This window comes from Paenibacillus durus, from assembly GCF_000756615.1.
In the GTDB taxonomy this organism is placed as follows: domain Bacteria; phylum Bacillota; class Bacilli; order Paenibacillales; family Paenibacillaceae; genus Paenibacillus_AQ; species Paenibacillus_AQ durus.
Genome location: NZ_CP009288.1, coordinates 1,038,085 through 1,095,755, shown reverse-complemented (window position 1 = coordinate 1,095,755; position 57,671 = coordinate 1,038,085). Strand labels below are relative to the sequence as shown.

Annotated in this window: 53 protein-coding genes and 3 pseudogenes; 16 read left to right on the top strand and 40 right to left on the bottom strand. The window is 45.3% G+C overall.

Annotated elements, in window-relative coordinates:
• Positions 1 to 205: 205 nt before the first annotated feature.
• The 3 genes from tnpA (at position 206) to PDUR_RS05025 (ending at position 3,648) form a co-directional block, all read left to right on the top strand.
• A complete protein-coding gene (gene tnpA / locus PDUR_RS05035; protein WP_042205351.1) occupies positions 206 to 607 on the top strand; it encodes an IS200/IS605 family transposase in 402 nt (133 codons plus the stop codon).
• A 6-nt stretch (positions 608 to 613) separates the two neighbouring features.
• Positions 614 to 1,717, top strand: a complete 1,104-nt coding sequence (tnpB, locus tag PDUR_RS05030; RefSeq protein ID WP_042205350.1) for an IS200/IS605 family element RNA-guided endonuclease TnpB — start codon at positions 614 to 616, stop codon at positions 1,715 to 1,717.
• A 233-nt stretch (positions 1,718 to 1,950) separates the two neighbouring features.
• Positions 1,951 to 3,648 (top strand): ABC transporter ATP-binding protein, encoded by a 1,698-nt coding sequence (locus PDUR_RS05025; protein ID WP_052410064.1) that lies wholly within the window; start codon positions 1,951 to 1,953, stop codon positions 3,646 to 3,648.
• Between the two features lie 77 nt (positions 3,649 to 3,725).
• Here PDUR_RS05025 and PDUR_RS30035 read toward each other — a convergent pair whose 3' ends face one another.
• The 3 genes from PDUR_RS30035 to PDUR_RS05015 all read right to left on the bottom strand — a co-directional run bounded on the left by PDUR_RS30035 (position 3,726) and on the right by PDUR_RS05015 (position 6,974).
• Complete coding sequence (locus PDUR_RS30035) at positions 3,726 to 3,860, bottom strand: hypothetical protein (protein WP_269079200.1); 135 nt, start codon at positions 3,858 to 3,860, stop codon at positions 3,726 to 3,728.
• A 188-nt stretch (positions 3,861 to 4,048) separates the two neighbouring features.
• Positions 4,049 to 4,978, bottom strand: a complete 930-nt coding sequence (locus PDUR_RS05020) for a phosphoenolpyruvate carboxykinase (ATP) (RefSeq protein ID WP_042205349.1) — start codon at positions 4,976 to 4,978, stop codon at positions 4,049 to 4,051.
• A 37-nt stretch (positions 4,979 to 5,015) separates the two neighbouring features.
• Entirely contained in the window at positions 5,016 to 6,974 is a 1,959-nt protein-coding gene (locus tag PDUR_RS05015) for an asparagine synthase-related protein (protein ID WP_042205348.1), read from the bottom strand.
• Positions 6,975 to 7,246: 272 nt separating this feature from the next.
• Here PDUR_RS05015 and PDUR_RS05010 point away from each other — a divergent pair, with 272 nt between their 5' ends.
• A complete protein-coding gene (locus tag PDUR_RS05010) occupies positions 7,247 to 8,830 on the top strand; it encodes an acetate--CoA ligase (protein WP_042205347.1) in 1,584 nt (527 codons plus the stop codon).
• A 357-nt stretch (positions 8,831 to 9,187) separates the two neighbouring features.
• Here PDUR_RS05010 and PDUR_RS05000 read toward each other — a convergent pair whose 3' ends face one another.
• Positions 9,188 to 10,609 carry an NAD-dependent malic enzyme gene (locus tag PDUR_RS05000; RefSeq protein ID WP_042205344.1) on the bottom strand — a complete coding sequence of 474 codons (1,422 nt, stop codon included), beginning with the start codon at positions 10,607 to 10,609 and terminating at the stop codon, positions 9,188 to 9,190.
• Positions 10,610 to 10,807: 198 nt separating this feature from the next.
• Between PDUR_RS05000 and alsS the strand changes: the two genes are divergently transcribed.
• Together alsS and budA are read left to right on the top strand one after the other, a co-directional pair.
• Positions 10,808 to 12,505, top strand: coding sequence for an acetolactate synthase AlsS (gene alsS, locus PDUR_RS04995; protein WP_042205342.1), 1,698 nt, complete (start codon positions 10,808 to 10,810; stop codon positions 12,503 to 12,505).
• Between the two features lie 42 nt (positions 12,506 to 12,547).
• A complete protein-coding gene (budA, locus tag PDUR_RS04990; protein ID WP_042205341.1) occupies positions 12,548 to 13,264 on the top strand; it encodes an acetolactate decarboxylase in 717 nt (238 codons plus the stop codon).
• A 166-nt stretch (positions 13,265 to 13,430) separates the two neighbouring features.
• On the opposite strand, the gene PDUR_RS04985 is transcribed toward budA, so the two are convergent.
• From PDUR_RS04985 to PDUR_RS04970, 4 genes are all read right to left on the bottom strand, one after another.
• Positions 13,431 to 13,625 (bottom strand): zinc-ribbon domain-containing protein, encoded by a 195-nt coding sequence (locus tag PDUR_RS04985; protein WP_407944279.1) that lies wholly within the window; start codon positions 13,623 to 13,625, stop codon positions 13,431 to 13,433.
• A gap of 169 nt (positions 13,626 to 13,794) precedes the next feature.
• Positions 13,795 to 14,685, bottom strand: coding sequence for a MerR family transcriptional regulator (locus PDUR_RS04980; RefSeq protein ID WP_042205339.1), 891 nt, complete (start codon positions 14,683 to 14,685; stop codon positions 13,795 to 13,797).
• 153 nt (positions 14,686 to 14,838) lie between these two features.
• Positions 14,839 to 17,178, bottom strand: a complete 2,340-nt coding sequence (locus PDUR_RS27770; protein ID WP_218918440.1) for a polysaccharide lyase 6 family protein — start codon at positions 17,176 to 17,178, stop codon at positions 14,839 to 14,841.
• A 241-nt stretch (positions 17,179 to 17,419) separates the two neighbouring features.
• Complete coding sequence (locus PDUR_RS04970; protein WP_052410063.1) at positions 17,420 to 18,370, bottom strand: NADP-dependent oxidoreductase; 951 nt, start codon at positions 18,368 to 18,370, stop codon at positions 17,420 to 17,422.
• 171 nt (positions 18,371 to 18,541) lie between these two features.
• Here PDUR_RS04970 and PDUR_RS04965 point away from each other — a divergent pair, with 171 nt between their 5' ends.
• Entirely contained in the window at positions 18,542 to 19,141 is a 600-nt protein-coding gene (locus PDUR_RS04965; RefSeq protein ID WP_042205338.1) for a TetR/AcrR family transcriptional regulator, read from the top strand.
• Between the two features lie 266 nt (positions 19,142 to 19,407).
• Here the strand turns inward: PDUR_RS04965 and PDUR_RS04960 are convergent, their stop codons facing one another.
• The 3 genes from PDUR_RS04960 to PDUR_RS04950 form a co-directional block, all read right to left on the bottom strand.
• The gene (locus PDUR_RS04960; protein ID WP_042205337.1) at positions 19,408 to 19,755 is read right to left on the bottom strand and encodes a hypothetical protein; all 348 of its coding nucleotides are present in this window, start codon (positions 19,753 to 19,755) and stop codon (positions 19,408 to 19,410) included.
• 35 nt (positions 19,756 to 19,790) lie between these two features.
• Positions 19,791 to 20,768: an NAD(P)H-binding protein gene (locus PDUR_RS04955; RefSeq protein WP_179945180.1), complete on the bottom strand. Its 978-nt coding sequence runs from the start codon at positions 20,766 to 20,768 to the stop codon at positions 19,791 to 19,793.
• 109 nt (positions 20,769 to 20,877) lie between these two features.
• Positions 20,878 to 21,399: a TetR/AcrR family transcriptional regulator gene (locus tag PDUR_RS04950; protein ID WP_042205336.1), complete on the bottom strand. Its 522-nt coding sequence runs from the start codon at positions 21,397 to 21,399 to the stop codon at positions 20,878 to 20,880.
• A 266-nt stretch (positions 21,400 to 21,665) separates the two neighbouring features.
• Here PDUR_RS04950 and PDUR_RS27105 point away from each other — a divergent pair, with 266 nt between their 5' ends.
• The 3 genes from PDUR_RS27105 to PDUR_RS04935 all read left to right on the top strand — a co-directional run bounded on the left by PDUR_RS27105 (position 21,666) and on the right by PDUR_RS04935 (position 26,642).
• A complete protein-coding gene (locus tag PDUR_RS27105) occupies positions 21,666 to 22,445 on the top strand; it encodes a cupredoxin domain-containing protein (RefSeq protein ID WP_052410062.1) in 780 nt (259 codons plus the stop codon).
• Positions 22,445 to 25,027, top strand: a complete 2,583-nt coding sequence (locus PDUR_RS04945; RefSeq protein WP_052410061.1) for a fibronectin type III domain-containing protein — start codon at positions 22,445 to 22,447, stop codon at positions 25,025 to 25,027. Before PDUR_RS27105 ends, PDUR_RS04945 begins: the two co-directional genes overlap by 1 nt.
• 1,291 nt (positions 25,028 to 26,318) lie before the next feature.
• Positions 26,319 to 26,642: a hypothetical protein gene (locus PDUR_RS04935; protein WP_042205333.1), complete on the top strand. Its 324-nt coding sequence runs from the start codon at positions 26,319 to 26,321 to the stop codon at positions 26,640 to 26,642.
• A gap of 84 nt (positions 26,643 to 26,726) precedes the next feature.
• On the opposite strand, the gene PDUR_RS04930 is transcribed toward PDUR_RS04935, so the two are convergent.
• Positions 26,727 to 27,950 carry a GGDEF domain-containing protein gene (locus PDUR_RS04930; protein WP_042205332.1) on the bottom strand — a complete coding sequence of 408 codons (1,224 nt, stop codon included), beginning with the start codon at positions 27,948 to 27,950 and terminating at the stop codon, positions 26,727 to 26,729.
• Between the two features lie 165 nt (positions 27,951 to 28,115).
• On the opposite strand from PDUR_RS04930, the gene PDUR_RS04925 reads away from it, so the two are divergent.
• A complete protein-coding gene (locus PDUR_RS04925) occupies positions 28,116 to 29,960 on the top strand; it encodes a glycoside hydrolase family 66 protein (protein ID WP_052410059.1) in 1,845 nt (614 codons plus the stop codon).
• Between the two features lie 23 nt (positions 29,961 to 29,983).
• On the opposite strand, the gene PDUR_RS04920 is transcribed toward PDUR_RS04925, so the two are convergent.
• From PDUR_RS04920 to PDUR_RS04895, 7 genes are all read right to left on the bottom strand, one after another.
• A complete protein-coding gene (locus PDUR_RS04920) occupies positions 29,984 to 30,865 on the bottom strand; it encodes an aminoglycoside 6-adenylyltransferase (RefSeq protein WP_042205331.1) in 882 nt (293 codons plus the stop codon).
• A gap of 17 nt (positions 30,866 to 30,882) precedes the next feature.
• Positions 30,883 to 31,269, bottom strand: coding sequence for an iron chaperone (locus PDUR_RS04915; RefSeq protein WP_042205330.1), 387 nt, complete (start codon positions 31,267 to 31,269; stop codon positions 30,883 to 30,885).
• 16 nt (positions 31,270 to 31,285) lie between these two features.
• Positions 31,286 to 31,516: an arylamine N-acetyltransferase gene (locus tag PDUR_RS30285; protein ID WP_169744889.1), complete on the bottom strand. Its 231-nt coding sequence runs from the start codon at positions 31,514 to 31,516 to the stop codon at positions 31,286 to 31,288.
• Positions 31,443 to 32,045, bottom strand: a complete 603-nt coding sequence (locus tag PDUR_RS04910) for an arylamine N-acetyltransferase family protein (protein WP_052410057.1) — start codon at positions 32,043 to 32,045, stop codon at positions 31,443 to 31,445. Before PDUR_RS04910 ends, PDUR_RS30285 begins: the two co-directional genes overlap by 74 nt.
• 46 nt (positions 32,046 to 32,091) lie before the next feature.
• Positions 32,092 to 32,283, bottom strand: coding sequence for a TetR-like C-terminal domain-containing protein (locus PDUR_RS28565; protein WP_156130307.1), 192 nt, complete (start codon positions 32,281 to 32,283; stop codon positions 32,092 to 32,094).
• Positions 32,284 to 32,411: 128 nt separating this feature from the next.
• The gene (locus PDUR_RS04900) at positions 32,412 to 32,984 is read right to left on the bottom strand and encodes a DJ-1/PfpI family protein (RefSeq protein ID WP_042205329.1); all 573 of its coding nucleotides are present in this window, start codon (positions 32,982 to 32,984) and stop codon (positions 32,412 to 32,414) included.
• A gap of 103 nt (positions 32,985 to 33,087) precedes the next feature.
• Entirely contained in the window at positions 33,088 to 33,822 is a 735-nt protein-coding gene (locus PDUR_RS04895) for a uracil-DNA glycosylase (RefSeq protein WP_042205328.1), read from the bottom strand.
• Positions 33,823 to 33,980: 158 nt separating this feature from the next.
• Between PDUR_RS04895 and PDUR_RS28560 the strand changes: the two genes are divergently transcribed.
• Positions 33,981 to 34,178 (top strand): histidine phosphatase family protein, encoded by a 198-nt coding sequence (locus tag PDUR_RS28560; protein ID WP_169744947.1) that lies wholly within the window; start codon positions 33,981 to 33,983, stop codon positions 34,176 to 34,178.
• Between the two features lie 91 nt (positions 34,179 to 34,269).
• Here the strand turns inward: PDUR_RS28560 and PDUR_RS04885 are convergent, their stop codons facing one another.
• The 4 genes from PDUR_RS04885 to PDUR_RS04865 form a co-directional block, all read right to left on the bottom strand.
• Positions 34,270 to 35,058 carry a class I SAM-dependent methyltransferase gene (locus PDUR_RS04885; protein WP_081949393.1) on the bottom strand — a complete coding sequence of 263 codons (789 nt, stop codon included), beginning with the start codon at positions 35,056 to 35,058 and terminating at the stop codon, positions 34,270 to 34,272.
• A gap of 164 nt (positions 35,059 to 35,222) precedes the next feature.
• The gene (locus tag PDUR_RS04880) at positions 35,223 to 35,642 is read right to left on the bottom strand and encodes a GNAT family N-acetyltransferase (protein WP_042205327.1); all 420 of its coding nucleotides are present in this window, start codon (positions 35,640 to 35,642) and stop codon (positions 35,223 to 35,225) included.
• 208 nt (positions 35,643 to 35,850) lie between these two features.
• Positions 35,851 to 35,991 carry a hypothetical protein gene (locus PDUR_RS28555; RefSeq protein ID WP_156130305.1) on the bottom strand — a complete coding sequence of 47 codons (141 nt, stop codon included), beginning with the start codon at positions 35,989 to 35,991 and terminating at the stop codon, positions 35,851 to 35,853.
• A 517-nt stretch (positions 35,992 to 36,508) separates the two neighbouring features.
• Entirely contained in the window at positions 36,509 to 37,840 is a 1,332-nt protein-coding gene (locus PDUR_RS04865) for a fibronectin type III domain-containing protein (protein ID WP_042205325.1), read from the bottom strand.
• A 283-nt stretch (positions 37,841 to 38,123) separates the two neighbouring features.
• On the opposite strand from PDUR_RS04865, the pseudogene PDUR_RS30280 reads away from it, so the two are divergent.
• Positions 38,124 to 38,364, top strand: a pseudogene (locus PDUR_RS30280) (hypothetical protein); the annotation flags it as partial.
• A gap of 252 nt (positions 38,365 to 38,616) precedes the next feature.
• On the opposite strand, the gene PDUR_RS04855 reads toward PDUR_RS30280, so the two are convergent.
• The 6 genes and pseudogenes from PDUR_RS04855 to PDUR_RS04830 form a co-directional block, all read right to left on the bottom strand.
• Entirely contained in the window at positions 38,617 to 39,525 is a 909-nt protein-coding gene (locus PDUR_RS04855) for an AraC family transcriptional regulator (RefSeq protein ID WP_042205322.1), read from the bottom strand.
• A 182-nt stretch (positions 39,526 to 39,707) separates the two neighbouring features.
• Complete coding sequence (locus tag PDUR_RS04850) at positions 39,708 to 40,553, bottom strand: oxidoreductase (protein ID WP_081949392.1); 846 nt, start codon at positions 40,551 to 40,553, stop codon at positions 39,708 to 39,710.
• Positions 40,554 to 40,655: 102 nt separating this feature from the next.
• Positions 40,656 to 42,116: an NADP-dependent glyceraldehyde-3-phosphate dehydrogenase gene (locus PDUR_RS04845; RefSeq protein ID WP_042205320.1), complete on the bottom strand. Its 1,461-nt coding sequence runs from the start codon at positions 42,114 to 42,116 to the stop codon at positions 40,656 to 40,658.
• Positions 42,117 to 42,242: 126 nt separating this feature from the next.
• The gene (locus tag PDUR_RS04840) at positions 42,243 to 43,088 is read right to left on the bottom strand and encodes an oxidoreductase (RefSeq protein ID WP_081949391.1); all 846 of its coding nucleotides are present in this window, start codon (positions 43,086 to 43,088) and stop codon (positions 42,243 to 42,245) included.
• 181 nt (positions 43,089 to 43,269) lie between these two features.
• Positions 43,270 to 43,563 (bottom strand): annotated as a pseudogene (locus PDUR_RS04835) (NAD(P)H-dependent oxidoreductase); the annotation flags it as partial.
• 284 nt (positions 43,564 to 43,847) lie between these two features.
• Positions 43,848 to 44,813 carry a GntR family transcriptional regulator gene (locus PDUR_RS04830; RefSeq protein WP_042205318.1) on the bottom strand — a complete coding sequence of 322 codons (966 nt, stop codon included), beginning with the start codon at positions 44,811 to 44,813 and terminating at the stop codon, positions 43,848 to 43,850.
• A 222-nt stretch (positions 44,814 to 45,035) separates the two neighbouring features.
• On the opposite strand from PDUR_RS04830, the gene PDUR_RS04825 reads away from it, so the two are divergent.
• Entirely contained in the window at positions 45,036 to 45,524 is a 489-nt protein-coding gene (locus PDUR_RS04825; RefSeq protein ID WP_081949779.1) for an HPP family protein, read from the top strand.
• Between the two features lie 220 nt (positions 45,525 to 45,744).
• On the opposite strand, the gene PDUR_RS04820 is transcribed toward PDUR_RS04825, so the two are convergent.
• The 4 genes and pseudogenes from PDUR_RS04820 to PDUR_RS04805 form a co-directional block, all read right to left on the bottom strand.
• Positions 45,745 to 46,971, bottom strand: a complete 1,227-nt coding sequence (locus PDUR_RS04820) for a DHA2 family efflux MFS transporter permease subunit (protein ID WP_233277480.1) — start codon at positions 46,969 to 46,971, stop codon at positions 45,745 to 45,747.
• Positions 46,972 to 47,181: 210 nt separating this feature from the next.
• Positions 47,182 to 48,270 (bottom strand): IS200/IS605 family element RNA-guided endonuclease TnpB, encoded by a 1,089-nt coding sequence (tnpB, locus tag PDUR_RS04815; protein WP_042205316.1) that lies wholly within the window; start codon positions 48,268 to 48,270, stop codon positions 47,182 to 47,184.
• 119 nt (positions 48,271 to 48,389) lie between these two features.
• Positions 48,390 to 48,569 (bottom strand): annotated as a pseudogene (locus tag PDUR_RS04810) (MFS transporter); the annotation flags it as partial.
• Positions 48,570 to 49,442 (bottom strand): SDR family NAD(P)-dependent oxidoreductase, encoded by an 873-nt coding sequence (locus PDUR_RS04805; protein WP_042205314.1) that lies wholly within the window; start codon positions 49,440 to 49,442, stop codon positions 48,570 to 48,572.
• Between the two features lie 168 nt (positions 49,443 to 49,610).
• Between PDUR_RS04805 and PDUR_RS04800 the strand changes: the two genes are divergently transcribed.
• A complete protein-coding gene (locus tag PDUR_RS04800; RefSeq protein ID WP_042205313.1) occupies positions 49,611 to 50,090 on the top strand; it encodes a MarR family winged helix-turn-helix transcriptional regulator in 480 nt (159 codons plus the stop codon).
• 188 nt (positions 50,091 to 50,278) lie between these two features.
• Here PDUR_RS04800 and PDUR_RS04795 read toward each other — a convergent pair whose 3' ends face one another.
• The 7 genes from PDUR_RS04795 to PDUR_RS27760 all read right to left on the bottom strand — a co-directional run bounded on the left by PDUR_RS04795 (position 50,279) and on the right by PDUR_RS27760 (position 55,765).
• Positions 50,279 to 51,055, bottom strand: a complete 777-nt coding sequence (locus PDUR_RS04795; protein ID WP_042205312.1) for an AraC family transcriptional regulator — start codon at positions 51,053 to 51,055, stop codon at positions 50,279 to 50,281.
• Positions 51,056 to 51,079: 24 nt separating this feature from the next.
• Positions 51,080 to 51,655 (bottom strand): LysE family translocator, encoded by a 576-nt coding sequence (locus tag PDUR_RS04790; RefSeq protein WP_042205311.1) that lies wholly within the window; start codon positions 51,653 to 51,655, stop codon positions 51,080 to 51,082.
• A 98-nt stretch (positions 51,656 to 51,753) separates the two neighbouring features.
• Positions 51,754 to 52,278, bottom strand: a complete 525-nt coding sequence (locus PDUR_RS04785) for a VOC family protein (protein ID WP_042205310.1) — start codon at positions 52,276 to 52,278, stop codon at positions 51,754 to 51,756.
• A 48-nt stretch (positions 52,279 to 52,326) separates the two neighbouring features.
• A complete protein-coding gene (locus PDUR_RS04780) occupies positions 52,327 to 52,953 on the bottom strand; it encodes a type 1 glutamine amidotransferase family protein (RefSeq protein ID WP_042205309.1) in 627 nt (208 codons plus the stop codon).
• A gap of 113 nt (positions 52,954 to 53,066) precedes the next feature.
• Positions 53,067 to 54,029 (bottom strand): helix-turn-helix transcriptional regulator, encoded by a 963-nt coding sequence (locus PDUR_RS04775; RefSeq protein WP_042205308.1) that lies wholly within the window; start codon positions 54,027 to 54,029, stop codon positions 53,067 to 53,069.
• Between the two features lie 71 nt (positions 54,030 to 54,100).
• Positions 54,101 to 54,865 carry a flavodoxin family protein gene (locus PDUR_RS04770; RefSeq protein ID WP_042205307.1) on the bottom strand — a complete coding sequence of 255 codons (765 nt, stop codon included), beginning with the start codon at positions 54,863 to 54,865 and terminating at the stop codon, positions 54,101 to 54,103.
• A gap of 291 nt (positions 54,866 to 55,156) precedes the next feature.
• The gene (locus tag PDUR_RS27760) at positions 55,157 to 55,765 is read right to left on the bottom strand and encodes a transglutaminase-like domain-containing protein (RefSeq protein ID WP_081949390.1); all 609 of its coding nucleotides are present in this window, start codon (positions 55,763 to 55,765) and stop codon (positions 55,157 to 55,159) included.
• A 207-nt stretch (positions 55,766 to 55,972) separates the two neighbouring features.
• On the opposite strand from PDUR_RS27760, the gene PDUR_RS04765 reads away from it, so the two are divergent.
• Positions 55,973 to 57,397 (top strand): PQQ-dependent sugar dehydrogenase, encoded by a 1,425-nt coding sequence (locus PDUR_RS04765; protein WP_042205306.1) that lies wholly within the window; start codon positions 55,973 to 55,975, stop codon positions 57,395 to 57,397.
• The last annotated feature ends 274 nt before the right edge of the window (positions 57,398 to 57,671 follow it).

Sequence of the window (57,671 nt, the reverse complement as noted above, 5' to 3'; positions counted from 1 at the left end):
TCTCCCCGGACCGCCTTTTTGATGCATAGTTTTCGCAAACTCGTGACTTCAGTCGTGAGTTAGAAAACTTCGGATAGGGCGTGGCATATGCCACGTTAACTATCCGACACATGTTTAGGTGACTATTATAACAATCCCTTTAGTGTCAAGGTTTCTATAGAAAAATAACACTGACATATGTTATTCTGTAGCCAGAGGTGATGATATGTCCGAAATAAAGCATGGTCGTGGTTATGTCTATGCCATTCAGTACCACATCGTATGGTGCGTAAAGTACCGACACAAGATTCTTGTCGAAGAAATAGACGTAAGACTAAAAGAAATTCTTGTTCAGATTGCATCCGATAACAACTTCACAATATCTGAAATTGAAAGTGACTCCGATCACATTCATCTTTTAGTGGATTGTACACCACAGCATTCGATACCTGGTATGATAAAAGCATTAAAAGGTGTTTCCGCAAGACTTTTGTTTAAAGAGTTTCCAAAGATTAGACAGAAATTGTGGGGAGGCAATCTTTGGAATCCTTCTTATTTTGTTGCAACAGTAAGTGAACATACAGAAGCACAGATAAGAACGTATATTCAAAATCAGAAAGTGAAGTGAAAAGCAATGGTAGTGAATAAAGCTTACAAATTTCGCATTTACCCCACGCCAGAACAAGCAACACTCATTAACAAGACGATTGGATGCGCTCGATTTGTGTTTAATCGTTTTCTAGCCCTATGGAGTGACACATATAAAGAAACAGGAAAAGGCTTATCTTATGGTGCATGTTCTGCTGAACTCACAAAACTAAAACAAGAAATAGACTGGTTGAAAGAACCGGACAAATTCTCTTTACAAAATGCACTGAGGAATTTGAGTGACGCATACCATCGCTTTTTCAAAAAACAAAACGATGCGCCTAAGTTTAAGAGTAAAAAGAATCCTGTACAGTCTTACCAAACAAACTACACGAATGGAAATATTGAAATTGTAGACAATCAGATCAAGTTACCTAAACTTGGACTTGTGAAATTTGCTAAAAGCCGTGAAGTTGAAGGACGTATCCTGAACGCTACGATTAGACGCCATCCAAGCGGCAAATACTTTGTATCTGTGCTTGTAGAAGCCAACATCCAAGAATTGCCCAAAACAGGCAAAGAAGTTGGCATCGATGTTGGCTTGAAAGATTTTGTAATTTTATCCAATGGCGTAGTAGTTGGCAACCCTAGATTCTTTCGCAGACTGGAAGAAAAACTGGCAAGGGCACAGCGTAAACTTTCACGCATGATGAAAGGCAGCAGCAATTGGAACAAGCAACGCATCAAAGTAGCGCGAATTCACGAGAAAATCACGAATGCTCGTACGGACTACTTGCAAAAGATTTCAACGCATATTGTCAAAAACCACGACATCATTGCGATTGAAGATTTACAGGTAGCCAATATGGTCAAGAATCATAAGTTAGCCAAGGCAATTAGCGAGGTTTCCTGGTCGATGTTTCGCTCCATGCTAGAGTACAAAGCGAAGTGGTATGGTCGCATAGTTGTGGCTGTGGGTAAAACATTCGCATCTTCGCAGCTATGCTCCTGCTGTGGCTATAAGCACAAAGATGTAAAAGACTTAAAGTTGCGTGAATGGGACTGCCCAGAATGTGGAGCGCACCACGACCGAGACTTTAACGCAAGCCTGAACATTCTTGCCGAAGGCAAAAGACTTCTTGCTGTGTAATCCTTACACGAACTGTCGGAACGACAGGGTTAGCTTGGTAAATTTCTCTTCGTTGAAGGGACTACCCAAGAATCTCGTGACTTTAGTCATGAGAGGTTCAAAGACTCACCTTAAGACTACAGACACCCCCAACTAGCAGATGTTGTTTCTTCTAGCGAACTCTCCCGCATTACAGACTTGCCTGCTCACTCTAATAGTTGTTCATTAATCCGGCAGATTGGAGATCATTCCATATGAAAAAACTAAGACATCTCTTAAACACCGATATTTACCGCTGGCTGAAACAGTGTATGACGGGAAAATGGGGCGCGCTGTCCGTTATCATTATTCTAAATGTAATTATTTCACTAAGCGGCGCCGTTCTTGCCATTGTCTCGAAGCAGGTGATTGATCACGCCGTGCAGAACAGCATGCGCGTCAGCGGCATATACGCGATTGCTTTTGCCCTGATTCTGATCCTTCAGTTAGCACTTTCTTCAATACTAACCCTGAGAACCGTGAAGCTGAGAGAGGCAATGAACAATGATTTGCAGCGGAACTTTATGGACCGGCTGTATAGAGCGGAGTGGAGCGCGGCCGGAAAATACCACAGCGGCGATCTGTTGACGCATCTGACCAACGATGTTGCCAATGTCACCGACGGCTTGGTCAACACCCTGCCAAGCATCATCTCCCTGATTGCCCAGTTTGCGGCGGCCTTCATTACTCTGCTGTATTTTGACAAGACGCTGGCTCTGTTCGCCTTTCTGCTTGGGCCTGTATCCGTTCTCATCAGCTGGTATATAGGCAGCAGGCTGAAGAAGATGCAGCATCAGATTCAGGCCGCCGAAAGCCGCTATCGTTCCCTGCTGCATGAATGCGTCCAAAATCTGCTGATCGTGAAGACTTTCGAGCATGAACAAGACAGCCTGCAAAAGGTGCAAGCCTCTCAAGCGAACCGGCTGTTCTGGATTCTTAAACGCACCCGGTTTAATGTTGCCGCAGATTTGACTATGGGGATCGGATACCGGCTCGGTTTTTTTCTTGCTTTCATTTGGGGAGCATACCGCATATCTATCGGAGCTGCCAGCTTTGGCATGTTTACCGCTTTTTTGCAGCTTGTGGGACAAATTCAGGGACCGCTTGAAGGTTTGGCCCGTTCGTTCCCCGTTCTAATCGCTATGATTACATCAGCTGAGCGGCTGATTGTCTTTCAAAAATTGGAGTCGGAGAACAAGAGGGAGAGCCTTCCTGCCATTCGGGACGGCATATCCGGTCTGCAAATGGAGCATGTGGTATACGGCTATGAGGCGAATAAGCCGATTCTTACCGGTGTTTCTCTCCGCATTCAGCCCGGCGAGCTGATCGCTCTTATCGGTACCTCGGGCGAAGGCAAAACAACCCTGCTTCGGCTTCTGCTCGCGTTAATCAAGCCCCAGACCGGCGATGTCTGCATTATCGGCAAAGATCATGAACGGATCAGCCTTTCCGCTGATACAAGGTCTTATTTTTCCTATGTTCCGCAGGGCAATACTTTATTCTCCGGCACAATTGCGGACAATCTGCGGATCGGTCATCCGTCGGCTACCGAGGAGGAGATCAACGCAGCCACCCAGGCCGCTTGCGCCCGGGGCTTTATCGAGAAGCTTCCCCAAGGCATTGATACGGTTATCGGCGAACACGGCTCCGGCTTATCCGAAGGCCAGGCCCAACGAATCGCGATCGCCCGCGCGCTGCTGAGACCGGCGCCGATCCTGCTTCTTGATGAAGCGACATCTGCGCTTGACATGGATACGGAGTGGACTGTCCTGCAAAATATCCGGAATTTACAGCCCCCGCGAACATGCATCGCCATCACCCACCGTTTATCCGTATTTGATGTGTGCGACCACATCTACCGCTTGTCCAAAGGCCAATTGCTCGAACAAAAAAAAGAGCTTGTTACTCACTGAGAGTAGCAGGCTCTTCTTTATAAATAAAAGAGACCTCAAACTTTTAAAACCGTCCGAAGTCTCTTTTTGTTTCGGTCTTAAGAGAAAGAATACCAGGTGTGCACACCGTCAGAGTAACTGGCATCAGGTGTGGTTTTAAGGAGATTACCATACTCTGTGCTGCTTACTTTAAGCTCTTTTACCTCCGGCTTTTCCCAAACTTTCTTGCTCATGCACTTCACCTCCTGATATTGTAAAAATATTGCCACTTGTCCTTAAAAAACATGTTTACCGTGAAGGAAATTAGCAATATTTTTATCTAGAATACACTACTTTTTCCCTGAAATCAAGAATTTTGATCGTTATTACGAACATTTTTTCCACGTAAAACTATTAAAAATCCGAAAATATATTGAAAATATTAGTTGTTATGGTGGTAAAGCTGCTTCAAGCTATGAATTATGCCCTTGATTTGTTCATCAACTGTAAAACCTGACTCAGGGCGTTCGATATGAAAAACAGGTAGGCTTGAAGCAAGCCTGGAGCAGCGCATAAAGTGTTCTTTCTGTTTTCCCATAAATTCGATAATCTCCGGACGATAGATATTCCGTAATATGACCATCAATTTTTCCGGACCTTTTATTTCGGAGACTGCTACTTCTGAACCTGAATGCGTTGTCAGTTCAAAGAGCGCGTCCAGCCTTTTCGGAGCCTTAATAAACTCCCCGTCCATCTGCACATGATACTTGTCCCGGACACCCGGAATTCGGTTCAAGGAATTTACGCTGCCAAAGATCTTCTCAGCCGTATCCCGCCACAGCTTCTGCCTTGGAAACGAGGGAACAATCCACGATTCTCCCTTCTCATCTTCTTGGAGTGCCGCAATATCATCCGCCAAAAAAGAACAGCCTCGCCTGTTCAGCGCCGCCGCCAGCGTCGATTTGCCCGCGCCCGATTGTCCGGTGATGATAATATGCTTATCCTCCAGCGCCAGAGCGCTGCCATGAACCGGAAGCAGGCCGCGCTGCATCAAGAGTACGCCCATACAGGTGCCAAGGATGAACAGCACATGAGCCTCCGGCTCGCAGCTTTCATTTTTCTCCGCGATGATATGCGTGCCGCCCAAGACCAGAAACGTGCCGATATCTTTAACGCGAAAGGCAAAACCGTCGCCTTCAAGGACCGTATACGCATGGGAATCTTGTGGACCGGGCACCTCTACAGGCACTTTCCCCTCTTGGATATACACTTCAGGCGGCCCTTCCGCCGGGAGCAGGCCTTCAAGCAGAAAGTTTGACGCTATATTAAACCCAAATGCTTTGTAACGAAACTCGAAGTCATAATCGCTCATTTTACCCCACCTCAGACCATGGATATATTATCGAATGTTATGAATACCGCCGCTTGAAATCTTCGATGAATCTGGAGAAAATAACGGCCGTCAAAATGGATCTGACCAGACTGTCCTCCGCCTTGCGCACATCCCCGCTTGCCTTGGCAAGCTTCTCCTTTAGCTTATCGACTTCTACGTAGGGCTCTAAGCTCCCTTGTTCCAAAGCCTGCCCGACTTCGGCCAGAACCTCGGGCCAGATCGGGGCGAGCCTGTATATCCAATCCGCGCTCTGAAGCCCTTTGGCAATAATGTTCAGCCGGATCGGGTCCGGGAGTACCCCCTCCATCGCCCTGCGCAGCAAATACCGTTCTTGGCCGCTTCGTACAAATTGTCCGGAAGGAATCGCCATGCAGAACTCAAACACGCGTTTATCCCGGGAAGGGTCGCGAATCGTAATTCCATTGGCTAATGACAGCTTGGTTTCCACAGCCCCTATGTGCGTGAACGGCAGCGGACTGGTCCTAGCCTTCCTGTCTTCTTCATAATCCGGAAAACGGCCGATCGGCGTATTGGCTTCAATCTGATCCAGCCTGTTAGCTACATTCCATTTGTTAACGAGCGATCTTTTGACGACCACATTAGTAAAACGATCGAACTCCCGCAGCCGTGTCCGGTTCTTCCATAATTTCAAACGGTGCGGCAGCACTACCGGAATCGCACTCCTCAGCACCTTCGTTACCGGCTCATTCACCAATCTGCTGAATCCATAGAGCTCCCGCGCGGCCGAGACGATCCTCCCTTGTCTGGACAGCGTTACCAGATGAACCGCGAAATTACCATACGAGATCGTATTGTTGCCTGTCTGTCCGTTCAGCATAATGGTACAGTTTCTTGAGGCGGCCATTTTTAAAAATGAATGATACCAGGTCATATTTTGAAAAATCTTATACGGCTGTTCAAAGATCCGAATCAGCTCGTCGATATCGGTTAAGCAATTTTTGTCCGCAAAACTGCTGTAAGTGATATCAATGTTAGGATACGCCTCGGCGATGAGCCCCACTTCACGGGATTCGTTATAAATGGTCATTCTGGGCGGCCGTTCGTTGAACTCCGGAACCGGAATGGATGTGAAGCCGTACAGCTTCTTGCCCTGTTCAGCCAGCTTGGGAGCCGCAACACAGGCAATCGATCCGGAATCCATCCCCCCGCTCAGGAAAATTCCTGTCTCGCCCGCACTTCTCAGCCGGCAGGCTACCGCTTCGGAGAAGCAGCGGTTGAAAGCTTCCACATATTCATCATCTGTCTTGAATCGGATCGGCTTGATGTCCCTTAACGGCTCCCAATACTTCTTCTTGGAAAAACCTTCGGCACTTACTATTCCATAATGCGCAGGCGGGAGCTGGTAAATACGCCGGTATACCGTTTCCTCACATTCCAATTCATGCTGAATTCCGTCTATCGCCAGAAAGTCCGCAATCCATTTCTCATTCAGCTCGGCCCGCTCACCGAACAGCTCCAATAACGGAGTTTCGATAGTACAGAAAGCAACAAAATCACGCTCACAGGTGTAGTACAGCGTCCTTGATCCCATAGCGTCGCGGGCGAGAAAAAGCTCCTCTTTCCCAGCATCCCAAATGGCAAAAGCATAATCGCCAATCAAGTGCTCAGGGCATGAACATCCCCACGTCTCGTAGGCCCGGAGAATAAGCTCACTGTCAGTGATAACGGGTGATTCCCCGGGTTCCAGCTTGAATTTCTCCAGCAATTCAGCACGGTTGTCAATGATCGCGTCCGCTGTTATGGCCAGGGTCTGATTCTCATTGCAGCGCGGTAATTGTTCCATTTTGGACTCAGGCGTGTTATAAATAATTCCGCAGCCCAAATGTACGGAGTGATCGGCCCATTCTCCTGTGCGCTGAAAAGAACAGACTTTCAATTTTCTAAAAATAGCCGATCCGGCCGGGGCAGCATCCGCATCGCTTCCAAACCTATATACTCCGCTAATTGCACCCATCCTGTCCCCTCCGAAATTTCGTCTCCTTGCAGCTGAAGATTGCAGTATGTATTTAATTTATCATCTTTGTTGTACTTTATAAAGAACAAACTATCATTCCCCGCAAAAAGAGAGTACCCATTTATCCCGCCTTACGAAACGAGCTTCGGCCGCCTTCATACATTGGAATGTTAATATATTCGTAACACTAATTAGTACCTGGTACTAATAGTTCATGCTATAATAGCATCGTAATTGCTACTACCTTTCATATATGGGAGATGGATTAGTTGATGAACGAGCAATGGATAGCCCCGGAACGCTACAATATGACGTCGGAGATGGAACGCCATCCATCCGGCAAGCTTGCGCTTAAATGGTTGAGCGATAAAGGGGAATACGAGGAAATAACGTACGGCGAGCTGATCAAGCGGGCCAACCGGCTGGCCGGAGGCCTGGCGGGGCTGGGACTGCGTCAGGGCGACCGGGTTCTCGTTATGGTTCCGCGCCGAATCATCGCCTATGTTATATATCTGGCCTGCTTGAAGCTTGGGCTCGTCATCATTCCTTCTTCGGAAATGCTGCGTGCGAAGGATCTCGACTATCGGCTCCGCCACTCCGAAGCCAGAGCGGTCATATCCTGGTCAGAGGTTACGGGAGAAGTAAATAAAATCGCGGATGACCTGCCCGCGCTCGAGCTCCTCCTCTCGGTTTCCGCCGCAGGCGGGGAAGCCGAATCCGGCTGGCTGGCACTGGAGGGGCTGATGGAAGGGCAGCCGGATACATTGGCCGCGGCTCCCACCACCCGGGACGATATGGCGATTCTCGCTTACACTTCCGGCACCACCGGCAATCCGAAGGCGGTCGTTCACAGCCATGGATGGGGTTATGCGCATCTGCGCATCACTTCGCAGTGGCTCGACATTCATGAATCGGACACGGTATGGGCAACGGCCGCTCCCGGCTGGCAGAAATGGATATGGAGTCCGTTTCTGTCCGTGCTCGGCAACGGCGCCACCGGCTTTGTCTATAACGGCGCTTTTCAGCCCAACCGCTATTTGCAGCTGATCCAGGACCGGGAGATCCAGGTCATGTGCTGTACGCCAACGGAATACCGGCTTATGGCCAAAATTGACGGACTCGGCCGGTATGATCTTTCCCGCCTGCGCTGCGCCGTATCCGCCGGGGAGCCTCTGAACCAGGAGGTCATCAACGAATTCAACCGCCATTTCGATATTACCATCCGTGACGGCTACGGTCAGACGGAAAGCACGCTGCTGATCGGTACGCTCAAGGATACGCCGATCCGGGTCGGCTCCATGGGCCGGGCAACCGCTCAGGGGATGATCGATGTCGTGGACGAGAACGGCATTCCCCTTCCTCCGGGTGAAGTCGGCGATATTGCCGTTCATGTAGGCATGCCGGCCTTGTTCCAGACGTATTACAAAGATCCGGAACGCAAAGCCGGCTGCATTCGTGGCGAATACTTTATTACCGGCGACCGGGCAGCCAAGGATGAGGACGGCTATTTCTGGTTTGAGGGACGCGGCGATGACATCATTATCAGCGCCGGCTATACGATTGGGCCCTTCGAAGTGGAGGAAGCCCTGATGAAGCATCCGCTGGTTAAAGAATGCGCGGTCGTAGCCAGTCCCGATGCAATTCGGGGCCATGTGGTCAAAGCTTTTGTCGTGCTCAAAGACGGAATCACCGGCTCACCGGAACTTGCGAAAGAGCTGCAGGCCCATACCAAGAAAATTACGGCCCCTTATAAATACCCGCGCAAAATCGAGTTCATCTCCGACCTCCCGAAGACAAGCTCGGGCAAGATCCGCCGCGTCGAGCTGCGGGCGAGGGAGTTTGCGGCTAAAGCATAAGGTCCGGTCGATTTCAATTCTTAAACCAACAGCCCCGTCAGGCATCAGGCCTGGCGGGGCTATCCATGTTATTCCCTCGGATTAACGGATTCATAACGATCGCGTATCTCCCGGTTTTTAGCGTATATATACAAATCCAAGGCTTCGATTCCTCTGCGGGCAAGTTTAACGAACAGAACAAACGCATAGATCCCCAATCCAATGGATATAAGCCACCCAACAAAAGTTAAAAGGACAAACCCTCCTCCATAAAATACACCTGGTTGATGCAAGGGATCTTCATCTCCTTTGCGTAAGCAATTTTCATTAAGTGTACCCGTTGTGGTTAATTCTGTAAATGAAAAAGCTGACCGTTCCTCATTTCTCCTGCCACCCCGTAAAATCCGGAGGTATTCTGCGCGCCGAGCCGGTTCGGATCGCCGCCTCGATAACCGCGCCTCGCACGTGCTCTACCACTTTCTCATTGAAAATACTCGGGATAATGTACAGCTCGTTGATTTCATCCGGCTGAACCACCGCCGCGATCGCATGGGCCGCCGCCAGCTTCATCTCCAGATTGACGGTTCTGGCCCTGCAGTCGAGAGCCCCCCGGAACAAGCCGGGAAAGCACAGCACATTATTGATCTGGTTCGGATAATCGCTTCTGCCCGTCGCCAGTACACGCACATGCGGCTCTGCCAGCTCCGGCTGGATTTCCGGAATGGGATTCGCCATCGCGAAGACGATGCTGTCCTGAGCCATACTTTGGACATGCTCGACGTTCAGGATACCGCCTCCGGCAACTCCAATGAACACATCCGCCCCCTTTACCGCTTCTCCCAGCAGCCCCTGAATACCCTCGGGATTGGTAGAGAAGGCAAGCTTCCGCCATTCCTCGTTGGTGTAGGGCACACCCTTGCAAAGAATACCTTCCTTGTCAACCGCGCACACATGCCCGGCGCCTGCAGCCAGCAGCAGATTGCAGATGGAAACTCCCGCCGCGCCGATGCCGGCGACGACGATTTTGGCCGTCTTCAGTGTCTTGCCAACAACTGTAAGCGCATTCAATAATCCTGCCAAAGCAACGACCGCCGTACCGTGCTGATCGTCATGGAATACGGGAATATCAAGCTCCTCCGCAAGCTTCCGTTCGATGTCGAAGCAGCGCGGCGAGGAGATATCCTCCAGATTAATGCCGCCAAAGCCGGGCGAGACCGCCTTGACGATTCTAATGATCTCATCCGGATCTTTCGTATCGAGACACAGCGGGAAAGCGTCGATTCCGGCCAACTGCTTGAACAGCATCGCTTTGCCTTCCATTACCGGCATGGCGGCTTCCGGTCCGATGTCCCCCAGGCCCAGCACAGCTGTCCCATCGGTAACAACCGCAACCGTATTGCGTTTCATCGTTAATGTATACGCTTTCGAATTATCTTCCGCGATAGCCATACTTACACGCGCCACCCCGGGCGTGTAGACCTGGGATAAATCCTCGCGGTTTTTGATCGGCATCTTCGGGATAACCTCGATTTTGCCGCCAAGATGGGCCAGGAACGTCCGGTCGGATACATTGACCACTTTAATTCCCGGCATATCCGACAATACGCGGATAATATCCTCATTGCCGGCGTCCAGCACATTCACCGTAATATCCCGGGTCGTTATCTCCCTGCCCGCGCGGATAACGTCTATGGCGACAATATCCCCGCCCGCTACGGCAATGCCGGAAGCAACATCTCCGAAAGAAGCGACCGATTTCTCGATATCCAGCCGGATAATCATCGTTGTTGCAATAGTCATACTAAGCCCCCTTTGTCCTGTGACTCATGCTTTCACTATACCACAGACATAGGCGATAAGGTGCATTTGAATTTTTCCTCTTGATTTTACTTTTTATGGGAATATAATAGGTGTTGGCATTGCACTTTCTGTATATACATGGAAATAAAGAAAATGAAATGAATTTTCAGAGATTTCAGAGACAAGGAGATGGATAGGATGACTACGGAAACAAATTTTAATATCTCTTCAGCAATCGCCACAACGACAACGGGTGCCAATCTGGTTGTTGACAGTTTGATATCGCAAGGGGTTCCGTACATTTTCGGAATTCCCGGAGCCAAAATCGATTCTGTATTTGATGTTTTGCGGGAACGGGGTCCGGAGCTTATTGTTTGCCGGCATGAGCAGAACGCCGCATTTATGGCGGCAGCTGTGGGCCGCTTAACCGGAAAGCCGGGGGTATGCCTGGTAACTTCCGGTCCTGGCGCCTCCAACCTGGTTACGGGACTCGTGACGGCCAACTCCGAAAGCGACCCGGTCGTGGCGCTCGCAGGGGCCGTCTCTCGGGCAGACCGGTTGAAACATACGCATCAATCCATGGATAATGCCGGTTTATTTAAACCAGTCACGAAATACAGTGTGGAAGTTGAACATCCGAATAATGTCGCCGAAGCGATTACGAATGCGTTCCGTGAGGCTTCCACCGGCCAGCCGGGAGCGGCATTTGTCAGCCTCCCGATGGATGTGCTGCTCGACAAAGCGGTACCCTTCAACTTTGGGCCTCTGACCACTCCTCAGCTTGGCCCGGCCCCCTCTGACCTTGTTGAAGCGGTCGCCGCCAATATACGAAAGGCCAAACTCCCGGTTATTCTGCTCGGCATGAAAGCAAGTTCGCCGGAAGTGACCTCGGCGATCCGGGATCTCATCCGCGGCACCGACATTCCGGTTGTTGAGACTTTTCAGGCTGCCGGCGTAATCTCACGTGATTTGGAAGAACATTTTATGGGCAGAGTCGGTTTGTTCAGCAACCAGCCGGGCGATCTTCTGCTGAAAGAAGCCGATGTCGTCCTGACTATTGGTTATGATCCGATCGAGTACGATGCTCGTCTTTGGAATCGTGAAGGCGTCCGGGAAGTGTATCATCTGGATAACCGGCAGGCGGACTTTGACCAGGATTACCAGCCGCGAATCGAGTTAATCGGCGACATTGTCTTAACCGTCGAAACGTTAGCTTCGCATTTACAAGGCCTTCTATTCCCCCCCGAATCGCTCTCCGTGCTGAAAGAGCTGCACCAGAAGCTGGATCAGGACGGAAATGACGTCTACTCTTCCCACTCCGAACTGGTTCACCCGCTGGATTTTATTTCCACCTTGCGAAGGCTGATTGATGATCAGGTGACGGTCACCTGTGACGTCGGTTCACACTATATCTGGATGGCTCGTTATTTCCGCTGCTATGAACCCCGCCGGTTGCTCTTCAGCAATGGCATGCAAACCCTCGGTGTAGCTATGCCTTGGGCCATTGCCGCCGCGCTGGTGCGTCCAGGCGAGAAAGTCATTTCCATATCCGGGGACGGCGGGTTCCTGTTCTCCTCGATGGAACTGGAAACGGCGGTCCGCCTGAAGCTTCCGCTCGTTCATATTGTGTGGAGCGACGGCACCTATAATATGGTCGCATTTCAGCAAATGGGTAAATACGGAAGAACCTCGGGCGTAGACTTTGGCAGCATTGATATTGTCCAATATGCCGAGAGCTTCGGCGCAGTAGGCTTACGGGTCAATCGGCCGGAGGAACTGGAAGAAGTGCTGCGCTGCGCTCTCGATCAAATAGGTCCCGTGGTCGTCGAGATCCCGATTGACTACAGAGACAGCGGCAAGCTCGGGGAAAAGCTGCTGCCGGATAAGGCAAACTGATATTATTATGTATATCATCCACTAAAAAGGAGATGAGGATAAATGGATAGTCACGTCATCTATCAAGCCTCGACCATGGTTGCGCTGCTCAGCGGTCTGTATGATGGGACAGTCACATTTGGAGAATTGAAAAAGCACGGCGATTTCGGCATCGGAACCTTTCATCAGCTGGATGGCGAGATGATCGCCTTTGACGGGGAATTCTTTCATTTATACCCTGACGGAACCGCCCAAAAAGTCAGTCTCGACGAAAGTACGCCGTTCTCCTCCGTGACCTTTTTTGAACAACAGCAGACCGTCCCGCTGAATAGGGCGGTAACCCGTCAAGAGCTGGAGAAGGTGCTGGACGATCTGGTTCCCAGCCCGAATCTGTTCCATGCGATCCGAATCGACGGTCATTTCCGGGAGGTTCACACCCGCACCGTCCCGCATCAGGATAAGCCGTATCCGCCATTTGTGGAGGTTACAAAGTCCCAGCCGTCATTTGATTTTGCCGATGTGGACGGCGTCATCGCCGGTTTCTGGACTCCCGCTTTCGCACAAGGGATCGCCGTGGCCGGATATCATTTGCATTTTATCAATGAAGCACGCGACGGAGGAGGACATGTGATGGATTTCGTGCTCGAACAGGGTACAATTTCCATTTGCACCTGCACTGATTTTCAACTTGCGCTCCCGCAGGATAACGCTTATCTCAAGCAGGATTTATCCGTAGCCGACCTGGAGCGCGACATTATGATTGCTGAAGGCTCTTACTAAGAGCCGTTGCAATATGTAACTTTCAATACCGACCATGCTAACACTTAAAGCCATAGCCCGCCTGTTCACACCTGAAACAGCGGGGCTATGGCCCTTTTTTAATCCACCTTCTTGCCCTTGCCATGCAAAATCTTCAGATTGCCGTTCTCATACCCTATCGAATAGCTCATCCGGTAAGTCTGGTATACGGTCCCTGTCCCCCCCGCCGATAGGCCGCCGTCACCGGCTGCTGAATCGCCTCGGCCCCCGCAGCCACTTCCAGCAGGACCTGCCGTTCTTCCGCCGTCAGCAATCTTGCCCCGCACTTGGCGCATACTTTGTGTTTCGGAGCGTTCTTGGCCCCGCATTGATGACAATACACCCTTCTCCCCCCAAAATCCCCCAGTTCTTAAGATCCATAATCGTTAATTATTACTATACCATATGCTGGATAGGGCGATATTCACTTTGTCTAAAAAGAGCAGCAAAAAAAGCAGCATACCTGTTCAGGTTTTGCTGCCGTAACCCGGGCCAATGGCGGATAGAAAGCATCACTTGTTTCCAAACCTGTTCTCCGCATCAGGGTATTGGTTAAGGAACTCTTTATCTGCCTGCCTCAGCTGCTCTTGATATTTTCGATAGGAACTGCTTAAAATTTGTAAATTATGAATAAAAACATCGTAATATCCGCTGCTTTGTTGGAATTCAATTAACAGTTGCTCCATTTTATAGACAGAGCTTGATTTGTACTCTTCAGAATTCCGGTAGGCTAAATATTCTTCAATGCTCTTCCTATTTTCAGCAATAAAATTACTATAATCTTTGACAGCCCTATTCATCGAGTCATCAATCTGCTGTAAATCCGTTTCACTCATTGATACAAAGGCTTCTGTTAGAAATTGCTCTAACCCACTCGGAAATTCCATTTCATTGACATGGTCAAGAAATTCAACCATCTTGTAGTATGCTAATTTCTGTTCATCACTGTTAAGCTTCTCATTCAGGAATCTGCCAAAATGCACATACAGGTACATTCCATAGGTTCCAGGGAAAGCTTGAAGCAGTCTGTCTTTGATCAACATATTACTATCTAATCTACGACTAACTGTATCTATTGCCTGGTCAAGGTTATAGCCATTCTCCAAAAAATCAATCAAACAGTCATATTGCGCTCTCATTTGCTGCATCTGGAGTTCTTTCTTCATTTTATAGTTGGATAAGGCTTCGTGCCTGTCATCACTTGCAATAATGATTTTAATATCGGCAATGCTGATGTTCAGCTTTCGTAACATGGCAATTTCTTTTATCAGGATCACGTCGTCATGATTAAAGGATCTATAGTTGCTGCTGTCATACCGGGGTTTAATCAGGCCTTGCTTTTCATAGTATTCTACTGCCTTTTTAGTCACGTTACATTCTTTGCAAATTTCATGAATTCGCATGCGATCACCTCAGGCACAATTCTAAACCTACCCCCAGGGTGACAGTCAATATAATTCATTTACAGCCGCACAAATGACAAAAGCAGACTCTCCAAGCTGAGACATCTGCTTTTTGTCACTGTTGCTTTATTTCATGTTTACTCGCCGAGGAGGTTACGGAGCGTTTATACCCACATCCTCCGAAACCAGCGGCGCGTTTAAAATAGAAGCGGTCGAGTATTCGTCTGCGCCGACATCATTCACATCGCTTCTTGGCAGCCTGTCCATGTCATCCGTTACATAAGTATAGCTGCCGGACGACGCGTTAATGGCAGGGCTGGACGCTGAAAGCTTCTGTAATCCGTTCACCGTGGTGAAGAGCGGGTCCGCAACTGCCGCCTGCGAAGCGGAAGCGGTGATGCCTACGGCCCCGCTGCCGGTAGGATAAACGATATTGCCTTCATATGTCATATTATCCGGCATCTTGTACTCGTTGATCAGCTTTTTGCTGGAGCCTGTGATAACATTGTTGGCGATCTTGCTGTCTTTCGGGGCAAGCGAGTAGTTCTTACCAATCTCAATTCCTGTCACGTTATTCACAAGCGTGTTATTGACAATCTCTGCCCGATACACGCGAAAATGCGAGTTGAGCGCCCCGCTTGTGTCAACATCCCCGCCATCGACGGCAATGGTTGCATCATATCCGGAGCCTGTTAAACCTTCGAAGTAGTTGTTGTAGACCTTATGATCCTGACCATAGATACGGATGCCGCCAAGGTCCGGTTTTGAACCGTCGCCAAGAAAGAAGTTGCCATAGAAGCTGTTCCCATTGCCATGGCGCGAAGAAACGACGCCTTGCGAATTGCGAATCGTATTGTAACGGAAGATGTTCTTTCCACTCTTAAACGATACGATCTCCGGATCTCCGTCGCAGTCTTCGAACAGGTTGTACTGCAGGGTAATGTAGCCGTCCGACATTGATATATTGCTCCATCCGACGCGAATCGCTTCCATCTCATTTGTCGCACGCGGGCCGATATTGCGGAAGTGGTTATACTCGACGATATCATACTGCGACACCTGTGTATCAGAACCGTCGAACGTAATGAAGTTGCCAAGGTCATGCTTATCCTCGAACAGATTGTGATCAATCCGATTGTGATGGCTGTTCGCGCCGCCGATATAGAGCCATCTCAAGGAGTTGCCGTCCTCTGTCAAACGGAAATGGTTGCGCGTGATTCGAATATTGTTGGAGCTCGTGAGCTTGATTGCCGAGTTTCCGGTATTGGTAAATTTCAGACCTTCGATGACAATATAGGAAGATTTGGTCGCCGTTATATTGGCGCCGCCGCTGATCACTGCTTGATCACGATTGGCCGCTTTAATTGTGATCGGATTGGCAGCCGTGCCATTCTTGCCGCTAATGGCGAATGACCCGCTCTTCTTGTATGTACCGTCCGTAAGGATGATTGTCGTGCCGGGGGCTGCGCTGGAGAGGGCACTGTCCAGATCCTCGGACGTAGAAACATTCACCACGCTGCCGCCGCTGCCCGATGTAGTCGCCGCACTTGCCACGTTCGAGATGGCAGATGCGTTGTTGGCTTCGTCCGTCATTCTCATTGCGAAATAGTATGTTGTGGAAGGCTTCAATCCTCCTACCACCATGGATTGGCTTGTTCCGGCTGCTGCGGGAACAGGTTCGCCTGCCGCCTGGGAAGCGCTGCTGAAGTTCGAAGGGGTAATTACAGCCGTGCTGTAACGAATGTCATTGGACGCTGCCGTACCGGATGTGCCGTCATCGCCAGGAGCCGTCCATGTCAGCGTTACGGACGAGGAAGCAGGTGAGCTTGCCGCCAGATTGGACACCGCAGACGGAGCGGTCGTATCGCCGCTGACCGGGGCGCTGCCTGTCACCAGCACGTCGTCAAAGGAAGCGGCTCCGTTGGCGTAAAGTCCTACTTTACCGGCTGTCAGACCGCTGTCCGTCGCCTGCACCTTCAGAACGCCGTCAACATAGCCTTTCACCGATGTGCCGCTGATTTCCAGCTTTAGCTCATAGAAGGTCGAAGTATCCGCGGTAAAAGCGGCCTGCTGGAGTGTGCTTGTCGAGCCGGATTGCTTCTTGTTCAACAGCACATTCCCGTTGTAGAGAAGCAAGAAATAGTAGTTGTTGCTATCTACATAACGACCGACGATTCCGTTGCGCACATTCGTCGCCCCGACCTTGACCTTAGCCGAGTATGTATAATCCGTCCAGGAAGATTGACCGGCTGTTGCGATAAACGTGTTGCCCGTTGATGATTGCTTGGCTACCTTGGTTCCGTCTGTGACGATGCTCCAGCTTCCGTTGCCGCTTAACCATGAACCGGAAGGAAATCCGGAGTACGATTCGAAGTCGTCACTCAAGAGATTGGCAGCCAATACAGGTGGTGCAACGGGTAGCAGGGTGAGTAGAAGCATGAAGCAAAGGGTTAGACTTAACCTCCTTTTTTTTCTCAAAAACGATTGCAGCATTCTTGTCATCTCCTCTTCTTAAATCGTAAATCAAATGGATATGGGTCTCTTGGTTATTTATCGGTGTTACAGATCCCCTAAAAGACCTTGCACCTCAATTATTTATGACAATTGCAGGAACAATAACAAAAAAGAGGGGTTCGCCGCCCCCCTTTACTAATTTCGGCAATACCTCTAAGCGCTCACACACACGGTTTGAATCCTCCACAGCGGCAAAATAATAACAGCGCTGTCAAGCTTCTCATTCCGTCACTTGTATAATAATTTTCCCACGCGCCCTGCGGCTCTCACTGATTTCATGCGCCTTAGCCGTCTCCTCCAGCGGGAACACCGAATCGATCGCTATGCGCAAAACACCGTTATCGGCCAGACGAGCAAGCTCATCCAAATAGGCGCTTTCAATCTGCAGCAGCTTTACGTCTTGTACCGTTACTGACATATTGGCAGCCTTCTCGGACGAATATTGTCCCCAAGTAATCGGAACCAGCGTACCGCCCGGCTTGATAACGTCCAGAAGCTGATCCCCCTCCATGCCGCCTACCGTATCCAAGACAAGATCAACGTTCCGCACCGCCTGCCCGGGGGGAGCAACAGAATAATCTACGAATTGATCAACGCCCAGTCCCTGCAAAAATGTTTCATTTCTCCCGGATGCGACGCCGATCACTTTCGCTCCCTTCCATTTGGCCAACTGTACCGCAAAATGGCCGACGCCGCCGGAGGCGCCATTGATTAATACCGTCTGACCGGCTTTTAGCCCTCCTTGCTCGAACAAAGCATGCCAAGCGGTAAACGCGGACATCGGCATCCCTGCCGCCTCGACATAGCTGACGGACTTGGGCTTGTTCGCAAGCTGCCTGGCAGGTATAGCGACATATTCCGCACATCCCGAACTGTCGCGGGTCATCCCGTAAACGGCATCCCCTTGCCGAAATCCATCAACTCCCGCTCCGACAGACTGAACAATCCCTGAAATATCCCAGCCTGGAATATAGGGGAGCGGAAACCGGTCGCCGGCGAGTCCCGAACGGATTTGCCAATCACCCGGGTTTACGCCTGCGGCATGGATACGAACCAGCACTTCACCTTCGCCTTCCTTCGGAACAGGCACATCCTCATAGCGCAGTACCTCAGGCCCTCCGTGGACATGATACCGGATAGCTTTCATCTTCCCGGCAGATTCAACTTGCATAGAGCCTTCCCCCTCCTGTATACCATTGATTGAGTTTTGTTCACTTATTACAATAGTAGAGCAGCCGGAAGAAAAGGAACAATGCACAGTCCGCTTCTTTCGTTGGATACCCGACAATAACCGAATAATGTTGAAGATCACATAGCCCTGCTTGGGAGGAGAGTAAAGCGGATGGAATCGCAAAGAAAAAAGATCGACCGGCGCAGCAAGCGATCACAGCAATTATTGAAGCAATCCTTTATGGAGCTGATGAGAGAAAAGGGCTTTACCGCGATAACGATTCAGGACATTACCGACCGGGCGGATGTTAACAGAGGCACGTTCTATGCACATTTTCCCGACAAATACGCCCTTTTGGAACTATCCATTCGCCAGAAATTCCGAAGCCTCTTGAACGACAAGCTGCCGTCAGCCTCCGGCTGGGATAACAACAATTTACGTATTCTCATTCATACCGTGTTGGAGCACTTCAGATCGTTATACGGCCGCTGCAGTCCCGTTGATACGGTAAATCAGTTGTTCGAACGAACGGTGCAGGAAGAGCTTGCGGCGCTGTTATCACGGTGGCTTGAACAGCTTCAAGCCTCTCAAGCGGAGTGGAAGGTTCCCATCGAAACGATGGCCCTCATGATCAGTTGGTCGATCTTTGGAGCCGCAGCCCAGTGGAGCAGGGGAAAAAGTGATTTTACCGTGGAAGAAATGACCGCTCATGTGCTTGTTATGATTACGGAAGGTACAGCAAGAGTAGCTCCCATTGATCTGCCGGATTAATCTCTGGAAGATGGTTATACCAGATTATTCATAACGGACAAATTAGAGGTTTACTCAAATAATCGGCTTGTTCGCAAGCGCAAACTCCAAAACCATATATTCCACCAGCCCATTATAACAGCGCTCCAAGCTCGCCTGTTCACATCTAAACTCGCCGTAATGGAAAAGCCTGCAGCGCTGCATCTTTTTCCTCGTAAAAGCTTGGCCTCTCCCTAATTCGTGCAAAAAGTGCAGGCTCTCCGGCACCAATCATCCGTCTTGGCGGTTCAGGCTTTAAATTCCCGCACTTTCGCAGGAATTTCATCATTTCTTGCCGCTATTCGCCGAAAGAACCTGCGTTTTCGCAGGAAAATCCAGACTGCGCTGCGTCGAGCGGCATCGTATAGATTCCGCCGCACATATCTTTGACCTGCGTTTTCGCAGGAAAATCCAGACTGCGCTGCGTGGAGCGGCATCGTATAGACTCCGCCGCACATATCTTTGACCTGCGTTTTCGCAGGAAAATCCAGACTGCGCTGCGTGGAGCGGCATCGTATAGATTCCCCCTCCCCCACATTGCGTTGTCTGACGCCTACCTGAATGTTCCCGCTGTCCAAGAGGCTCAGGTGCTTCATTCCTGCCTCCTCCATCACAGTTAGTGATTAATCAATTACTCCAAACCCTTAAAAGGGTCATTTTTTCTTTGCAGCGCGCGAACCGTAACTGTAATTCCCTCTTCAAAGGCTGTCGCCCGTACCGGTCCGATCAACCGCTCGTATTTATCCCCGCTCAAGACTAGCGGCTCTTCGGTTAGATAGAGCATCTCCACTACCTCCTTCATTACCGGCACGGCCATACCGAGCAAAGATAGCCCAACTCTTCCAAGCGGAATAACCGGCTTGGTGCCTCCGCTTGCCTTCCGGGCGATTCGTACAATCTCCCTTCCCGAGATCAAGCCTGCGCCCGGAATATGCCAGTTCTCGCCATAAGCATCATTCCTGGCAGCGAGCTCCGCAATCATAAACGCCGCGTCCGGCAAGTAGACGAACTCTCTAGGGATACGCATATTGCCAATGAAAAAAGCCATCTTACCGGCTGCGATTGCTTCGAGAGTAGAGCCTAGATAAGAAGCTTCGTTCGCTGTAGGGCCGAAATAATCCGGCAAGCGGACGATCATAACCTTGGCCCGGCTCCATCGGTCGCCAAACAGCATCTTCTCGTAGGCCAGCCTAATCTTGCCCTTCCTGGTATGCGGCTGCTTCGGATGTTCCTCTGTTGCCCGGGCCATCTGTCTTCTTCCATAGGGATAGATGCCGTCGATCACGACCACCTTCAAACTCAGCCGCTCGGCGGCCTCCATCACGGATTCGCCTAAAGGAATCAGCTTGCTTACCATCTCGTGATACGGAACGTTCGCGCAGTGGAACAGGACGTTCGCACCTTCTGAGGCGGTCACGATGTCATTTGGACGAAAAGCGTCACCTACTGCAATTGATAAATTCTGCGGATTACCCAGCCTATCCCTAAGCTGCTCCAGCTTCTCGCGAGATCTCCCGAAGGCCACTGTCCGTATGCCTCGCTTAACCAGTTCCTCCGTAACCGAAGCGCCAGTACCTCCAGTTGCTCCTACGACAATCGCTTTTTCCAATTGAATCACCTCTCCCTAATATGGTGATTGATCAATCACTAACTTAATGACAATGTATCATGTGGTGATTGATTAGTCGATCACCACTTTTAAAAAGCTCTTGCACTCCTCATATTTCCATCAACTCGGGCATAGCCAGCGCTGCCGAAATGTTGCATAGCATGCCCCGGGCCAGGAATAGCATCGTCCGTTCCTCGGCATCCGGAATACCGGCTGAGCGGAAGGCATCCAGAACCATTCGGCGGACTTCCCCGAATCCATCCCGCATCGCTTCCCGGATCGAGTCTTCCTGGATCGTCTGAGCCTGCATTTGAAGCAGCACTTCATTCCGATAGGATTCCAAAATAACCACGTAGGCCTGGATTAGCTCGGTCTCCAGCTGTTCCGGCGACGCGGACTCCACGACCTTGCGGAAGGAATCGATCACTCGCGTCCAGGATACTTCCAGCGCCGTCAGCAGCAAAGCTTCTTTGGTCGAGAAAAAACGAAAAATATATGGCTGCGATATTTTGGCTCGTTCCGCGACTTGTGCCGTCGTTGCCCGAAAGTACCCTGTCTCCGCGAATACTTCGATCGCCGCCGAAATGATGTCCGATTTGCGATTAACCGATCTCGTCTCGGATTTTGTCATCGAATTGCCGCCCCCTCAATTAGGTTAGTGATTCATCAATTATTCAACCCATTATATACGAATATCAACGTTCAAGCAATTCGGCAGCATTTTCTATTAAACGTGATGTCCTCTTTACTATACCCGTCTATCAAATCGAGTTAGTGAACTAATCATCATATATGATGATTCACGCACAAACCCCAGTTTACATAACGAATAATATATAGAGAAGTAAAAGATTATTAATAGGTTCCTGCATAAATAAACTTATGAGGATGAGAAAGATGCAGACAAAAAAATCTATAGACCGGGCGGCTCTCGTACCAGATCCGAATACTGGATATTTGATTCCGGACTATTTCGGTACAGCTAACTGGGCCTACAGCCCGCCGCTGAGAAAATTCGTTGATGCAATGCCAGGGCTTGGACCTAGCAGCACAAACGCTTTAGGCCAGTATATCCCGATTGCCGCCCCTGATACGACGACTTATCCGGGTTCTGACTACTATGAAATCGCCGTAGTAGAGTTTACAGAACAGATGCACTCGGATCTGCCGCCCACCACGCTCCGAGGCTATGTGCAATTGTCTACAACAGCCGTTCCCGGTGCGCAAATTACTTTGACCCATAATGGGGCGCCGATTGTAAAAGGTGATGGTACTCCGGCTTATGGAGTGGATGCCCCACATTATATGGGGCCTGCTATTATCGCCACTCGTGACGTACCGGTGCGCATCAAATTCTATAATCTGCTTCCTACCGGCGCTGGCGGCGGTCTCTTCATTCCGGTAGATACAACCGTTATGGGGGCAGGGATGGGACCTCTAGGAATGGATGCCGTGCCGATGGATTATACACAAAATCGCGCCAACATCCATCTCCATGGCAATAATACGATCTGGATTAGCGATGGAACGCCTCATCAGTGGATTACCCCGGCGGGAGAAGACACTCCCTATCCCCAGGGCGTCAGTGTAGTAAATGTCCCTGATATGGAGAATGTAGACGACCCCCGCGATGTATACAGACCCTGTACTACACCAATGCACAAAGTGCAAGGCTGATGTTCTATCATGATCACTCCTATGGCATCACTCGGCTTAATGTCTACGCCGGAGAAGCCGCAGCGTATCTATTGACAGACCAGGTCGAACAGGATCTTATCAACGGCACCAACACAACCGGGGTAAATCCGGGCTTGCAAAAGATTCTTCCCGACCTTGGAATTCCCCTCGTTATCCAAGACAAAACCTTCGTTGATACCAACACTATCCTTAACACGGATCCCACTTGGGCATGGGGCACAACGCCAGGTACACCCAATACCGGCGACCTTTGGTATCCTCATGTCTACAGCCCGGCCCAGAATCCTTGGGACCCCAGCGGGGCAAACGCATTTGGCCGATGGATGTATGGTCCGTGGTTCTGGCCGCCCACAACGAATATAGAACATGGGCCGGTTCCGAACCCCTACTACGATCCCGTAAATGCGCCCGAGCTTCCGCCAATGATGCCTGCGACGCCGAACCCTTCCATGCCGGGTGAAGCGTTTATGGACACTCCACTTGTCAATGGTACCGCCTACCCCTACCTGGAAGTGGAGCCCCAGGCTTATCGTTTCCGCATCCTGAATGCCGCCGATGACCGTTTCTTTAATTTGCAATTGTATGTAGCTGATCCCGCCGGCTATATCTCGCCTGACACGGGATATGCTACAGAAGTCAAGATGGTACCCGCTAGTGGAACTCCGGGCATTCCTGCAGACTGGCCAAGCGGCGTGCCCGATCCTGTCTTAAAAGGACCGGATTGGATTCAGATCGGCACCGAGAGCGGTTTCCTGCCGGCACCTGTGGTGATTCCCAGCCAGCCGATCACATGGAATCTGAATGCGACAAACTTCAACTTCGGAAATGTCGATCAGCACTCGCTCCTGCTGGGAACCGCCGAACGGGCAGATGTCATCGTTGACTTTTCCCAATATGCCGGAAAGACACTCATTCTTTACAACGATGCTCCTGCAGCTTTCCCCGCTGCCGACACACGCTATGACTATTACACCGGCAACCCGGACCTAACTGCCGAGGGCGGCGCGCCTTCCACGCAGCCTGGCTACGGCCCCAATATCCGCACGATCATGCAGATCAGAGTGGCGGCTTCCGCTCCCGCACCTGCGTATGACGTTACTGCGCTGGAAACAGCTTTTTCTAAAACAGATACAAAAAGAGGCGTCTTAGAAGCGGCCCAAGATCCGATCATTATCCCGCAGGCTGCCTACAACTCCGCCTATAACGTTAATAATTTACCTGCAAACGCTTCAAGCGCCTACGTGCGACTTTTTGAGTTTTCCAAAACCTTTAGTCCGATAGACGCGAGCGGAGTTCTTCTGCCGCCTGTTACCCTGCAGATCGAACCGAAGGCTTTACAAGATGAAATGGGTGAAGTCTACGACACGAGGTATGGACGGATGAGCGGCATGCTTGGATTAGAATTCCCTGTCACGAGCTCTAACTTCAATCAATTTGTAGTCTACAGCTATACCAGTCCCCCCGTTGAAATTATTAAAGGCACAGCAAATCTTAATGCGACTCCGATTGGCTCACTGGATGATGGAACCCAGATCTGGAAGATCACTCACAACGGCGTGGATACCCATACCATTCATACTCACCTGTTCTCTGCGCAGCTCATTAACCGTGTCGCCTGGGACGGAGCCATGTTACCACCTGATCCTAATGAACTGGGCTGGAAGGAAACCTTTAGAGTAAACCCGCTCGAGCACACAATTATTGCTCTCCGACCTAGAATTCCTTCCCATGCGCAGGTGCCATTCGAGGTGCCAAACAGTGTTCGTCTGATCGACCCGACAATGCCCGAGGGCGCTGTACTGACACCGCCGCCACCTGCAGGATGGACCGATCCGTTAGGAAATCCAATTAACCAAGTTACTAACCATTATGTAAACTTTGGGTGGGAATACGTGTATCACTGCCATATTTTGGCTCATGAAGAGATGGATATGATGCATGCTGTGGCGTTTGCCGTTCCGCCGAAAGCGCCTTCCAGTCTCGCTGCTAATCTTACCGGTTCCTTCGTCAACAAGCGTGTAGTATTAACCTGGACGGACAATTCCGCGAACGATACTGGCTTCACTGTCCAGCGGGCAGCCAGCAGTTCTGGTCCATGGACTACCATAGCAACGCTGCCCGCTAATTCAACTTCATACACCGATCCAATCGGCATCACTATCAACATTTACTACTACCGGGTATTTGCCTCCAACACTGTCGGCGATACCGCGACTCCCGGCTTCCCAACCATGACCGTCGACTCTGACTTTTCCAATGTCGTGATGGTTGATCCCAATCAGGTCCAGCCGCCGGCGGCTCCAACTAATTTGACTGCAAGACGGCTAACCGGACCACGGGTTCGTCTGACCTGGAGAGACAATTCCAGTAATGAAACTGGTTTTGTGATCGAGCGCTCTGATAATGGCGGAGCCTTCTTCCCAGTTGGACTGAGATTTTCGGGCAACGTCAACTTCACGGATAGAACAGTCATGCGCGGCAATCGTTACACCTACCGGGTAGCGGCCGTAAATGAGGCAGGACTGTCAGCTTATTCGAACACGGTTACCTTGAATTTGTAAACAAAACTGGAGGGGGCTTATGCTCCCTCTTTCTCTTGGCGGTTAATTGGTTTCCATCAACATTCTTAAGTACTATGCTACATCAAATCTCCCCAATTAGTGGGTCATTTTGTAAACTGAATCCCTGTTTTAGCCGATATATGCATATACACGTATACAGGGGGTTTAGTCTTATTTGCCACAATGCGAGTTGGCCACGGCAGTGTGGTATTGATTGCTTTTTATCTATTGCGATAACTCTCTACTAGGTACCACACCTCATAATTACAATAATCTGTAGAAAAAAATATGCTTTACGGAGGATACTCATTCTATGAAAATGCCATTATCTATCAAAATAATCCAAGGTTTAATGATCTTGCAAATATTTCCGCTAGGGATTTCTTATTTTGTGGTTTCGCAGGTGGATCCGATGCGTTTCTCAGGTTATTGGGCGAACAAAATCGTTTACAGTATGATCGATAATATGCCTCAAGATATGTCAATACAAAGCTATATATTAGGAGTCATTCAGGTAGAGCTGATGATTCCATTGATCTTAACTTCATTAATCTTTATCTTCATAAAAATGAAGAGATATAAGTCCTCTATTGTCTGTATCATCTTAATGATTTTAATCTATTTGGGCAAAGAAACCATAGTGGCGATTCTGTATCTTATAATCCTAATGGTTATGATGATAAACAAACGATCCAAGATATATTTTAATCGGTTAAAGGCAAATCCTTCTGAGATGATCTCCAAGCATTAGAAAGATCCCGGATTTGTACTTTTGCACCACTGCTTTCTCTGTGCCTGCGAATTTACATCAACAGCGCATCCTAATGCTGCATTACCACATTGCCTGTCAAAATACATCGTATGTATCGCTCATTCAAGTTATTTACTAACATAATTTCCCCTTTCTTCTTTGTTATCCATACAGATGAGTGGGATCTCCGGGTCATAGGGTAGATATAAGTCTCCAAAACCTCGTATTTTGTTAATCAGCCAGCCCTCCTCAAATATTATTCATTTAGAATGGCTTCCTATGTTCACAAGCCGGCTGTCGTGAGCAAGGTTCCACCTTGGGTCCACACCTTAAATTTGAACAATTTTGTAATTTTTTCGAAGCTAATATAATGTCAAATCCAAATAGCCGATATATAACTGTTGAATACAGAAAAAAATTATTTAGCTGCATATGGGGGGATTATAAAGGAGAATCAATCGGAATGTTTTTTGGAGTGCTGGGAGGACTCTTTTAAATGCCCATCTATTGTAACTTTAGTACTTTAAGGAGGTGAATTTGATGATTATTTGGAAAGGTTGGGGGATTCTCGTACTCCCAATTGTGGTTGCGGCGATATTTCTATCTAATTTTGCTCTAGGCTTATTTGTAAGCGTAGACTCGCTTGCAGAAAATGCTATCCTGGGACTTGGTCTTGTCCTCTCCGCAGTTCCGATCTGGTTTATAGGGAAACTGCTTAATAACCGATCCCAAAGGGTTATGATCGACAAGGAAACCGGTCAAGAGTTTATGGTAGGAAACGTACATAGTTTTTTCTTCATCAGAATGGAGTATTGCTCTTTCGTTGCTGCTGTGTTCGGGATTCTTTTTTTATTTGCAACTTAATTTAAGATGCACCTCCTAGAATTTCATCGGATTAACCCGGGGGGTTCCAATGTCTATTCTAAGGGGTGCATTTCAAACTGTCCCTTATTTACTAACACAATTTCTACCTTTCTTCTTTGCACGATATAAAGCTGTATCGGCCGATTTCATAACAGCATCTGGAGTTTTGTACTTTTCACTTTTTTGGGAGACGCCGATACTTACGGTTATGTAGATTTGTTTGGATGGTTTTGCGCTTTTAGATCTGCTTTTTGAATTTTTTTTGGATCTGCCCTTCCCACGCAGTGTAAAACCCCTTTTGGAAACTTTTTCTCTCAGTTCTTCGAGATGAGGAAGCACATCATTGATGCTTTTGCCTGGGAAAAGAATGGTGAATTCCTCTCCGCCATAACGGAAAGATTTTCCCCCACCCGTAACATCCTTTATTATCGAAGCAACCAGCTTTAAAACCTCATCTCCCGTATCATGTCCATAAGTGTCATTGAACTTTTTAAAAAAATCAATGTCCAACATAGCAATCACATAGTTCATGCCCAGTTTCATCATATCTTGCTTGAGGGCCCTTCGCGACGGCAGACCTGTAAGTTCATCAGAAAATGCCATGGAATACGAATCCTGTATGATTGAAGTTATAAGAATTATTCCTGAAGCCGCGAAAAATATGGCATAAAATATGGGATTACCACTATGGTGCAGCGCAAAAAACAATGCAAATAGCACACCTGCAAAGGAAATATCCTGCGAGGATTTGTATGAAATTTGCCTAATGATGAGTATGATTAAAGCTGCCAAAAAGGCTATTATTGACACTTGCGATACTGGAGTTATTGAATCAAGGTTCGCAGGTAATATGTCTTTATGAAACAGATCAAGAAACTCTCTTTGTCCCGAGTTAATTAGCCAGAATATGAATAAGAATTGGGAAAGAATAACACCTATACGAATAAACCCCCATAAACTGAATATACCTCGTTCTTTTAAAAAAGAAAAAAACGCAATGTTTATAGGAATCACCAAACAAATGATCGAATAGATATCAGCAATTTGCGTTGATTTACCAATAGTCCCCGGAAAATATTTAATTAAAGCTATACATAGAGCAAGAATGATTAGAATGAAAAATTCTCGGCTGCGGTTAAATTTCCAAGAAATGGCGGCCCCTATAAGAAATATTACATAAGGAGACAGCTGTATAATATCCAGTTGCGGTTTGGACATTGTGTTAGTCTTGGTGTAAAAAATATAGGCTAGAGCAATTAAAATAAATGGCAGTATGATCGAAAAAGCTGCTTTAATCCTTGTCTTCAAAGTTCAATAATTCCCTTCATGATGTGTTCTTTTATTAAATATTATTATCGGTTACAATGTGTCACTAACTTATACCTCATGTTAAGTAGCTGCTACAAATCAATTTTTACCAAACTAATAATTTCAGGTGGTTAACCGATATTATGATAAAAGGAGGGCTATTACGTGGAGTTTCGATTTCGTAACTTTAAAAGAGGATTATTTGCTGTAATCTTTGCAACAATACTGTGGTTCTCAGGGAATTTGTCCGTTCAAGCAGAGAGTACGGGCAAACTAATTACTGAATTGAATACAGATATGGCAAGATATAGCCCTGGGTCTACAGTAACCATTTACGCGAACTTGCTAAATAATACAGGGACAACTATTAACAACGGAACAATAACGGTTTATTTCAAACATTTGGGTGTTGATGTAGCTCCTCCGCAATATAAGAATATTAATCTTGACGAAGATTCTACAACAAATATTCAATTCTATTGGAATCCCCCTTTAACGGATTATCAAGGTTATTCAGTAGAAATTTGGGCAAGGGATGACTCGAACAATATTATCGACAGTATGAATACTGCTGTTGACGTATCATCTACTTGGGAAAGGTTTCCGAGATATGGATATATCTCAACATATGATGATCAATCATTAAGCACTTCGCAAAACATGGTATGGAAATTGAAAAACTACCACATTAATGCGATTCAATTCTATGATTTTCACTGGAAGCACCATATTCCACTAGCGGGTTCAGTTGAAAATCCTCCTACCTCTTGGAATGATGTTGCCAACCGAAAAATTTACAAACAGACTTTGTTGGACTACATAAATGGATCTCATGATTATAACATCCTTGCATTGAATTATAACCTTATGAATGGTGCTTATAGTGGATATGAAGAAGATGGAAGCGGTGTTCAAAATCATTGGGGACTGTTCAACGATCAACAGCAAGTAAGTACTCCTTTACCGGAAAATTGGGCATCTCCTTCTATTTACAGCTTTAATCCAGGAAATCTGGAATGGCAGAACTATATATTTAATCGAGAGAAAGATGTACTTTCTGTATTCCCTTTTGATGGTTGGCATATTGACTCTTTAGGTGGAGGAACTTTATATGATTTTAGTGGAAATAAGATAGATTTAGATCAGACTTTTCAAGGTTTTATCAATAATGCTAAGGCGTCTTTAGGAAAATCGGTTGTATTTAATAGCGTTGGTAATTACGGTCAAAAAGAGTCAGCAAACAGTAATGCAGACATCCTTTACTCCGAGATGTGGGAGGGCAGCGGACAAGTAACATATAATGATTTAAAAAATTCGATTGAAGCAGGCAATTCACTAAGTGGAGGAAGTAAATCAACCGTTCTTGCTGCTTATATGAATCGTAATTATCAAAAGAATTTCAGTGAATTTAATCAAGGTTATTTTAACAACCCAAGCATTCTTCTGACAGATGCAACCATTTTCGCCAGTGGTGGGAGTCATATCGAGTTGGGGGACGACTTGAATATGCTTTCTCTTGAATACTTTCCGAATAAACATCTAATTATGAGCGGTGAGCTGAAAAAACAATTGAGAAATTATTATGATTTTATGGTAGCTTACGAAAATCTTCTACGCGGAGGGTTATCGAATACTCATAACATTGTGTATCTTCACGACATTGACTCGAGCACAAGTACAGAGGGAAACCCGAACACCATTTGGAAATTCACAAAATCAGGAAACGGATATGATCTCATTCATCTGATCAATCTTCTAGGAATTCCATCTAATCATTGGAGAGATGCTGATGCAACGTATCCAGTACCGACTTTTCAATCAAACGTGACGGTTAAATACTATTTTGGCTCTGGAACTGTAGAATCAGTAAATTGGGCTTCCCCTGATTATGAAAATGGAAAATCGTACACCACTTCTTTTACAACAGGATCAGATGACCAAGGCAATTACATTACCTTTATAGTCCCGACACTTCAATATTGGGATATGATCTATATAAAAAAATCTTGAGGCAGATTACACAAAGTAACAGTTCAAAATATTCCTTCGGCATCAACGGTCAATTCGCTAACACGCCTTAGATAATTAGTCATGTTCACGTCATCTTTGATCTCATATGTATACTGAAAATGCTCGGCGACATCTTTGGCCAGAATCCGAAATAATTCGCAGGCTGTGAAGACTGAATTCCACATATTATGATCGTTGCTGTCCGAGTAGGTTTCTTTGTACATATCCCAGTAGGATTCGGGGAGATACTTCTTCATATATTTCCCCATTTTTCCTATGGAAACTTGAAAATCATATTTTGTGCCAACCCACCATGAAATCATCTCATCCAAGCGACGTCTAATGACGCATTCAAACATCTGTTTCGCATACGGCAATTCATCACGCCAAATTCCTTTGGCAACGTTTTGCAGACACCACCAAAAATCATTGCAGCAGCTCATGAATAGTGGCTTCGTGGGCTTTTGTACGTGATAGTCAATATCTGTAGGAGGAGGGATGATCGGCAGGCAGTTGTCCTTATCTAATAAGGGAAGTGTGAGTTTATCGCTAACATACCCTTCCAGCATCGATTCTTTGGTTTCAATATGAAGATCAATACGATTTCCATCTGTAAACAGCATAAGATATCCGTAAGACCGGGAAAAATCCATCTCCATGCCTAAAGATTGGTCATTCTTATCCGGCTCTTGCATCATAAGCATATCACCAAACATAGTTGTCCATTGTTCATCGTTAATAAAAGAGGCTGTCTCCGTCACTACATAAACAATATCATAATCCTGAAAAATGTCCTTGGGGGCATTCGGATTAGTACGCGAACCGTTCATATACACCGCACGAATTCGTTCATCTTTTTGAGCTATTCCTACTATCAAATCGAATATTTCTTTCTCGCTTCTCATCTTCATCCCCCCGATAATTAGCTCTTCTTCTTCGATTTCGCTTCCGCTTTCTCTATGTTGCTTGCAACTCTGTATTTAACGATTCTGCTGATGAGGTCATAGGGCAGCGGCTTATCTAGGGGGAATTGTAATGTCCCTTTCGACTTGTGATATTCCTTCACTTCCTCTTGGAACGCTTCGATTCCGCTGGGGGCCGGGTAAAAACCGATGTGCTTCTTAAAAGCCGCAAAATGCACAAGATTTCCGTGGAGCTCGAATGTAGGCATCTGGTAGCTGATCTTTTCCTTCGCGTCCGGCGCCGACTCTTGGATCACTTTCCTTAACGTCTGAAGAACGTCCTGAACCTCGGGAGTACACGCTGCAATATACTCGTCGATCGACGAGTAAGTGATTTTTTCTTTCATGGGAACCATTCTCCTTTCAAACTATACCAAATACTTTCCTTAGGCTGCTACGAAACTCTTGTTCGGTTTCAATTCTCTTTTCTATTCTGATCCCATCTACTGTTAGAATCAATTTGTCATCCTTTAACGATATCCTGCCGTTCTCCCTTTCTAGCGAGCACAGTCTGTTTGTTCTAAATCTCGAATCTGAGGATGTTTCGAAATATAAACATCTTTCCTTGAAGTCGTCCAGACTTCTTTCTTGCAAGGAAAACGTATATTCCCACGGAATACTCTAATCCATTTGACGATTTTAACAATTGATACGTGCCGCTTCCAGATTCCACTATTTTAAAGTAGCCGTTAAGATCCGTTTGGATCGTATCAAGCACAAATTTTACAGGCTCAAGAAAATGATCTCCAAATCCAACATCTACAAGCCAACTCTCCTCTTTTATACGCACGAGCAATAAAACATGGTCAAATTCATTTCCGTCCTCTAAAACCTGTGCAGCTATATACTTCACTTCGAAGCCAAGATGCATGAGCAGGTGATAAAGTAATCCATTCAGCTCGTAGCAAATTCCCCCTCTTTTCTGCTCCACAATTTTCATCCACAGCTTCTTGACATCGAATTCAATTCTTTTGCCGGCCATGATATCAAGGTTTTCAAAGGGGAGGTTAAACAAGTGCTGCTTATGAATTCTCCGAAGAGTGCTTATATCAGGAAGTAAATGATCGTGCAGCTTCAATCTTTCCTGGTATGGATGCACAAACACAAATACATCTTTTTGCAAATTTATCCCCCGCTATCCATCAAGTTAGGTTGGTCTATTGTTTAATTCAAGCAATATTATACCTTTTAAACAATTTCCACACCTGCTCTGCCATAAACTCCAGGGAATGCGGCATCTGATTCAGAATCCAACACTCCACCGTTCCAACGAAGGCTGAAGCCGTAAATTGGATAATCAATTCCTTATCCATACCCTGGTTAATGTCGTGCATATCGAGTTTCTCCTGTATGGTGGTCATTAGGATCTGCAGCAAGCGTCCCCGGAATATGTTTGTTGACTGGCGAACATGGAAGAAAAGAATAGAAAATTCTCCTCGAAATAAATAAATCAGGACTTCATCTCCTCACCCCCCCATTCAATCAAGCACTAACTTTGGTGATGATCCAGATTTATGTAATAATTTTCTGCTGTTTCAATTGCTTTTTCTTTCGATTTAATAATTTCAACAAGCTTTAATGCAGCATCCATAGATGTTCCTAAGGCCTTAGATGTAATTACATTCCCATCAACTACAACTTTATCATCTACTCGAGAACCCGACTTGATCAAAGAACTCACCGCTGGAAGACAAGTATAATTCCTGTTTTCCAGTACCCCAGCCCTGTCTAATATAATTGGAGCACCGCAAATTGCAAACACTAGCTTATTTTCACTATTAAACTGATGCACAAGATCTATAATTTCATTATTTTGCAGTAAGCGTTCAACACCAGGACCACCAGGCAATAATAATCCTTTATACTCAGACACATCTATATCTGAACACTTTTTAAACACCTGATCAACCTTATACTGTACACCGGTAAAACTTTTTATTAATTCTTCATCAATACCATAAACATCCAAGACAATATCAGAACGCCTAAGTATATTTATTATGGTAATTGCCTCAATATCATCAAAATTATGCCCCAAAAAAGCACAATACTTATCATTCATTTGACAATCCTCCCTTATTTGTTGCCCTTCTCCCATAAGTTACACTTCACCAAGGCTACCAATAAAAACCTGGTTGTTTTATTACGCTATCTACTAATAATGCCTACCCCGTTATGAAACTCCGCATTTGTTCCCGAAATTCATTGGCATGATAGGCTGGATGGATAATATGACCTGTAGTGATGATACCCAAGGTTGCACAGGCATCTTTGGCATTGTTACCTACTGATACAACCTGTACATTGGGGAATAAATCCATTACTTGTTGCAGGATCTCACGGCCCCACTTCTTTTCTGCGCTCTTTGGAGTACGGTTTTTCATTACACCCTGAACTATTTTATAGGGATGGAGTGGGAATACGTTCCACAAGACTGGTGGGGCTGTCATCAAGTCGATAGTCTCCCAAAAGTAATGTGCCGACCCCTCATACGAATTTCCTTCAACATAAAAGCTAGTCCTAGGAAAATGACGGTTTAAGCGACCCCCACGGAGAATACGTTCAGATGTAAACGGAGTGCCAGTCAACGCACAGCCACGTACTCCCGGGGCTTCTCCGATAAAAATAACCTTCGGCTTCGACCAAAACAGTGCATTAAAATATTTGGCGAGATTAGTTCGGCAATGAACAGATTCCGCATAGAAGTTATTTACGGATGGAAAGTCCTGCTTGCTCGCGATTGATCGGATGAGCGCATGTACTTTCTTGTTGAAATTTTCCTCTTCGGCAACTTCTAGATGAAGCCATGAATCATTAACTTTTGGAGAATCCCCCTCACCGCAAGGTTGAACTCGTTTATCGGTCGCTTTGAGCTTAATTGGCTCCTTTTGTACGTCCATATTATCCCCTCCAATTACCATTATGGAAAATAATCGGAAAAATGGAAAGAGGGAGATTAACTCCTATCAGAACGGGCCTGCTTGTCCGTGTTATTTTATTTTCTTATTCGACAAGCTGGTCCTTGCCATACTTTTCTAAAAACTTTAATTCAACTTAGATAGCTGAAAATCCTGTCGATGACTTTGAAAATGCTATAGCAAAGGTATGGGAGGATGATTCTTTTTCTTGGGAGGGTGGAGAATCCAACATGGTTGCCCAAAAAAGAGGCGTTCGGGCACTCGAAGATGTATTTGAACGATACGAAGGCAAAAATATAGCAATCGGGACACATGGCAATATCATGGTTTTAATGTGAAGCAGTTAGATATGCCTGATATATACAAGTTAAGTTTTGATAATCTGAGGCTTATTGAAGTAAAACGCATATGGGACAGGAGTTAATATATTTAGACCGTCACATGTACTAGATAGCGTTCAAATGCTATAGGTAAGCCATTTGTTGTAGCGTTCATTTTAAATATTCGCTCAACTTCGGAAAGGCAGTTCTCTATAACCCATTCGTGAATAGAGGGCGTCTGGCCAAAACAACGCATCTTAATAACATCAATTGGCTCATGCAAGTATTCAATACCCCTCACTGATTCAATCTCAGCATGTACCAAGCCACCTTGTTTAAGTCTTTGTTTGAGATTGTCTAATACGAAAGTTTCACTTGAAATCGGCTCAAACAAGTTTGGGAACCACTCAGAGAGTTCTGCCGTCATACCATCACCGGGATGTAATCCGAGAATCTGACCTCCTTTTTTAACCACTCGTCTAACATCCAGATAAGAAGAAGTCGGGCCTCTACGGTTATATGCAGCATCAAATTCCTCTGACTTGAATGGCAGCCTGTTTTTTGAATTTCCTGTAATAAAGGTCACATTTGATGGGCTAGCTTCATTCCCCGTTTGAATGAAATCATTTGTAATATCCAAACCAATGATTTGTTTAACTAGTGGACTCCAATGGATGGTGAACTCTCCATGTCCACATCCGATGTCTAACACTTTTTTATTCCGAACCACCTGTGATACTTTTTCTGTAAATATGGTTTCACCATTCGGTTGGGATATTGTGGAGCTCCACGGATAAGAATACTGTCCTTTCATTTTCCCAAGCTGCGCATACCATTCAATAGAATGAGGGCGTAACCAATCCGGGTGGGTTCTTGGGTCTAGCAAGCTTTTATTCATAAAACACCTCCGAATCAAATGTGTTCAGGAACAACATTATGAATTTTTCCATCAGGCCAGTCAATACCATTACCTTGACATAAAAAAGAGGGAACTTTGTCCCTCTCTCTGCTCAATTTGAAGGGTGACTTATCATACCCGCCTTGTGCTTATTTCCATGACAACTATTCGTCCAATACCATGAACATCCCGGTCATTCCGGGCGAATGGTCTTTGAATCCGAATTTTTCATAAAATTTATCTTTTCCGTGTGATGCGAATAGACCGACAAAAGCAGCTCCAGCACAATTAACATTGATATAGTTCAGCAGCTTGTCGATAATTTTCTTGCCTATTCCCCTATTTTGATGCTCAGGCAATACAGCTACATCTTGGATATAATAGTACATTGCTCCATCGCCAACTATCCGTCCCATACCGATTACGTTTCCATCACTTATTGCAACTACGCCATAGACTGAATTAGCAATGGACTGTTCAGTCATTTCTATATTAACTTTTCCCCATCCAACCGCTTCCCATAAAGTTTTATGTTCCACAACAGTTGGGGGGCGTTCGATAATTTTTAACTCCATGTTGTTCATCCCCCTTCACATACTCCAAAGTATAGTTCTTATGCTTGAGCTAAACAACAAATTTTAACAGTCTTTATATACTTTAAAGGGTTTACGTCACATTAAGTAGAATCCTCCAGACATTTTTCCTGCCAGTAGACTTTTCTCCATTCTCAGATGCAGTAGCTCTGTACGCAAATCTTGTTCAATAATGTGGATGGCAGTAAGGATTTCCTCACTAATTCCCCCGCCCGGCTTCTCCCTGTTGACCAAAGAATTGGAAAAGAGTCCACTGACAATCTTCCCACAGGCGGACTTTTGCAACCAGTTCATCTTCTTCGAGGATAAGATTTTCATAAAAAGCCTGGATTTCTTTCACCTAACCATCCCCATATCGGGATTTTTTTGTTGTCTATAGACAATATTTTATCAGAAAAATGTTGGCAATAGCCTACAGAAAAATGTGTCAATACTCCTTATGATGAGGGTAACAACGTCACAAAAAAGGAGTTCGCGCTTTGCACGAGGAAAAGAAAACGGAATTGCTTGCTTTTGGCCGGGCGTTACGCAAAATTAGAAAGGTAAAGCGCCTTACAAAGGAACAGCTGTCCGAATCGAGCAGGGTGGACCGTTACTATATAAGAATACTATCTAAGGTATCTGTTGGAAAAAGTATGCACAAGTTCCTGCTCGATTCTAAACGGTTTGATGTCTGAGGAAATAATTGGAAGAGATTCGGTTTTCCTGGACATGAAACTTGAAAAACTCTTTCGAGATACACAGGATAGCGTTAATCATTCGCAGAGCTAATCCGTCATCCAGCATGTCTGGGAAAATCAGGGAAACCCAACGCCTCTGCGCGTTTGAGCTTCCCGTTTTATAGAGTAGAGTTTAGGCTAGTTCTGAACGACGACCGTGTTGCTATCTGCGGATTCGTTGCCGGCCGCATCGATTGCGCTGACCGAGATGTTATACGTACCCCCCGGACTCATGCCGTTGAACGTACGGCTTGTTTCAGTGCTGTAGGTAGGAGTAGAAGAGCCGTTGTTTTTAAAGTTGTAGCCAGTTACGCCGATGTTGTCCGTTGAAGCTGTCCAGGAGACGGTCACGCTTGTGCTGGTCCTATTGGTGACCACAAGATTCGTTGGCGCCGTCGGAGGGGTAATATCGTTTTTAACAGAATAGTTTACTGCCTGTACATTCAGATCATCCAGGTTAATATGGCCCCAGTCGCCTGTCGCTTTATCTACGATTTTCACGTATACATAGTCGCCGCCATAGACCGAGGCGTCCCAAGAGACGCGGGTGTATTGTTCCGAATTGGACCCGGTCGCTTTAAACAATTCTTTTCCGTCGGAACCTCTTACCAACGCCACATACTCGTTATTGATATCATTTCCTCCGGAGATCAGGAAATCGATTTTACCTTGACCGCCGATTCTGAAGAAGTTGGATTGCATAACGCCGGTATCCGCGTCTCCGCCGACTTTATAGCTCCATAAATGATAAGTCCCGCTTTGGTTGAAGGGTTGTCCATCCCAATAAGTGCTGTCGGAAGTCACATCTTCCGCGCTGAACGCGTTACCGCTGTTCACGATCCACCCATTCAAATTCCCGTCTTCAAAATCATGGTTCGGCAGCGTGCTGTAGGAATCCGAGAAAGGGGTATCTGCGGTCGTATGGATATCGTCCACATTGATATGCCCCCAGGGAGTTGTGGAATTATCTACGATTTTAAAGTAGACGCTTTTGTATTGAAAGGGAGTGACATCAAAAATCACCCTGCGGTAGGATTCGTCGTTGTTGCCGGTAGCCTTCGCCAGAATTTGGCCGTTGGTTCCATCTACCAGGGCTACATACAGGTTGTCCAAATCGTTGCCGCCGCTGATCAGGAAGTCTATATATTTGCCGCCCCATATGGTGAAGCCTTTGGATTGCAGCGTTCCTGTTCCCGCATCTCCGGCATTTTTGTAACCCCAAACATGGTATTTGCCTTTTTGGTTGAAATCCCCGCCCCAGCCCCAATTCGTGTCGCTGACGACCGAAAAGGCGTTTCCGGTTACGGTCCAGAAGGTAAAGTCCCCCGTTTCAAAGTTCCCGTTCATAATATTCCGAATGGGTGCCGAAGCGGGTGCGGTCGAAGCGGATGCGGTGCCCAGGAAAGATACACTTAGCATGGAAATTGCGATGAAAAAAACGGTCATTTTTTTCATAACGGATTGCTTCATTTTCTTTCTCTCCTATTTTTATTATTTTGAGAGCAAAACTGGCGAGCCTTTTCACCTCCAACAATTACCTTATTTTTTACTCCCGTCTATAATCTATACCTATTTTTTCCATGTGTAAATGTTTAACTGAATTATAAATACAAACTCAAACTTCGCAGAGCCAAAATAAGCGTAAACCCTTGGTGGAAGAAGCAAATCGGCTGATAAAATAAGATGCTTTACAAAATAGAAAACACCGCTTCTGTTTGATATAGTGATTGTGTGCAATCAACTCCCCCAAGAAATAACCTGCCTTCAAAGAACTGAGCGTGCTATAATAATTATGAAACGGGAAAATCAATAAAAAATTTGGCTATACCGCAGCCTATCTGTTCCAACTCGTATTCGTCCTGTTGTTTCATCAGAAGAACTGGTTTCGGTTGCTCGAAAGTGATAAAGCAGAATCGTTTCCCGGCAAAGACGCCGTTTATCGGTTCTTAAATCATAGCCGATTCGCGTGGCGACAGTTCCTCTCCTCCCTCAGCGTAAAAGTCAACTCCAACAATGGATCGCCGGTTTGCCCAGTTATCTCAAGGCTTATCTCCCTTTCAAAGGGGATGTTAAGCAAGTGCTGCTTATGAATCCTCCGAAGAGCGCTTATATCAGGAAGTAAATTATCGTGCAGCTTCAATCTTTCCAGGTATGGATGCACAAATACATCTTTTTGCATATTTATCTCCTGCCATTCGTATCAAGTCATGCATGTACACTGAGAGGATAGACTTGGTAGGAGCATTTCAAGGGGTAGGCTCCTGATTGGGCTTTTGCAGGGGCTGCTTGCATGTGGATGGAGCCACGCCAAACCTCTCTTTAAACACCTTGGAAAAATGAGCCACGCTCTCAAATCCAGTTGAAAAACAAACATCCGTAACGGATAAAGAGGTAAGAAGCAGCATCTCTTTCGCGATATCCAACCGGCGACTACGGATCCATCGTAACGGTGATGTATTGTAGATCGCTTGGAAATCTCGTTTGAAAGCTGACAAACTTCTGCCTGACAGGTAAGCAAGATCATTTAGCGAAACAGGGTTGGTTATATTCTCCTCCACCACCTCGGTTATGCTCTTCCTCTTTGTACGTTTGAGCTGTAAAAACTGGTATAAAAACTGTTCGTCAGCATCCGCAACATCAAACAATAATTCCAACAATTTTACTTTAATCAATCCATCCCTGATGTTATCGGTTTCCTTGAAATACGGTTTCATTGAATAGATGTAATTAATTAATCGTTCATTGACCGCTTTGACAGATACGGGTACTAACGCTGATGGATGGTTACTTTCGAGATCTGCCATTTTGATAAATTCGGTGAGCAGCTCTTCTTTAAGAAAGAACATCATATAGTCCAAAACATAGCCAGAACCTTCTTCTCCCGATTTCTCATATTCAATCACGATCGATTTCTGCAGCAGGACCATTTCATTCTTCCGTACGATATATTCCTGACTGCCGAATCTTACCGTGTAGCTTCCATCCAGTACAAACAAAAGCAGATGGTCCTCCAAAAACATCGTTCCCTTTAAACCTTTTGTAAAGGTACAAGACTCAACAACGGATAGCCCTTTCATCTTCAAGATCCCTTGATTATACGGTTCTCTAGCCAGATCGTGAGGAACCTTTGCTACTTTTGCGGTTTGCAAAAACATCTGTACTTCCTCCTATAAAAGAGATCCAAACAGTCATGTGAGCATTTTGCAAATGCTTATGTAAATACAGCGAAGATTATCTTCATCATAACAAAAAATCCACCTTGGCGTACAACATGTGGAACTAAAAAAACCGGAGTGCAAACGCCCCCGGTTCAATTGAATCTTATTCGACTTTGAAATTAGACATCATCATGGTCTGTGCCTGTAATCACGTCATGCCAAGCTTCAATATCCTTTTCAAAATTTGCCGTCTTTTCCCGGTATCTTTGCAGCGAATCCTTGCCAAGTGGCAAGTGGACCGGCGGCTTCTCCGCGTTTGCGACCTGCACGATTGCCTTGGCCAACTTGACGGGATCGCCCGGCTGTTTCTTATTTGCCTGGGTCGCAATTTTTCTTATTTCTCCCACCGTTTCCTCATAATCCGGAATGATGTTACCTGACCGCGTCAGCGACGAAGTATCCAGAAATTCCGTACGGAAGAAGCCCGGGGCTACTACGGTTGCATGAATTCCAAGCGGAGCCAATTCCAACGCAAGGGCCTCCGTCAATCCTTCAACGGCGAACTTGGTTGAACCGTATACGCCCCATCCGATATATCCGCTCAATCCTCCAACGGACGAGATATTGATGATGTGTCCGGAACGCTTGTGACGCATGTGAGGCAGGACCGCCCGGGTCACATTCAACAAGCCGAAGACGTTCGTTTCGAAGTTGTTCCGCACCTCATCCGCAGTGGCTTCTTCAACCGCACTCAGAAGCCCATATCCTGCATTATTCACAAGGACATCAATTTTGCCAAACTTCTCAATGGCTTGATTCGCAGCCGAAACCGCCTGTTGCTCATCGGTAATATCCAGCAGAACAACTTGAAGATTCTCCGGGTTTCCTAATTGATCGGCTAAAGAGTCTGCCGATTTCCGGACTGTCGCAACTACGTTATCCCCGGTTTCCAACACAGCCTTGAGAATTTCCAAACCAATGCCTCTTGCCGCCCCGGTAATGAACCAAACTTTCTGATTAGTCATATTAAATCCCATCCTTTTGTTTTATTGCTTACGGATATTGATGAGTTGGATCGTCCGCCACAGTTTCAACTGCAAAAACGATAGATCCCTCCTCTGCATGCCTTAGTACAGGTTTAAAACTGTCACTTTTTCACGTGTCATCGACTCAAGGCTCTTACGGATTCCTTGTGCCCCCATACCAGACCCTTTCACACCGATAAAGGGGAAATGATCCGGACCGCGTTCTGTACGTCCATTAATTTGAACGGAACCTGTTTCAATTTTACCTGCAATCGCAAATGCTTTATTAATGTCTTTTGTAAAGATACTGGCTTGCAGACCAAATTCGGATTCATTTGCAATTTGGATTGCTTCTTCATCAGATGATACACGGATAATCGGCAGTACAGGTCCAAATGGCTCTTCCCAAGCTACGCGCATTTCACCTGTAACATAATCAAGCAGCGTAGGGTAAATTAGATTATGCTCACGCTTGTTCCCTATTACAACTGCAGCACCTTTTTCTAGCGCATCGTCAATTAAAGCTTGAACAAAATCAGCAGATTGATCATCAATCAATGGAACGACTGTACTGCCGTCCTCCGGAGAGCCTACAGACAATTTTTCTACTTCCTCTTTTAAAATTCTGACAAGCTCGTCCGCCACGTTTTCATGTACCAGTACACGCTTAATTGCTGTACAGCGTTGGCCCGAATATGAAAATGCACCGCTGATGATATGTTTGGCTGCTTCCTGCAAATCCGCATCTTCACGCACAATACCAGGATCTTTTCCGCCCAACTCAAGGACAAGTGGAATCATTCCTGCTTTTTTCGCCAAACGAGTTCCTGTGTTGGTTCCGCCTGTAAAGGAAATCATGTTAATTCCTTTATGCTCAACTAGGTAATCACCAATGACGGAACCCCGGCCTGTCATGATATGAATAAGACCTTTTGGAAGTTCTGCCTTATGAAGAGCTTCGATCATTTTAATACCGCTAATCGCCCCTTGTGTAGCAGGTTTGAAAATAACAGCGTTTCCTGCCATTAATGCTGGAGCTACTTTTGCCGCAGCCAAGTTTACTGGGTAGTTGAATGGAGGAATGGCCAATATTACTCCTAGTGGAACACGTTCAATAATCGCTAATTTAGATTTTGAACCACCCGGAAAGCTGTCTCCCTTCATGCTTTCTCCGTGCATATGAAGCGCTTCTTCAATTGTGTAACGAATGAAATCCGCTGTGCGTAATACTTCGTTCCCCGAATCCTTTAGGCTTTTGCCGACTTCTTTCATAATAATTTCAGCAATTTCATCCTGCATGTTGACTAATTCATCTGCCCACTTGTATAAATATTTTGCGCGCTCTTGAAGCGAAACTTCTCTCCAGCTTTTCTGTGCCTCGTGTGCGAAATAAATAGCTTCATTCACCTCTTCTTCCGTAACAGCCTGCACTTTACCGATTACGTCACGAGAATAGGGCGAGTAGATGTCAAGGGTCTGACCCGATTTGCTTTCTTTCCATTCTCCATTAATATAAGTTTTATAAACGGGTACCTTTTTTGAATTTAATAATGCTGAAATCATCAGAAATTCCTCCTTAAAATGATAGTTATTTTGATATTTCCGATCCGAAGACTGCGAAATCTACCCGAACAAATACCTTAGTTTAGAAACGGCCGCCAGCGGCAGCGCCAGTTTTTGTCCTACGAATTAGACATCATCATGATCAGTGCCTGTAATCACGTCATGCCAAGCTTCAATATCCTTTTCAAAATTTGCCGTCTTTTCCCGGTATCTTTGCAGCGAATCCTTGCCAAGTGGCAAGTGGACCGGCGGCTTCTCCGCGTTTGCGACCTGCACGATTGCCTTGGCCAACTTGACGGGATCGCCCGGCTGTTTCTTATTTGCCTGGGTCGCAATTTTTCTTATTTCTCCCACCGTTTCCTCATAATCCGGAATGATGTTACCTGACCGCGTCAGCGACGAAGTATCCAGAAATTCCGTACGGAAGAAGCCCGGGGCTACTACGGTTGCATGAATTCCAAGCGGAGCCAATTCCAACGCAAGGGCCTCCGTCAATCCTTCAACGGCGAACTTGGTTGAACCGTATACGCCCCATCCGATATATCCGCTCAATCCTCCAACGGACGAGATATTGATGATGTGTCCGGAACGCTTGTGACGCATGTGAGGCAGGACCGCCCGGGTCACATTCAACAAGCCGAAGACGTTCGTTTCGAAGTTGTTCCGCACCTCATCCGCAGTGGCTTCTTCAACCGCACTCAGAAGCCCATATCCTGCATTATTCACAAGGACATCAATTTTGCCAAACTTCTCAATGGCTTGATTCGCAGCCTCAACCGCCTGTTGCTCATCGGTAATATCCAGCAGAACAACTTGAAGATTCTCCGGGTTTCCTAATTGATCGGCTAAAGAGTCTGCCGATTTCCGGACTGTCGCAACTACGTTATCCCCGGTTTCCAACACAGCCTTGAGAATTTCCAAACCAATGCCTCTTGCCGCCCCGGTAATGAACCAAACTTTCTGATTAGTCATATTGAATCCCATCCTTTTGTTTTATTTTTTGTTGTACATTATCTACTTGGAAACCTGGTAATCTCATCAGCAAGCAGAAATTCTGCATATTAACGAGCGCTCGAAACTAAATCTTCCTCGCTTTTATCATCCGTATCAAAGATCGTGAACGGCATCAACAATTCAGTTCCGATTAAATTGCTCGCAGCTTTCCTCCTTTCGACGTATAGCCCCAGCCGTAAGTCAGGACATCATCCAACCACTTCTTTAGCAGCGGAGGTGAACTATACCAATAGAACGGAAATTGGAAAATGATCCGATCATGCTTCATGGCGAGTTCTTGTTCTTTTTGCACATCAATCCGCCAATCCGGATAAGAAGCGTATAAATCATGCACGGTGATCTGATCCGGAACCTTTTTTACTTCCTCCAACCAAGTCTTGTTCACTCGGGATTTGTCCAAATTAGGATGAGCGACAAGCACCAATGTTTTCACGATAATCCCTCCCATTCTCGAAATTCGTATTTTGAATTCCTGTTGATGAATTAACTTTAACGTATATTTGGTGCTTCTCGCTTTTCTGTAAGGTCCGATCTATTTGTTCATTTAGCTCATACCCGCTTAAAGAAAAGAAAAATGCACCCGCAAGAACTCCATCGGATAAACCAAGGCGGTTATTCCAACGTCCATTCTTGGAGGTGCATCTAGTACATGTTTAGTCGGCTAAGAAGAAACGGCTGCGCCGTCCTTGACGAACGCAGGGTGCGCTTCGATCAACTTCATTCTTTTTCAGAGATTTCTGTCAGTATGTTTTCACTGCTTTTTTCCAACACCATTGGATACATTTCCACTTTATCGGGAGCCAGTGATTTTAGTTCCTTAAATACGGCGGCAGATGCGTAAACCTTGTCCGAATATTCGATGGTTTTAAGCAATTGATCGCGATGATCAATGCCGATTGCTTGGGATTCGATTTGTGTAATGCCAGCGTCGTGAATATTGCGAGCCATCCATTGTCCGCCTGCCTTTCCGAGACATACAAAACTTACCTTACTTCCGGACTTCAGCTTGGAAATCTCTAATAACAAGGGCATTTCGATCGTTGCGCCTATCACATGAATGATTTTCTTATATGGAGAAAACAATTTTTTAACCTCATCGGCATGATTCAAAGTGGTGATGATCACATCCGATTGTTCAAGTGCATCCGTTATCGAGCTTTCCGTTGATGCAAGGTCCTCCAAAAAGACGGTTGTGACTTCAGCGTGTGTAATTCGTTCGATTTCTTTGCGGTAAAAGAGATGATCATGCTCTTTGCATTCAATGAACGCGATCCGCATGCGTTCGGATACATCCGCATCATTCAGCAGAACATAGGCCAATCCGGCGATAAAAATATCTGCCAGAGGGATTCGCTGCGCGTCCGCCTGTTCAATCGTCTTCATCGCAAGCTGCTGCATCGTTTCGCGGCTCTTTCTCAGCTCATCGACTTTGGCGTTATCCAAGACCTGTGTGCCCCGGCCTTTATGCATGGATAACAAACCTTCATCGCGCAATTGCGTGTAAACTAAATTCACTGTATTCCTATTCAACCCCAATAAATCGGCCATTTGATTCGCGGATGGAAGCATGTCGCCCGGAATAATCCGGCCAAGCCCGATTAGCCATTTCAATTGTTCTTTAATCTGCGTATTCACGCTAAAGTTCAATCTTGAATCAGCTTTTAACAGTAATTCTGTACTCATAGGGATTCTCCGTTCTTAGAAAAGGTTCTGATCTGCATATTTAATTTTACTATATTACTATACATTTGTATATTTCACGTGCCGAGCTTCAAATATACAGATTGACATTGACATAAGCCCCTGATATTATTTACACATATTCATAGTTAACTATTAATTTAATACCAGAAAGGAGTAATTTTTTTGGAACAGACATCTGCATGGTATCGTTTCATTGTCAAAATGGCAGGATCGGGAAAAAACCCGCTGAGCGTTTCGTTCAAGACTGCACTTATCGGATTTATTGGAGGGTTTGTCGCGATCGGCCTATTGGCTTTATTGACTGGCCTGACATCGGCTGTATGGCTAATGGCTCCGTTTGGAGCTAGCTGCGTTCTGGCTTTCGGTGTTTGGGACGCCCCTTTATCTCAGCCCAGAAATATTGTCGGAGGACATCTGATATCCACTGCGGTTGGATTACTGCTATTTCATATATTCGGCAACGGGTTTTGGGTACTTGCTCTAGGAGTAGGATTAGCTATTGCCTTAATGCATGTAACCCGAACGACTCATCCGCCTGCGGGAGCAAATCCAATTGTCGTTATTATGGCAGGAAGTCCATGGTCTTTCTTGATTAATCCGGTTCTCATCGGCTCTTTGATTATCGTGATCATTGCCCTTTTGATCAATAACCTGGATGAACATCGTCAGTATCCGAAATTCTGGAGATAAAAAGATAATCCCTTTTCGGGATACCAAATGCAAACAACCGACCCTATCTTAGGATCGGTTGTTTGCATTATACAATCACATATCTCATTTATTCATTCAGCAGCATGCGAAAATAACTCTCCGCGACCCCATACATGATCTGCTGGCAATTCAAGCCTTCCTACCAGTTCCAGCCTGTATCAACTCACCTTGCAGAGCGACTTCACGCTGCTTTGTTTTCTTAATGAAGAAGGACATCGCCAGCCCGATTGCTCCAAAAATAATAACGGTTAAATAGGCATCGTTCATCCCCGCTATAGAGGCCTTCTGCAGCAATTGCGCCTGATCGTGAATCACTCCTTCGGCAGCTATTCCTAACCGCATGAAACTGTGCACGGTTGGTCAGAATCGTGACCAGAAGCGCTGTGCCAATGGCGCCCGACACCTGCTTGACCGTATTGGAAATGGCGGTTCCGTGAGCATGGTACGAAGCCGGAAGCTGGTTAAGCCCCGCGGTTGTAATCGGCATCATGAACATTGCCATTCCGATTCGTCTGCCGGTGGACAATAGCAGAAGATAGGTATAGCTTGTGGAGTCCGTTAACGAAGTAAAGCCGATCGTTGTCACAATCGTAATGGCGATGCCGATGACCGACAGCCATCTTGCTCCAAACCTGTCGAACAGTCGGCCCGCAACGGGCATAAGCAAGCCCATAAGCAAGGCGCCCGGCAGCATCAAAATTCCGGCTTCAAATGCCGTATAGTGCCTCATGTTCTGCAAATAGATTGGAAGCAGCATCATATCCGCATACATGACCACCGTCACAACAACATTAATAAGGGTAGTCAGCGTAAACATGTTGTATTTGAATGCTTTCAGTTCCAGCAAAGGATTTTTGCTCTTAAGCTGGGTTACTGAGAACAGAACCAGCGAAATCAAGCCAACGAGCAAGGTTACAATAACTTCGGTCGCTGTCCAGCCGATTGCGCCTGCTCTGCTGAATCCATATAGTAAAGTGCCGAATCCAACAGTGGACAAAATCATGCCGGCAATATCCAGCTTGGGATAGGCCCGCTCCGTTACATTTTTCAAGAAAAAAAAGGCCAGAAGGATAACCAGCGCCGCAAACGGAATAATGACATAGAACAGGGAGCGCCAGACGTAATGGTCCAGCATATATCCGGCATAGGCCGGACCGATTGCAGGAGCAAAGATAATGGCTACTCCAATGAGCCCCATTGCGCCTCCACGCTTCTCCTCAGGATAGATGGCAAGCACAACATTCATCAACAGCGGCATAATGATGCCTGCTCCCGCAGCCTGCACAAGACGGCCGATGAGCAGCAGTTCAAAGCCAGGAGCTACTCCAGATACCACAGATCCGGCAAGAAACGCAAGCATAGCTGAAAGGAATAATTCACGGGTCGTAAAACGCTGCATCAGATAGGCTGTTATAGGATTGAACACTCCCCCACTTAGCATACACTTGAAGTGGGGGATTCTTGGGTAATCCCTTCTACCGAGGGGAATTCATATCGATATTTTCTCACGAAAAATCGTATACCAAGCGATCCCTGCGGTTCCCGCAGTTTTCCAAAGGAAAATCTATACTGATCTTCCCAGAGTTTTAAGATTTTTACCTTAGGAAAATATCTAAAGGAAAGGAGGTCTTGACGTTTAAACAGCAAGGCTTTTGATGTTCTGTGCCGCATTTCCATCTCGATCATGAAGAGTATGGCACGATGGACATTCCCATTGCCGCACAGACAATTTCTTTACTTCGGGATGGATATAGCCGCATACATGACACCTTTGACTCGTTGGGGCGAACGTATCGGCAATCTTCACCGTTCGTCCATACCATTCCGCTTTATACGAAAGCTGACGTTCAAATTCACTCCAGGACGCATCAGCAATGGATTTGGCCAGCCGGTGATTTTTAAGCATGTTCGCCACGCTCAGATTTTCGATGCTGATCGTTTGGTTTTCACGAATCAGCTTCGTAGTGAGTTGATGCAAAAAATCATGGCGGCTGCTGACGATCTTTTCATGGATTTGGGCAACCTTCTGTTTGGCTTTCTGCCAATTGGAGCCCCCTTTGTTACGGCGAGCCATGCGGCGTTGCCAAAATGCAAGTTTTTGTTCATATTTGCGAAACACTTTGGGATTGGCAACCCGCAACCCATCAGAGCAGACCGCTAATTCCTTGAGTCCAAGGTCAATGCCGATCTCCTTATCGGTCTGCGGCAGAGGTTTTATTTCCACTTCACAGAGGATGGATACAAAATACTTACCTGCCGCATTTCGCCGCAGGGTAGCCGAAAGAATGCGACCTTCACACGCTCTGGAGTTGGCAAAACGAATCCAGCTAAGCTTCGGAAGTTTAAGCCGGTTTCCGTCAATAGCAATGTTGTCATTGGTGTATTTGGTGGTGTAGCTTTGCACAGGATGCTTACGGCTTTTGAAGCGTGGAGCCTGATTTTGTTTCTTGAAGAAACGTTCAAAGCTGTCTGCCACGTTCCGCACAGCCGATTGCAAAGCAATGCTATCAACCGATTTCAACCATTCAAATTGCTGTTTGAGTGCAGGAAGCTGTGTGGCACAGGTGTTATAGGATAACCCTTTGCCTGTTGCCGCATAGGTTTCGTTCCATTTGACTAAGAAATGATTGAAGACAAAGCGGCAACAGCCAAACATTTGAAGGATGAGTTGCCGTTGCTTGGGATTGGGATAGATGCGATATTTGTAAGCTTTATGCACCAACATGCCACGGGGCCTCCTTAAGTGTAGGATATTTCAATTATAGCACATATGTTCGCTTCAGGACAAAAAAACCGCCGATTCATCTCCTCCCTATAGAGGAAGGAGTCTTCTCGGCTTTATAAGATAAAAACTCCATTTACCAGCATGTACCCTGTTGTCAGCCATTGAGCCGTTGTGGCCGCGATGTTAAAATCTGTTATTAATTCTGGAATAGCCACACTCATAATCGTCTGATTCAGAACGGCTATGAAAGCGCCCAATATCATGATGAACAACAGAGGTCCTTTATTAATCTTGTTCATTTAATTCAGCACTCCTTTTTGTTCCAAAAGATCTGCGGTTGCCCTCCATAGCTTGTTCTGCATTTCGGTATCCCCGCCCGGGTGCACAGGTTTAATGGAATCCCCGGTGCCAACGTTAAAATATCCTCCTGTCACCTTCTGGTACTTCGGGTCCACAACCAGCCGGGTGATGATTTCAGCTCCTTTTCGCGGATCGCCAATATGGAGTAATTTTAAGATGCGTTCAAGTATGGGCGCGAACCAAAGCTCACGTCCAAGTCCTGTAACATTGAACCCGGGGTTCAATGCATTTACACTGATTCCGGTTCCGGTTAACCGGCGGCCCAGTTCAGCTGTGAACATAATATTGAGGAGCTTGGTTTTTCCGTAGATGGCAGATGAGCCTCTGGCTGTAAATGGAGTGGTATCGGTTAAATCACCCGGCAGCTTTAAAGTCCCGTGATTTCGCGAGGCTTCTGAAGCCACATTTACAATTCTGGCCGTTCCCGCGTTTCTTAAGGATGGTTCCAGCACTTGTGTCAATAACCATGGGGCCAAGTAGTTCACCGCAATCATTTCAGGAAACCCCTCAGAGGTACTCCGCTGTTCAAAGGCATGGAGCCCCGCATTGTTCACCAGCACATCAATCTTGGGAAAAGCAGCTGTAATTTCCTGTCCAACACGTTTCACATCCTTCATCAGGGACAAGTCCCCGTAAAAGAAATCTACTTTTGTTGAAGGTGAGCTTCCTTTGATCCATTGCCTTGTTGCCTCAGCCTTCTCCTTACTTCTGGCCGTCATGACAAGGTGAGCACCGCGTTTCGCCAAATCCATGGCAACAATTCGCCCCAGCCCGCTGGTTGCTCCAGTGATGACGACGATGGGTTTAGTCATAATAATTCTCCTCTGTGTGGTATACTTTTTTGTGCAATAATTCCTAAGCTTTAGAAAAATGGCTATGGTCAATATTTGATTGACATATGTCAACTATATTGATTTAATGGATATATATCAACTACTTACGCGGATTTAATCTTATCGATAGAGGATGTGGGCAAAGCAGTGGAACATAATCAAGATCATGACCTAGGCAAAAATGAGATAAGAGAGCAATTGGAACTTCAGCTTGGCGAACAGCTTCATGCGCTTATCAGCGCCTCCCATGCGCTAAGTGTCAGAACTGCAGGACGTTTCGATCCTTCCATCCAGCCTGCGGCCTTCCATATTATTCGTTGGCTCTATTCCTACGGACCAACAAGCGCTGCCGCTCTCGCGGAATCCACAGCCATGGACCGCAGCTCCGTTAGCCGCCTTATTAAACAGCTTGAGACTTTGGGTTATGTGAATAGAGAAAATTCGCCTGATGATGGACGAGGGGTCCTTCTGTCTCTCACTGAGCTTGGGCACCAAATGACCATTCATGCCCTTAAAGAGAAAGAGAACGCATTCTATGAGCGAATTTCCAATTGGGACAATGATCAGCTCGAAGCGTTCATTACGATGCTCAGAAAATTTAATGGATTGGATCATCCTCACGCATGAAAAAGAACCTTCAGCTCCACTTCATGTGTGGATTTGAAGGTTCTTTTGCTTGAAAAGTGGGACTTCCTTATTCATTCAATTCTGGCAAAAGATAAGGAGGAAAAAGTCATACCACTCAATCGTACTGCCAATAAGACTGGCCAAAAGGACTTTCGTAGTCTGTTTCATTGGACCGCCGATTCCACTCCTCAATTTATATGCGACCTGTATTCAAATGCTGTTGTTCCATATACGCTTTTAAAGTGTTTATTCAAATGGGTTAAATCAACAAAACCACATTCAGCTACTGCTGAATAAATATCTCCGTTTTTTTCTATCAACTGCTTTGCACGTTCGATCTTGCAGTTAAGAAAGTATTGGTATGGTGAAATTCCAGTATGAGCCTTGAATAATCGGATAAACTGAAATTTCGATAAATCAAGCTCGTTACATATCTCATCAAGTTTAAGCACAGTTTCCAAGTTGGTATGAACCATATCCTTTGCTTTTCTAATTAGAGCGTTATCTTTCTTATATTCTGTTGAAAGATTCGTTTGAATAAGGCTATCTGTAAGGGATAAGAGTAACTCGCTGCACAAAGCCGCATCTTTTTCGCTTAATATTGCATTAGAAAGACTTAATATTTTTTGTTCAAGTGTATAATCATACACAATAGGCGTTGAAAAACGTACGATATCCTTTTTCTCAATAACCTCCAAAAGCAATTGCGGCTCAATATATAGCATTACATAATCAAGGCCGGCCTCATCATGTGCCATTCCGTCATGCGCCTGTTCCGGATTAAAAAGCATAACCCCATTTTGATAGGATAATTGCAAACTGCCATCCAGGTTATACTCTTGAATACCACGTAATGTTACACCTATTGCATACTCCTTGTGAGAGTGCTTTTTATACGTAAAATCAGTCATGCTTGCTGACAACGCAGTAATACCTGCCGATTTTTTATAGATAAATTTGTCCACTTCATTCACCTCTTCATAGCTTACCTACACCCATATCATTACTGCAGCATAAGCTAAAAATAAAGCCATCATTACATTAACAGCCCTTGTATGCTTTTGTAAAAACGCCTTGAAGATTGTACCGAAAAGAACCCATGTAATAAAGGCTAAAAATCCAATAAGAGTTATAGTTATAACACTTATTGTTACCGCAGGCATGGCGGTATAGTAGGGCAGAATAAAGCTAGGGATTACAGTCATTGTAAATAGTAGCACCTTGGGATTTAAAAACTGCATAAGGAAGCCTGACACAAAGGTACCCGTTTGGTTTACAGTTGGTTTTGATGTATCCATTTTGTAAATTTGATAAGCAAGATAGCACATATAAAAGCTTCCGATGATCTGCATAACAATTAAAATTTTAGGCATTGCCGTTATAAGCATAGTATTCAACATAGCAGAAATGACAAGCAATAGACCAAAAGCAATAGTAGCTCCATACGTATATTCCATTGCCTTTTTTGTCCCAAAATTATGCACTGTGGATAATATGACGATATTAGTAGGCCCCGGCGTTATAGTGATAATAATACAGTATAATAAAAAAGATGTAATATTCATGAGGGAAACTCCTTTCAAGGTATTCTCCCATGACTATACATCTTAAAATGAAATGGCCTATAGTATATTATTGCAGGTTTATTTTCGAAAGATTGCATTTATTCTCCACTTAAGCTTTTGGCCCATTCAGCAACTCTCCGACTACTTTCTTCTTCTGACAAATCCTCAATCCTAGTCATAATAGACCATCTTACTCCAAACGGATCCAATATACTTCCGAATCGATCACCTGAAACAAAGCTTGCAACCGGTTCCCTTACTTTTGCTCCTCTTGCTACCGCATTTTTAAATACCTGATCAACATTAATTACGTAAATTCTTAAAGAATAACACGCATTGTCTTCATCTGGCGGCAAGACCAATTTATATGCCGGATTCGCTGCTCCCAGCTGCAAAAAACCATTTCCAAAATCTAATTCCGCATGAACAATTATTTTATTGCCATTTCCATCAGGATATTCAGTTATATCCTTAGCCCTTGCATTGAAAACAGTTTTATAGAACTCTATTGCTTCCGAAGGATTCTTCACTGTTATAAACGGGGTAATAGTTGTAAAGCCATTGGGTATTCCATTCTTTGTATATTTACCTGACACTCCCGTATATTTTATGCTTTCAGTCATTTTTACTCCTCCTTTAAATGATCACATATCAATTTTATGCTTATACCTTCATTGGATTGAATTCATCAGCTCATAGAAATATTTGGATTCATGAGTCTTATTAAGACTATACCAAGCATCTAATGTTTTTGAAGAAAACACATCCAGAGCTTTCAAGACGTGCACAGAAAATTCCAACGGAGCTATTCCAGATGCAGTGATCAGTTTTCCTTCAGTTACAGCAGACTCCATTTTGTAATACTTTTCGCCCGTGTAAGTGGGACAGATCATTTTAAGGTATTCCAGATCATTGCTTGTATGCCAACGTGAATTCAGCAATCCTGTCTGGGCAAGTGCCATTGTAGCACCACAAATCGCTGCAACCAATACACCTTCCTTTAAACACTTCTCAACGACTTTTAAGATGGGTTGGTGAATTGTTTCTGTCCATGTATCTCCACCGGGCAAAATCAATGTATCTGTGCTTTCAATGCTGCACTCATCCAGTTTGATGTCAGGCAGTATTTTCAATCCGCCCATTGTAGTCACAGGAGTTTTTTCAATTCCCACGGTAACTATTTTTGATGGGGCCAGCCCCTTCTTATAATATCTTCCCGAGTTCAGTTCGGCAGTTAAGTAACCTATTTCCCAGTCTGACATGGTGTCAAACACATAAAGATATACCGTATTATTCATTTGCAAGTTCTCCTCATTTTACAATTCATCAAGTGATACCAACCATTCATCGGTAATCAATGATTATCATCATTATAAAATAGCTTCACTGACATCCGCTGTCAGTGAAGCTATTAAAGTTGATAATATTCCATTAACTCCGACGCAACAGCAACAAGTTTTTCCTTCAAACTCTGTGGTTCGATGACTTGAATGGATTTCCCGTAGGATAGGAGAAAATAAGGGACATATGCATGAATTGATTTTTCCTCAAGTAAAAAGATTGCTTGATTTGATGTCCGCTCTTTCAGATGATGCCCCAAAAACCAATGCAGGCATAAGTCATCCAATGCCTCTGACCTGCCTTCGATAATTAAAGAAATTAACCCGTCCTTGCCCGCTAAATCGGGTAACAGATTTTGCATGAAAAATTCACGGGCCGAAAAAGCTTCGGAACGCTTAAATATTATTTGAGTACGCTTGATTTGTAGAATCCGGTCTGCCCGAAAGCTGCGGATCTCATTCCTTAGGTGGCAAAATGCAACAGTATACCATTTATTATTCCAGTAAACCATGCCATAGGGGTCGATCACCCTATTCTTGGGTTGTTCTTCATGGCTTGTGCGATAATCAATTTCTACAGAGAATTCGTTTGCTACAGCCTGCTCCAATTCCGCCAATACCGGCTGAACAGAAGTGCCTCCCCTGCGGTTTATAACTTCAAATCCGGCTAAATGACGGCTAAGTATACTTTCCTGCTCCTGATTCGAATACATTTTCAATTTTGATGTCGCATTGCCTAATGCCTCACTCAAAGGGTATCCGGCTTCTTTTGCAAAAACAGCAGCATGAAGGAGTGCCTTTTTTTCCTCAATATCAAATAGCAGAGGTGCTCTGATAAAATTATTCAGCAAGCTATACCCGCCATTATGACCTGTGTCGGATATTATAGGCACTCCACTGGCACATAGTGCATCAATATACCGATAAACTGTCCTTATATTTATTTCTAACTTTTCGGATATTTGTTTTGCAGTCATTTTTACGCCCGAATTCAGCATCCATAGAATTGCCAGCATATTATCGTTTTTTGGCATAACATGAACCCTCATCTTTTATTAAAGATCTCACTAAATTATTAGCTTTGTGAATCGCAAAATCTAATTTCTTAAGCTATGAATTTGGAAATAAGGGATACTATTATTTTATTAACTTTTCCTACATGTACTTTATAATAATAATCTTCTTTTTTCTGCAGCCAACCTTTGTCCTTCCAGAATTTAAAATCAGCCAAGTCTTGAGGTGCACTTGAAAATGCTTTTTGCTGCATTTTAAATGCTAAAAGTTTTAAAAACGATGGCTTTACAGGCTTTGTATCAATTAATTTTTTATAGAATACCTCAGTTTGCCTAATTAATTTATTCGTTTCCTTCTTCAATTTCTTCTCATTTTTTTCATGTGGCGGAGCAAAGGTTACTCCTACTTTTGCACAGGTTATAAATCCCATTGTACCAAGCATAAAAGACAAATACGAAGCAACGAAGCTAAGACCAACTGCTCCCGTTGACACTACTATCATTGCTTTTTTTTCATGGAAATCTGGTCGATGGCAGCGGTAAGCAAAGCGGTCCAGAAAGTTCTTCATTATCCATGATACATTATATGTATACACCGGCGTTGCAAATATAACTGCATCAGCCTGTTTCATTTTTATTTCCAGGCTGTCTCTATCATCCTTTAACGGACACTTTTCTTCTCCCCTTTCGATGCATACATAACATCCTTTACAGGGTTCAAGCCTGATCCTGCTTAGTTGGATATACTCAAATTCAATTTCATCATTCTTTTCATTCAATTCTCTTTCTATTTGATTAACAGTCCTATACGTATTTCCATTTGATTTAGGACTCCCGATTATTGCAAGTATTTTCAATCTTCACACCTCCTTGGCTTTTTAATGTTTCAACTTTCAAAAAGAAAAGGCATGATAGTAATCACTCTCACGCCCTAACCCCAATATATTCCATTCAACCATACTCTACCATAACTATTTTTCAGCTGTTTCTCTTTGCAACAGGACTATGGACTCCACATGTGACGAGTAGACAGTGACAACAATTCAAAATTGTGTCCACAGATTGGTGTTTGCCTCTAATCACTAACCGTGTGGGTTTTGTTTGAAAACGAATGTATGAAGGCTAAACTACAGTTGAACCGTAGTTGATTATAAGCTGGATGGCAAAGCATTAAGATACATCATAATACAATCTTTATTTGTTTTTAATGCGTCTATTGTTTTTGGGTGTGGCTGTTTATATACAACAGGATAATCCAACTCATCGTATTCTCTCCGTACCGAGAAAGCTAGTTTTTCTTTGTCTAAAGAGAATTCGGAATTAACACCTAGCTTATTTCCACGAGCATCCAAGCGAATCCATCTTCGGATAGATTTAAGATAAACCGCATTTAAAGCATGAATGCAGTATCCCGTATCCGGTGTATCTCCTATTGTAAGTCTTTGATAACAAAAACCAGTCGGAATCCCTTTGTTTCTTAAAATAGCACATAACAAATTAGACTTAGCATAACAAATCCCTTCTTTAAAAAACAATACTTCCGAGGCTTTACATGTTATTCGTGAACTTTGAATATCCCATGAATGCGATATTTCGTCGCGAACAAATTCGTAAGCCTTTTTCACAAAATGGTCTTCGTCAGTCGATGTTGAATATAATTCCGATGCTTTTTCTTTAATAGATAGATGACTATAATCAACTTCCTCTGTTTCTGTTAAATAATCTTCTAATGAATTCGAATCAAATGACAAGTTCATCTCCCGCTCACCTTCAAATGTTTATTTGTATAGCAAAAGTTTCTTTTTCAACTCTGACAAATCCACCAGATGGCAAGAATAATTATGCACTAAAACGAGTTATTATTCAATATTGATCATCAGATTCCCCGGCCTTAGCTTGGTAATAATAGAGCAGTCCTAATCATATTTTTATAAAAGAAAACCATAAGAAGGAGGTTAAGTTAGTTGATAAAAGTTAAAGTTAGATTACGGCCCATTGTTAGTAAGATAAATTTGCCCACTGTTTTGAAAACAACTATACTTCCGGGTGACTCAATCGAAAGATTATTTATTGCAACCCAGGTAGGAGAGATCTTTTGCATAGGAAATGGAGTAATAAGGACTTTTTTGGATATTCGCCCGCGAATCCTAAAATTAGGCATCTCTAGTGGTGGATATGATGAACGGGGACTATTAGGACTAGCGTTTCATCCCCAATTTTATTATAATGGCCTGTTTTATCTTCATTATTCAGTAGCTGGAACACAAGGATCAGGTGCTCTTCCAGGTGCTTTTGAATCGTTTAAACCTAACCCGTGTGACCCCAATACCTTAAACCTAAAGTGGATAAATAGGGATATTCAATATGATCATATTGATACAGTTGAAGAATGGATTTTACAATCGAATGGTCAGCCTCAAAAACGACGGACACTACTTTATTTAAGAAGACCATTTTTAAATCATAATGGTGTCAATAGCTTAAACTTTTCACCTGAAACAGGAAAGCTTGTTGTAACAACCGGAGATGGCGGGTCAGGCTATGATCCATTTAATTTAAGCCAGGATGATATGGAAATGGCCGGCAAAATAATTGAAATTGATGTAGCTAAGAATACATATATCGATAATCCTCCCGTAGTTACACGTTTTAATGAACTTCCCGTACCCATTCAGGAAACGCTTACGGTGATTGCCAAAGGGGTTCGCAATATACCAGGTATTTCGTTTCAACGGTATTATAATCAGTATATCAAATATGTGGGAAATGTCGGACAGGATCTGGTAGAGTCCATTTTTTCATTCGTTCATTATAAACCAATACCGGTTACCCGGCTTGTTCAGGGTATTTTAATGAACTCTGAACCTGACCAGGAAGGATTTATTAACTTTGGCTGGCGGGGATGGGAAGGTGCTTTTCCTACTTCGCTAATAAGGAGCTGCTCTGCAAATTCGACTTTGGATGAGAAAACAATTGCTTATTACGATGAAGCAGTAATAACTTCCGTACAGCGTCTTCAGCCTCTAATTAGTTATTTTCATAAAGATCCCAGGTCTGATAAGTTTGGAGCAACTGCACTTACAGGAGTCCAGCCATATATGGGGAACCAAATCCCAGAATTAACAGGAAGCGTTGTGTTTACCGATCTGGCTCGGAATGAAGAATCCCAACCTCCGGTTAGAGGAGTTTTAGCTTACACCAGAGTACGAACAGATTGTAAACTAAATGATTTTAGCGTTATAGAAACCGATTATAATTTTGGGTCTCAATCCGCTTATTATGTCAGTTTGGGAACGAATCTGGATCAAACCAGACTATATTTAGGGGTTTATGGCTCTATGAAGGTGGCTGATTTTAACCAAGGTACTGTATATGAAATTGTTCCATGATTTATAGGATCAAAACTGCTTGAAAAAGTCGGATGCCAACAAATTTCCATATAGGCGCTAGGGTCTACAGTGGCCCTTAGCGCCCGGATACAGCAAGCTCCCGTCGGCACGTCCAATTCATGCATAACGAGGCGAAAGTGTTCAGGAAGTTCGTCAGACCGTCCAGAAAAATTTCGTAAAAAAACTCAAGTAAAGGTGAACTTGAGTTCTGAAATGTATTCAATTAGATTAATCTTGGCCCTACTACTCCCTCACCAGCAACGCACAGCACTCC

What these genes read in the sequence shown, in the direction of transcription:
- PDUR_RS04935 (WP_042205333.1), top strand. Translation starts at nt 26,319, where the DNA reads ATGATTATTTGGAAAGGTTGGGGGATTCTCGTACTCCCAATTGTGGTT.
- PDUR_RS05015 (WP_042205348.1), bottom strand. Translation starts at nt 6,974, where the DNA reads ATGGGTGCAATTAGCGGAGTATATAGGTTTGGAAGCGATGCGGATGCT.
- PDUR_RS04865 (WP_042205325.1), bottom strand. Translation starts at nt 37,840, where the DNA reads ATGAAGCAATCCGTTATGAAAAAAATGACCGTTTTTTTCATCGCAATT.
- PDUR_RS04915 (WP_042205330.1), bottom strand. Translation starts at nt 31,269, where the DNA reads ATGAAAGAAAAAATCACTTACTCGTCGATCGACGAGTATATTGCAGCG.
- PDUR_RS04960 (WP_042205337.1), bottom strand. Translation starts at nt 19,755, where the DNA reads ATGAAGCACCTGAGCCTCTTGGACAGCGGGAACATTCAGGTAGGCGTC.
- PDUR_RS04790 (WP_042205311.1), bottom strand. Translation starts at nt 51,655, where the DNA reads ATGAATATTACATCTTTTTTATTATACTGTATTATTATCACTATAACG.
- PDUR_RS04775 (WP_042205308.1), bottom strand. Translation starts at nt 54,029, where the DNA reads ATGCCAAAAAACGATAATATGCTGGCAATTCTATGGATGCTGAATTCG.
- budA (WP_042205341.1), top strand. Translation starts at nt 12,548, where the DNA reads ATGGATAGTCACGTCATCTATCAAGCCTCGACCATGGTTGCGCTGCTC.
- PDUR_RS27760 (WP_081949390.1), bottom strand. Translation starts at nt 55,765, where the DNA reads ATGAACTTGTCATTTGATTCGAATTCATTAGAAGATTATTTAACAGAA.
- tnpB (WP_042205350.1), top strand. Translation starts at nt 614, where the DNA reads ATGGTAGTGAATAAAGCTTACAAATTTCGCATTTACCCCACGCCAGAA.
- PDUR_RS04920 (WP_042205331.1), bottom strand. Translation starts at nt 30,865, where the DNA reads ATGAGAAGCGAGAAAGAAATATTCGATTTGATAGTAGGAATAGCTCAA.
- PDUR_RS04885 (WP_081949393.1), bottom strand. Translation starts at nt 35,058, where the DNA reads ATGAATAAAAGCTTGCTAGACCCAAGAACCCACCCGGATTGGTTACGC.
- tnpB (WP_042205316.1), bottom strand. Translation starts at nt 48,270, where the DNA reads ATGTTGGTGCATAAAGCTTACAAATATCGCATCTATCCCAATCCCAAG.
- PDUR_RS04830 (WP_042205318.1), bottom strand. Translation starts at nt 44,813, where the DNA reads ATGAGTACAGAATTACTGTTAAAAGCTGATTCAAGATTGAACTTTAGC.
- PDUR_RS04825 (WP_081949779.1), top strand. Translation starts at nt 45,036, where the DNA reads ATGGCAGGATCGGGAAAAAACCCGCTGAGCGTTTCGTTCAAGACTGCA.
- PDUR_RS04850 (WP_081949392.1), bottom strand. Translation starts at nt 40,553, where the DNA reads ATGACTAATCAGAAAGTTTGGTTCATTACCGGGGCGGCAAGAGGCATT.
- PDUR_RS04880 (WP_042205327.1), bottom strand. Translation starts at nt 35,642, where the DNA reads ATGAACAACATGGAGTTAAAAATTATCGAACGCCCCCCAACTGTTGTG.
- PDUR_RS04805 (WP_042205314.1), bottom strand. Translation starts at nt 49,442, where the DNA reads ATGACTAAACCCATCGTCGTCATCACTGGAGCAACCAGCGGGCTGGGG.
- PDUR_RS04970 (WP_052410063.1), bottom strand. Translation starts at nt 18,370, where the DNA reads ATGCAAGTTGAATCTGCCGGGAAGATGAAAGCTATCCGGTATCATGTC.
- PDUR_RS04980 (WP_042205339.1), bottom strand. Translation starts at nt 14,685, where the DNA reads ATGCGAATTCATGAAATTTGCAAAGAATGTAACGTGACTAAAAAGGCA.
- PDUR_RS27770 (WP_218918440.1), bottom strand. Translation starts at nt 17,178, where the DNA reads ATGCTGCAATCGTTTTTGAGAAAAAAAAGGAGGTTAAGTCTAACCCTT.
- PDUR_RS30035 (WP_269079200.1), bottom strand. Translation starts at nt 3,860, where the DNA reads ATGAGCAAGAAAGTTTGGGAAAAGCCGGAGGTAAAAGAGCTTAAAGTA.
- PDUR_RS04785 (WP_042205310.1), bottom strand. Translation starts at nt 52,278, where the DNA reads ATGACTGAAAGCATAAAATATACGGGAGTGTCAGGTAAATATACAAAG.
- PDUR_RS05000 (WP_042205344.1), bottom strand. Translation starts at nt 10,609, where the DNA reads ATGACTATTGCAACAACGATGATTATCCGGCTGGATATCGAGAAATCG.
- tnpA (WP_042205351.1), top strand. Translation starts at nt 206, where the DNA reads ATGTCCGAAATAAAGCATGGTCGTGGTTATGTCTATGCCATTCAGTAC.
- PDUR_RS04855 (WP_042205322.1), bottom strand. Translation starts at nt 39,525, where the DNA reads ATGTTTTTGCAAACCGCAAAAGTAGCAAAGGTTCCTCACGATCTGGCT.
- PDUR_RS05010 (WP_042205347.1), top strand. Translation starts at nt 7,247, where the DNA reads ATGAACGAGCAATGGATAGCCCCGGAACGCTACAATATGACGTCGGAG.
- PDUR_RS04895 (WP_042205328.1), bottom strand. Translation starts at nt 33,822, where the DNA reads ATGGACGTACAAAAGGAGCCAATTAAGCTCAAAGCGACCGATAAACGA.
- PDUR_RS04840 (WP_081949391.1), bottom strand. Translation starts at nt 43,088, where the DNA reads ATGACTAATCAGAAAGTTTGGTTCATTACCGGGGCGGCAAGAGGCATT.
- PDUR_RS05020 (WP_042205349.1), bottom strand. Translation starts at nt 4,978, where the DNA reads ATGAGCGATTATGACTTCGAGTTTCGTTACAAAGCATTTGGGTTTAAT.
- PDUR_RS04900 (WP_042205329.1), bottom strand. Translation starts at nt 32,984, where the DNA reads ATGAATGATAAGTATTGTGCTTTTTTGGGGCATAATTTTGATGATATT.
- PDUR_RS04780 (WP_042205309.1), bottom strand. Translation starts at nt 52,953, where the DNA reads ATGAATAATACGGTATATCTTTATGTGTTTGACACCATGTCAGACTGG.
- PDUR_RS05025 (WP_052410064.1), top strand. Translation starts at nt 1,951, where the DNA reads ATGAAAAAACTAAGACATCTCTTAAACACCGATATTTACCGCTGGCTG.
- PDUR_RS04965 (WP_042205338.1), top strand. Translation starts at nt 18,542, where the DNA reads ATGGAATCGCAAAGAAAAAAGATCGACCGGCGCAGCAAGCGATCACAG.
- PDUR_RS27105 (WP_052410062.1), top strand. Translation starts at nt 21,666, where the DNA reads ATGCAGACAAAAAAATCTATAGACCGGGCGGCTCTCGTACCAGATCCG.
- PDUR_RS04845 (WP_042205320.1), bottom strand. Translation starts at nt 42,116, where the DNA reads ATGATTTCAGCATTATTAAATTCAAAAAAGGTACCCGTTTATAAAACT.
- PDUR_RS04950 (WP_042205336.1), bottom strand. Translation starts at nt 21,399, where the DNA reads ATGACAAAATCCGAGACGAGATCGGTTAATCGCAAATCGGACATCATT.
- PDUR_RS04945 (WP_052410061.1), top strand. Translation starts at nt 22,445, where the DNA reads ATGTTCTATCATGATCACTCCTATGGCATCACTCGGCTTAATGTCTAC.
- alsS (WP_042205342.1), top strand. Translation starts at nt 10,808, where the DNA reads ATGACTACGGAAACAAATTTTAATATCTCTTCAGCAATCGCCACAACG.
- PDUR_RS28565 (WP_156130307.1), bottom strand. Translation starts at nt 32,283, where the DNA reads ATGACCACCATACAGGAGAAACTCGATATGCACGACATTAACCAGGGT.